Annotated in this window: 60 protein-coding genes, 1 tRNA gene and 2 riboswitches (1 of these 63 running past the window's edge); of the genes, 24 read left to right on the top strand and 37 right to left on the bottom strand. The window is 71.6% G+C overall.

The genetic code is table 11. The annotated features are described in order from the left end of the window. Both hutU and KME79_RS24835 read right to left on the bottom strand, forming a co-directional pair. Positions 1–802 carry the 5' end (the start) of a urocanate hydratase gene (gene hutU, locus KME79_RS24840; protein WP_187281347.1) on the bottom strand. It extends 848 nt beyond the left edge of the window, so 802 of the gene's 1,650 nt are visible here — the first part of the coding sequence; it begins with the start codon at positions 800–802; its stop codon lies beyond the left edge, outside the window. A 53-nt stretch (positions 803–855) separates the two neighbouring features. After that, a complete protein-coding gene (locus KME79_RS24835) occupies positions 856–2,562 on the bottom strand; it encodes an ABC transporter ATP-binding protein (RefSeq protein WP_308249038.1) in 1,707 nt (568 codons plus the stop codon). A gap of 215 nt (positions 2,563–2,777) precedes the next feature. On the opposite strand from KME79_RS24835, the gene KME79_RS24830 reads away from it, so the two are divergent. From KME79_RS24830 to KME79_RS24820, 3 genes are all read left to right on the top strand, one after another. Then, on the top strand, positions 2,778–4,154 hold the full coding sequence (locus tag KME79_RS24830) for a DUF4331 domain-containing protein (protein WP_246640372.1): 1,377 nt from the start codon (positions 2,778–2,780) through the stop codon (positions 4,152–4,154). 114 nt (positions 4,155–4,268) lie between these two features. Beyond that, positions 4,269–5,465: a tetratricopeptide repeat protein gene (locus KME79_RS24825; protein ID WP_219546558.1), complete on the top strand. Its 1,197-nt coding sequence runs from the start codon at positions 4,269–4,271 to the stop codon at positions 5,463–5,465. Further along, positions 5,462–7,054, top strand: a complete 1,593-nt coding sequence (locus KME79_RS24820; protein ID WP_246640371.1) for a High-affinity nickel-transporter — start codon at positions 5,462–5,464, stop codon at positions 7,052–7,054. The genes KME79_RS24825 and KME79_RS24820 overlap by 4 nt, the downstream gene beginning before the upstream one ends. A gap of 36 nt (positions 7,055–7,090) precedes the next feature. On the opposite strand, the gene KME79_RS24815 is transcribed toward KME79_RS24820, so the two are convergent. Genes KME79_RS24815 through KME79_RS24800 form a run of 4 tightly spaced genes read right to left on the bottom strand, consistent with a single transcriptional unit; the run spans position 7,091 to position 9,608 of the window. After that, positions 7,091–7,786, bottom strand: a complete 696-nt coding sequence (locus tag KME79_RS24815; protein ID WP_219546557.1) for a nucleotidyl transferase AbiEii/AbiGii toxin family protein — start codon at positions 7,784–7,786, stop codon at positions 7,091–7,093. After that, the gene (locus KME79_RS24810; protein WP_219546556.1) at positions 7,783–8,100 is read right to left on the bottom strand and encodes a hypothetical protein; all 318 of its coding nucleotides are present in this window, start codon (positions 8,098–8,100) and stop codon (positions 7,783–7,785) included. Before KME79_RS24810 ends, KME79_RS24815 begins: the two co-directional genes overlap by 4 nt. 3 nt (positions 8,101–8,103) lie before the next feature. After that, on the bottom strand, positions 8,104–8,862 hold the full coding sequence (locus KME79_RS24805) for a hypothetical protein (protein ID WP_148033840.1): 759 nt from the start codon (positions 8,860–8,862) through the stop codon (positions 8,104–8,106). Between the two features lie 41 nt (positions 8,863–8,903). Further along, complete coding sequence (locus tag KME79_RS24800) at positions 8,904–9,608, bottom strand: FadR/GntR family transcriptional regulator (protein WP_219546595.1); 705 nt, start codon at positions 9,606–9,608, stop codon at positions 8,904–8,906. A gap of 122 nt (positions 9,609–9,730) precedes the next feature. Between KME79_RS24800 and KME79_RS24795 the strand changes: the two genes are divergently transcribed. From KME79_RS24795 to KME79_RS24765, 7 genes are all read left to right on the top strand, one after another. Further along, positions 9,731–11,101 carry a glutamine synthetase family protein gene (locus KME79_RS24795; RefSeq protein ID WP_219546555.1) on the top strand — a complete coding sequence of 457 codons (1,371 nt, stop codon included), beginning with the start codon at positions 9,731–9,733 and terminating at the stop codon, positions 11,099–11,101. A gap of 44 nt (positions 11,102–11,145) precedes the next feature. Then, positions 11,146–12,438, top strand: coding sequence for an aldehyde dehydrogenase family protein (locus KME79_RS24790; protein WP_246640390.1), 1,293 nt, complete (start codon positions 11,146–11,148; stop codon positions 12,436–12,438). Positions 12,439–12,442: 4 nt separating this feature from the next. Continuing rightward, the gene (locus KME79_RS24785; RefSeq protein WP_148033844.1) at positions 12,443–13,207 is read left to right on the top strand and encodes a 3-oxoacyl-ACP reductase; all 765 of its coding nucleotides are present in this window, start codon (positions 12,443–12,445) and stop codon (positions 13,205–13,207) included. Further along, positions 13,204–13,959 (top strand): gamma-glutamyl-gamma-aminobutyrate hydrolase family protein, encoded by a 756-nt coding sequence (locus KME79_RS24780; protein ID WP_308249037.1) that lies wholly within the window; start codon positions 13,204–13,206, stop codon positions 13,957–13,959. Before KME79_RS24785 ends, KME79_RS24780 begins: the two co-directional genes overlap by 4 nt. A 17-nt stretch (positions 13,960–13,976) precedes the next feature. After that, positions 13,977–14,074: riboswitch (glycine riboswitch) on the top strand. Next, positions 14,075–14,173: riboswitch (glycine riboswitch) on the top strand. A 32-nt stretch (positions 14,174–14,205) separates the two neighbouring features. Continuing rightward, entirely contained in the window at positions 14,206–15,297 is a 1,092-nt protein-coding gene (gene gcvT, locus KME79_RS24775; protein ID WP_148033846.1) for a glycine cleavage system aminomethyltransferase GcvT, read from the top strand. Beyond that, complete coding sequence (gcvH, locus tag KME79_RS24770; protein ID WP_219546553.1) at positions 15,294–15,683, top strand: glycine cleavage system protein GcvH; 390 nt, start codon at positions 15,294–15,296, stop codon at positions 15,681–15,683. Before gcvT ends, gcvH begins: the two co-directional genes overlap by 4 nt. 57 nt (positions 15,684–15,740) lie before the next feature. Then, entirely contained in the window at positions 15,741–17,117 is a 1,377-nt protein-coding gene (locus KME79_RS24765) for an L-serine ammonia-lyase (protein ID WP_148033848.1), read from the top strand. 37 nt (positions 17,118–17,154) lie between these two features. Here KME79_RS24765 and KME79_RS24760 read toward each other — a convergent pair whose 3' ends face one another. Together KME79_RS24760 and KME79_RS24755 are read right to left on the bottom strand one after the other, a co-directional pair. Then, on the bottom strand, positions 17,155–17,664 hold the full coding sequence (locus KME79_RS24760) for a hypothetical protein (protein WP_219546552.1): 510 nt from the start codon (positions 17,662–17,664) through the stop codon (positions 17,155–17,157). Next, entirely contained in the window at positions 17,664–18,263 is a 600-nt protein-coding gene (locus tag KME79_RS24755) for a DUF6286 domain-containing protein (protein ID WP_148033850.1), read from the bottom strand. Before KME79_RS24755 ends, KME79_RS24760 begins: the two co-directional genes overlap by 1 nt. A gap of 138 nt (positions 18,264–18,401) precedes the next feature. On the opposite strand from KME79_RS24755, the gene KME79_RS24750 reads away from it, so the two are divergent. After that, entirely contained in the window at positions 18,402–19,592 is a 1,191-nt protein-coding gene (locus tag KME79_RS24750; RefSeq protein ID WP_219546551.1) for an amino acid deaminase/aldolase, read from the top strand. Positions 19,593–19,622: 30 nt separating this feature from the next. On the opposite strand, the gene KME79_RS24745 is transcribed toward KME79_RS24750, so the two are convergent. Then, positions 19,623–19,952, bottom strand: coding sequence for a DUF3618 domain-containing protein (locus KME79_RS24745; RefSeq protein ID WP_148033852.1), 330 nt, complete (start codon positions 19,950–19,952; stop codon positions 19,623–19,625). A 112-nt stretch (positions 19,953–20,064) separates the two neighbouring features. Between KME79_RS24745 and bcp the strand changes: the two genes are divergently transcribed. The 3 genes from bcp to KME79_RS24730 all read left to right on the top strand — a co-directional run bounded on the left by bcp (position 20,065) and on the right by KME79_RS24730 (position 21,147). Then, positions 20,065–20,538, top strand: a complete 474-nt coding sequence (gene bcp, locus KME79_RS24740) for a thioredoxin-dependent thiol peroxidase (protein ID WP_219546550.1) — start codon at positions 20,065–20,067, stop codon at positions 20,536–20,538. 63 nt (positions 20,539–20,601) lie between these two features. After that, positions 20,602–21,084: an HNH endonuclease signature motif containing protein gene (locus tag KME79_RS24735; RefSeq protein ID WP_219546549.1), complete on the top strand. Its 483-nt coding sequence runs from the start codon at positions 20,602–20,604 to the stop codon at positions 21,082–21,084. After that, positions 21,075–21,147: transfer RNA gene (locus KME79_RS24730), tRNA-Leu, on the top strand. Before KME79_RS24735 ends, KME79_RS24730 begins: the two co-directional genes overlap by 10 nt. Positions 21,148–21,205: 58 nt before the next feature. Here the strand turns inward: KME79_RS24730 and KME79_RS24725 are convergent. Both KME79_RS24725 and KME79_RS24720 read right to left on the bottom strand, forming a co-directional pair. After that, entirely contained in the window at positions 21,206–22,159 is a 954-nt protein-coding gene (locus KME79_RS24725; RefSeq protein WP_246640370.1) for a 2-hydroxyacid dehydrogenase, read from the bottom strand. A gap of 63 nt (positions 22,160–22,222) precedes the next feature. Next, positions 22,223–22,621 carry a hypothetical protein gene (locus KME79_RS24720; RefSeq protein ID WP_219546548.1) on the bottom strand — a complete coding sequence of 133 codons (399 nt, stop codon included), beginning with the start codon at positions 22,619–22,621 and terminating at the stop codon, positions 22,223–22,225. Positions 22,622–22,767: 146 nt separating this feature from the next. Here KME79_RS24720 and KME79_RS24715 point away from each other — a divergent pair, with 146 nt between their 5' ends. The 4 genes from KME79_RS24715 (at position 22,768) to KME79_RS24700 (ending at position 27,941) form a co-directional block, all read left to right on the top strand. Continuing rightward, complete coding sequence (locus KME79_RS24715) at positions 22,768–23,934, top strand: sensor histidine kinase (RefSeq protein WP_308249036.1); 1,167 nt, start codon at positions 22,768–22,770, stop codon at positions 23,932–23,934. Positions 23,935–23,953: 19 nt separating this feature from the next. Then, positions 23,954–24,604, top strand: coding sequence for a response regulator transcription factor (locus KME79_RS24710; RefSeq protein ID WP_219546591.1), 651 nt, complete (start codon positions 23,954–23,956; stop codon positions 24,602–24,604). Positions 24,605–24,706: 102 nt separating this feature from the next. Beyond that, complete coding sequence (locus KME79_RS24705; RefSeq protein WP_219546547.1) at positions 24,707–25,456, top strand: ABC transporter ATP-binding protein; 750 nt, start codon at positions 24,707–24,709, stop codon at positions 25,454–25,456. A gap of 1 nt (position 25,457) precedes the next feature. Next, positions 25,458–27,941, top strand: coding sequence for an ABC transporter permease (locus KME79_RS24700; RefSeq protein ID WP_219546546.1), 2,484 nt, complete (start codon positions 25,458–25,460; stop codon positions 27,939–27,941). 189 nt (positions 27,942–28,130) lie between these two features. On the opposite strand, the gene KME79_RS24695 is transcribed toward KME79_RS24700, so the two are convergent. The 8 genes from KME79_RS24695 to KME79_RS24660 all read right to left on the bottom strand — a co-directional run bounded on the left by KME79_RS24695 (position 28,131) and on the right by KME79_RS24660 (position 35,919). Next, positions 28,131–28,400, bottom strand: coding sequence for an SUKH-4 family immunity protein (locus KME79_RS24695; protein WP_148033860.1), 270 nt, complete (start codon positions 28,398–28,400; stop codon positions 28,131–28,133). Further along, on the bottom strand, positions 28,397–29,050 hold the full coding sequence (locus KME79_RS24690; protein ID WP_308249035.1) for a toxin glutamine deamidase domain-containing protein: 654 nt from the start codon (positions 29,048–29,050) through the stop codon (positions 28,397–28,399). The genes KME79_RS24695 and KME79_RS24690 overlap by 4 nt, the downstream gene beginning before the upstream one ends. Before the next feature lie 1,480 nt (positions 29,051–30,530). Further along, entirely contained in the window at positions 30,531–32,108 is a 1,578-nt protein-coding gene (locus KME79_RS24685; protein ID WP_219546544.1) for a molybdopterin-dependent oxidoreductase, read from the bottom strand. Between the two features lie 47 nt (positions 32,109–32,155). After that, positions 32,156–32,746, bottom strand: coding sequence for an RdgB/HAM1 family non-canonical purine NTP pyrophosphatase (gene rdgB / locus KME79_RS24680; protein ID WP_148033862.1), 591 nt, complete (start codon positions 32,744–32,746; stop codon positions 32,156–32,158). Then, complete coding sequence (gene rph / locus KME79_RS24675) at positions 32,743–33,462, bottom strand: ribonuclease PH (protein ID WP_148033863.1); 720 nt, start codon at positions 33,460–33,462, stop codon at positions 32,743–32,745. The genes rdgB and rph overlap by 4 nt, the downstream gene beginning before the upstream one ends. Before the next feature lie 31 nt (positions 33,463–33,493). Next, a complete protein-coding gene (locus KME79_RS24670; RefSeq protein WP_219546543.1) occupies positions 33,494–34,246 on the bottom strand; it encodes an MBL fold metallo-hydrolase in 753 nt (250 codons plus the stop codon). Continuing rightward, entirely contained in the window at positions 34,200–35,066 is an 867-nt protein-coding gene (murI, locus tag KME79_RS24665; RefSeq protein ID WP_219546542.1) for a glutamate racemase, read from the bottom strand. Before murI ends, KME79_RS24670 begins: the two co-directional genes overlap by 47 nt. 61 nt (positions 35,067–35,127) lie before the next feature. Continuing rightward, positions 35,128–35,919: a thioesterase family protein gene (locus KME79_RS24660; RefSeq protein WP_219546541.1), complete on the bottom strand. Its 792-nt coding sequence runs from the start codon at positions 35,917–35,919 to the stop codon at positions 35,128–35,130. A 265-nt stretch (positions 35,920–36,184) separates the two neighbouring features. Here KME79_RS24660 and KME79_RS24655 point away from each other — a divergent pair, with 265 nt between their 5' ends. Further along, positions 36,185–38,023: a DUF3352 domain-containing protein gene (locus KME79_RS24655; RefSeq protein WP_246640369.1), complete on the top strand. Its 1,839-nt coding sequence runs from the start codon at positions 36,185–36,187 to the stop codon at positions 38,021–38,023. A 51-nt stretch (positions 38,024–38,074) separates the two neighbouring features. Here the strand turns inward: KME79_RS24655 and KME79_RS24650 are convergent, their stop codons facing one another. From KME79_RS24650 to clpS, 5 genes are all read right to left on the bottom strand, one after another. Continuing rightward, positions 38,075–39,022 carry a PLP-dependent cysteine synthase family protein gene (locus KME79_RS24650; RefSeq protein WP_148033867.1) on the bottom strand — a complete coding sequence of 316 codons (948 nt, stop codon included), beginning with the start codon at positions 39,020–39,022 and terminating at the stop codon, positions 38,075–38,077. 1 nt (position 39,023) lies between these two features. Further along, positions 39,024–39,296, bottom strand: coding sequence for a MoaD/ThiS family protein (locus tag KME79_RS24645; RefSeq protein ID WP_148033868.1), 273 nt, complete (start codon positions 39,294–39,296; stop codon positions 39,024–39,026). Positions 39,297–39,455: 159 nt separating this feature from the next. Continuing rightward, complete coding sequence (locus KME79_RS24640; RefSeq protein ID WP_148033869.1) at positions 39,456–39,857, bottom strand: M67 family metallopeptidase; 402 nt, start codon at positions 39,855–39,857, stop codon at positions 39,456–39,458. Positions 39,858–39,867: 10 nt separating this feature from the next. Further along, entirely contained in the window at positions 39,868–40,392 is a 525-nt protein-coding gene (locus KME79_RS24635; protein ID WP_219546539.1) for a DUF2017 domain-containing protein, read from the bottom strand. A 10-nt stretch (positions 40,393–40,402) separates the two neighbouring features. Continuing rightward, entirely contained in the window at positions 40,403–40,696 is a 294-nt protein-coding gene (gene clpS, locus KME79_RS24630; protein WP_148034889.1) for an ATP-dependent Clp protease adapter ClpS, read from the bottom strand. Between the two features lie 46 nt (positions 40,697–40,742). Between clpS and KME79_RS24625 the strand changes: the two genes are divergently transcribed. Continuing rightward, positions 40,743–42,026: a nicotinate phosphoribosyltransferase gene (locus KME79_RS24625; RefSeq protein ID WP_246640380.1), complete on the top strand. Its 1,284-nt coding sequence runs from the start codon at positions 40,743–40,745 to the stop codon at positions 42,024–42,026. 15 nt (positions 42,027–42,041) lie between these two features. Then, complete coding sequence (locus KME79_RS24620; RefSeq protein WP_219546537.1) at positions 42,042–42,611, top strand: nicotinamidase; 570 nt, start codon at positions 42,042–42,044, stop codon at positions 42,609–42,611. Here KME79_RS24620 and KME79_RS24615 read toward each other — a convergent pair. The 3 genes from KME79_RS24615 to KME79_RS24605 all read right to left on the bottom strand — a co-directional run bounded on the left by KME79_RS24615 (position 42,608) and on the right by KME79_RS24605 (position 43,767). Continuing rightward, positions 42,608–43,030: a PIN domain-containing protein gene (locus tag KME79_RS24615; protein WP_219546536.1), complete on the bottom strand. Its 423-nt coding sequence runs from the start codon at positions 43,028–43,030 to the stop codon at positions 42,608–42,610. The genes KME79_RS24620 and KME79_RS24615 overlap by 4 nt on opposite strands. Continuing rightward, positions 43,030–43,266, bottom strand: coding sequence for a ribbon-helix-helix domain-containing protein (locus tag KME79_RS24610; protein WP_219546535.1), 237 nt, complete (start codon positions 43,264–43,266; stop codon positions 43,030–43,032). The genes KME79_RS24615 and KME79_RS24610 overlap by 1 nt, the downstream gene beginning before the upstream one ends. A gap of 333 nt (positions 43,267–43,599) precedes the next feature. After that, complete coding sequence (locus KME79_RS24605) at positions 43,600–43,767, bottom strand: nucleotidyltransferase domain-containing protein (RefSeq protein ID WP_219546534.1); 168 nt, start codon at positions 43,765–43,767, stop codon at positions 43,600–43,602. A 198-nt stretch (positions 43,768–43,965) separates the two neighbouring features. Between KME79_RS24605 and KME79_RS24600 the strand changes: the two genes are divergently transcribed. Further along, positions 43,966–45,213, top strand: coding sequence for an IS701 family transposase (locus KME79_RS24600; protein WP_443684550.1), 1,248 nt, complete (start codon positions 43,966–43,968; stop codon positions 45,211–45,213). 34 nt (positions 45,214–45,247) lie between these two features. Here the strand turns inward: KME79_RS24600 and KME79_RS24595 are convergent, their stop codons facing one another. The 8 genes from KME79_RS24595 to KME79_RS24560 form a co-directional block, all read right to left on the bottom strand. Then, positions 45,248–46,066: a hypothetical protein gene (locus KME79_RS24595; protein ID WP_219546533.1), complete on the bottom strand. Its 819-nt coding sequence runs from the start codon at positions 46,064–46,066 to the stop codon at positions 45,248–45,250. Continuing rightward, entirely contained in the window at positions 46,059–46,634 is a 576-nt protein-coding gene (locus KME79_RS24590) for an RNA polymerase sigma factor (RefSeq protein ID WP_261808803.1), read from the bottom strand. The genes KME79_RS24595 and KME79_RS24590 overlap by 8 nt, the downstream gene beginning before the upstream one ends. Before the next feature lie 80 nt (positions 46,635–46,714). Further along, on the bottom strand, positions 46,715–47,092 hold the full coding sequence (locus KME79_RS24585; protein WP_148033876.1) for an STAS domain-containing protein: 378 nt from the start codon (positions 47,090–47,092) through the stop codon (positions 46,715–46,717). Between the two features lie 148 nt (positions 47,093–47,240). Beyond that, positions 47,241–48,986: a DEAD/DEAH box helicase gene (locus KME79_RS24580; RefSeq protein ID WP_271280154.1), complete on the bottom strand. Its 1,746-nt coding sequence runs from the start codon at positions 48,984–48,986 to the stop codon at positions 47,241–47,243. A 123-nt stretch (positions 48,987–49,109) separates the two neighbouring features. Continuing rightward, positions 49,110–49,745: a hypothetical protein gene (locus tag KME79_RS24575; RefSeq protein WP_219546532.1), complete on the bottom strand. Its 636-nt coding sequence runs from the start codon at positions 49,743–49,745 to the stop codon at positions 49,110–49,112. A 71-nt stretch (positions 49,746–49,816) separates the two neighbouring features. Then, positions 49,817–51,211, bottom strand: coding sequence for an MFS transporter (locus tag KME79_RS24570; protein ID WP_219546531.1), 1,395 nt, complete (start codon positions 51,209–51,211; stop codon positions 49,817–49,819). A gap of 47 nt (positions 51,212–51,258) precedes the next feature. Beyond that, the gene (locus tag KME79_RS24565) at positions 51,259–51,519 is read right to left on the bottom strand and encodes a DUF3039 domain-containing protein (protein ID WP_148033880.1); all 261 of its coding nucleotides are present in this window, start codon (positions 51,517–51,519) and stop codon (positions 51,259–51,261) included. An 86-nt stretch (positions 51,520–51,605) separates the two neighbouring features. Next, positions 51,606–53,210 (bottom strand): DHA2 family efflux MFS transporter permease subunit, encoded by a 1,605-nt coding sequence (locus KME79_RS24560; RefSeq protein ID WP_219546530.1) that lies wholly within the window; start codon positions 53,208–53,210, stop codon positions 51,606–51,608. 133 nt (positions 53,211–53,343) lie between these two features. On the opposite strand from KME79_RS24560, the gene KME79_RS24555 reads away from it, so the two are divergent. Continuing rightward, complete coding sequence (locus tag KME79_RS24555) at positions 53,344–53,952, top strand: TetR family transcriptional regulator (RefSeq protein ID WP_219546529.1); 609 nt, start codon at positions 53,344–53,346, stop codon at positions 53,950–53,952. Here the strand turns inward: KME79_RS24555 and KME79_RS24550 are convergent, their stop codons facing one another. Further along, positions 53,953–54,531 (bottom strand): YqgE/AlgH family protein, encoded by a 579-nt coding sequence (locus KME79_RS24550; RefSeq protein WP_148033883.1) that lies wholly within the window; start codon positions 54,529–54,531, stop codon positions 53,953–53,955. A gap of 128 nt (positions 54,532–54,659) precedes the next feature. Between KME79_RS24550 and KME79_RS24545 the strand changes: the two genes are divergently transcribed. Further along, positions 54,660–55,163, top strand: a complete 504-nt coding sequence (locus KME79_RS24545; protein ID WP_219546528.1) for a hypothetical protein — start codon at positions 54,660–54,662, stop codon at positions 55,161–55,163. Between the two features lie 3 nt (positions 55,164–55,166). Here the strand turns inward: KME79_RS24545 and KME79_RS24540 are convergent. Beyond that, positions 55,167–55,352: TetR/AcrR family transcriptional regulator C-terminal ligand-binding domain-containing protein (locus KME79_RS24540; RefSeq protein ID WP_219546527.1), on the bottom strand; the 186-nt coding region annotated here is incomplete at its 5' end.

The raw sequence follows: 55,352 nt of genomic DNA, 5'->3' as shown, positions 1-55,352 counted from the left end.
GCAGGTACATGAGCGGGTCGTGGGCGGAGGTCTGGTCGGTGACGATGTCGATCTCGGCGCCGCGGGCGAGCAGCGCGGGCACGGCCTCGGCGGCGTTGGCCACCACGCCGATCGACAGCGGCCGCCGCGCGTCGCGCGCCTCGTACGCCAGCCGCAGCGCCTCGTCCAGCGACTCCGCCCGCACGTCGAGGTAGCGGTGCTCGATGCGGCGGGTGACGGAGCGGGGGTCGCAGTCGAGGCAGATGGCCACGCCGCCGTTCATGGTGACGGCGAGCGGCTGCGCGCCGCCCATGCCGCCGAGCCCGGCGGTGAGCGTGACGGTGCCGGCCAGCGACCCGCCGAACCGCTTGGCCGCCACCGCCGCGAACGTCTCGTACGTGCCCTGCAGGATGCCCTGGGTGCCGATGTAGATCCAGGAACCCGCGGTCATCTGCCCGTACATGGTGAGCCCGGCAGCTTCGAGCCGCCGGAACTCCTCCCAGGTGGCCCAGCCGGGCACCAGGTTGGAGTTCGCGATCAGCACCCTGGGCGCCCACTCGTGGGTGCGGAAGACGCCGACGGGCCGCCCCGACTGCACCAGCAGCGTCTCGTCGCCCTCCAGCGTGGTGAGCGTCCTGACCAGCGCGTCGTAGGAGGCCCAGTCACGGGCCGCGCGGCCCGAGCCGCCGTAGACGACGAGCTGCTCGGGATGCTCGGCCACCTCCGGGTCCAGGTTGTTGCGGAGCATGCGGAGCGCGGCCTCCTGCGGCCACCCCTTGGCGGTGAGCGTGGTGCCTCGCGGCGCGCGCACGGTGCGGCTCATGGCGACCTCCTGAATGAACACATTCATCAACGTCACCCGAAGAGTACAACGCGCTAGCTCACGAGGAACTGGGTGGCCGCCAGCTCGCGGTAGAGCTCGTCGGCCCCCACCAGCTCGTCGTGGGTGCCGATGGCCCGCACGCCGCCGCTCTCCATGAGGACGATCCGGCCGGCGTTGGTCACCGTCGACAGCCGGTGGGCGATGACCAGCACGGTCGTCTCGGCGGCGACCTCGGCGATGACCTCGCGCAGCCGCAGCTCGTTGACCGCGTCGAGCTGCGAGGTGGCCTCGTCGAGCAGCAGCAGCCTGGGCTTGCGCAGCAGCGCCCTGGCGATGGCGACGCGTTGCCGCTCGCCGCCCGACAGCAGCACGCCCCGGTGCCCGACCGCGGTGTCGAGGCCGTCGGGCAGCCTGGCCACCAGGTCGTCCAGGCGGGTGCGGACGATCGCGCGGCGCAGCTCGTCCTCGGTGGCGTCAGGGGCGGCGAACAGCAGGTTCTCCTTGAGCGTGCCGGCCAGCACGGGCGCGTCCTGCTCGACGTAGCCGAGCGCGGCCCGCAGCTCGCCGAGCGACCAGTCGCGGATGTCCCTGCCGTCCAGCGAGATGACCCCGCCCTGGTGCTCGTAGAAGCGTTCGAGCAGGGCGAAGACGGTGGACTTGCCCGCGCCCGACGGGCCGACGAGCGCGGTGAGGCCGCCGGGCGGCACCTCGAAGCTGACCCCGTCGTGCACGATCGGCCGGTCGTCGCCGTACCGGAAGACCACGTCGTCGAAGCGCACGCCGAGCGGGCGGTCGCCGGTGCCGGCCGGCACGCCGACGGGCTCGCCGGGCAGGTCCTCGACCTCCTTGATGCGCTTCATCGCGGCCAGGCCCTGCTGGAGCTGGACCGCGCCCTCGACGAGCTGGCCGATCGGCGCCACCAGGTAGAACAGGTAGAGCAGGAAGGCGATCAGCGAGGAGACCTCCAGCGCGCCGGAGGCGACCCTGGCCCCGCCGACGCCGAGCACGCCGAGGAAGGCGATCTGCACGGCCATCCAGGTCGACACCCCGGCCAGCGAGGTCCACCCGGCCACCTGGAGGCCCCGGTCGCGGGCCCGCTCCGCGGCGCCGCCCACGACGGCGATCTCGCGTTCCTCGGCGCCGCTGGCCTTGACCGTGCGGTAGGCCTGCAGCGCCCGGTCGAGCACCGCGCCCATCTCGCCCACGGCTTCCTGGGCGTCCTTCTGCGCCCGCATGATGCGCGGCATCACCAGGCCGGTCAGCCCGCCGATCACCACCACCACGAGCAGCGTGACCAGCAGCAGCGTGCCGTCCATGGCGGCCATCAGGACGATGGCGCCGACCAGCATGAACACGGCGCTGACGGAGTCGACGACGCCGTTGGTGAGCACCGCGCGCAGCAGCGTCGTGTCGCCGGTGACGCGGGAGAGCAGGTCGCCGGGCTTGAGCCGGTCGACGTCGGCCACCCGCAGCCGCAGGATGCGGTCGACCAGGCGGCGGCGGGCGCCCAGCACGACGCTCTCGCCGGTGCGCTCCATCAGGTAGGAGCCGGCGGCCGACACCACGGCGCCGACCAGGACGGCGACGGTGAGGCCGATGAGCGGCCCGGCCATCGACCCGTTCTCGCCGAACGCGTCCACCACGTACTTGGCGAGCAGCGGCATGGCGAGGCCCGCCGCCGAGCCGATCAGGCCCAGCACCCCGCCCGCCACCAGGATCCACCGGTGCGGGCGCAAGTAGGCCAGTAAGTCCTTGATCACCAAATCTCCTTCCAGGGGCCGTTCGACCTCTCAACGAACGGCGCGCGCGTTCCGCACCCGTCAACCTAAATTGACTCCTTTGGTATGTCAACTTCGGTTGACGACTCCTCCTTGAGGATGAGAGCGACATCCGCCCGCCCCCGTCACGCGAATAGGGCGCGAGGAACCCGGCCGGAACCTCGTCATCGATCAGCACCTTTCCGAAAGGACCGACCATGGAGCACCGGATCGACCGGCGCGCCCTCATCGGACTCGGCGTCGCGGTGGCCCTGACGGCCTCCTCGCTCGCGATGTTCCGTACGGACTCCGGCACGGCCTCCTCGCACCGCGAGGCGCCCGCCGTCATCGGCGACCCGCTCAACGACAACACCGACGTGTACGCGTTCGTCAGCCCGGACAAGCCCGACACCGTGACCCTGCTGTCGAACTGGATCCCGTTCCAGGAGCCGCAGGGCGGGCCGAACTTCTACCCGTTCGACACCAGGTCGCGCTACAACATCAAGATCGACAACGACGGCGACGCCAAGCCCGACATCACCTACCAGTGGACCTTCCGCAACGAGGACCGGCGCGGCAACGCCACCTTCCTCTACAACAACGGACCGGTCACCTCGCTCGACGACCGGAACCTGCTCTTCCGCCAGCGCTACACGCTCAGGCGCATCACCGAGAACGGCAGCAGCACGCTCGTCTCCAACGGCATCGTCGCGCCGAGCAACGTCGGCCCCGCGTCCATGCCGAACTACGGCACCCTGCGCTCCCAGGCGATCACCAGCCTGAAGGGCGGCGGCAAGACCCTCGCCGGCCAGTCGGACGAGGCGTTCTTCCTCGACCTGCGCGTCTTCGACCTGCTGTACGGGGGCGACCTGTCCGAGGTGGGCCGGGACACGCTCAAGGGCTACAACGTCAACACGCTCGGCCTGCAGGTGCCGAAGGAGGACCTCGCGCTCAAGGGCGACCCGAAGCGCAACCCGGTCGTCGGCGTCTGGTCCACCACCGACAAGCACAACGGCGGCAAGTTCGTCCAGGTCTCCCGCCTGGGCAACCCGCTGGTCAACGAGGTGGTGTCCCCCGCCGGGCTGAAGGACGCCTTCAACGCGCTGCCGCCCGCCAAGGACGCCGACGTGGCGGCCCTGGTCAAGCGGGTCACCGACCCCGAGGTGGCCAGGCTGCTCGCGTCCATCTACGGCATCAAGGCGCCCGCCACCCCGCGCAAGGATCTCGTCCAGATCTTCCTGACCGGGATCGCCAAGGGCAACGGGCCGATCGCGGCCGACCTGAACGCGCAGTCGCTGAACAAGGACGCGGGCAAGCCGCGCCCGGCCGAGATGCTCAGGCTCAACATGTCGATCCCGCCCAGCAAGGACCCGAACAGGCTGGGCGTGCTCGGCGGTGACCTGCAGGGCTTCCCCAACGGCCGCCGGCTCGCCGACGACGTGGTGGACATCGAACTGCAGGCCGTCGCGGGCGCCGCGCAGTCCGGCAAGCTCATCCCCGCCCTGACCGACAAGGTGGACACGAACGACAAGCCGTTCGGCGGCACGTTCCCGTACATCCCGCTCCCCAGCAACGCCTCGGTCAACCAGCGCTGACCCCCGCCCGGCCGACCTTCTCCCGGTGGCGGGCCCCTCCCGCCCCGCCGCCCCAGGACCGGTCGGCCGCTCCGGCGGCCGGCCGGTTGCTTCCCACGACTCCGGAGCCCTTCGATGCGTTCACTACTCCTGCTGGCAGGTCTCGTCCTGACCGGCGCGCTGCTGTTCACCGTCTTCGGCGTCGCCGCCGCACCGGCCGGCGCGCCGGCGCCCGCGGCCGGGCGGGAAACCCTGCAGGACCGGCTCAAGCGGCTGCCGGACGATCATCGCGGCTGGGCCCAGCTCGGCGTCCAGTACGTCGACCAGGCCAGAATCAGCGGCGACCCGTCGTACTACACCAAGGCGGAAGGCGCGCTCGACACCGCCGCCCGGCTCGACCCGCGCGACGACGCCGTCCTGACCGGCCGGGCCACGCTCGCCGCCGGCCGCCACGAGTTCGCCGAGGCCGAGCGGCTGGCCGAGCGGGCGCTCGACGCCAACGCCTACAGCGCGGCCGCGTACGGGGTGCTCGCCGACGCCCGCGTCCAGCTCGGCGACCTGCGCGGCGCGCGGGAGGCGGTCCAGCGGATGCTGGACCTGCGGCCCGGCGTCGCGTCCTTCGCGCGCGCCTCGTACGCGGCCGAGCTGCGCGGCGACCTCGACGGCGCGCGCCGCTACCTCCAGTACGCCCACGAGGACGCGCGCGTCCCCGCCGATCTCGCCTACGCCCGCCACCAGCTCGGCGAGCTGGCCCTGCACACCCACGACTTCGAGACGGCCGACCGGTGGTACGCCAGGGCGCTGGAGGCCGACCCCGGCTACCCGCCCGCCCTCGCCGGCCGGGCCAGGGCCGCCGCGCTCGGCGGCCGGCTGGACGAGGCGCTCACCCGGTACGAGGGCGTCGTCCGGCGGCTGCCGCTGCCCCAGTACCTGATCGAGCAGGGCGAGGTGCGGCTCAAGGCGGGCCTGCCCGCCGACTGGACGCTGCTGGACGCCCAGCGCGACCTGCTCGCCGGGACGGGCGTCCGCGACGACCTGACGTGGGCCGAGTTCGAGGCCGACCACGGCGACCCCGACGAGGCGGTGCGGCACGCCCGCGCCGAGTACGCCCGCAACCCCGGTCTGATCGCCGCCGACGCGCTCGGCTGGGCGCTGTTCAAGGCCGACCGGCCGCGCGAGGCTCTGCGGTACGCGAAGCAGGCCACCTCGACCGGCTGGCGGCATCCCGTCCTCCGCTACCACCGCGCCGAGATCGAACGATCCCTCGGCCGCGACGTCCCCCTCGACCCCCGCTTCGACCCGGAGCTGGCCACCCTGGCGAGGTTCTCATGACCGACCCCGAGCCCCTCACCGAAGCCCCCTCCCACCCCACGAAATCGGCCGCCACTCCCGACCAGGTCCGTAACGCCGCCCGCACACCGAACCGGACCCACCCCACAGAACGGGCCGACCTCCCGGAAGACGCCCGTCACGCCGCCTCGCGCAGGATCTGGTGGCGGATGGGGGTCTTGCTGCTCGGGCTGGTGCCGGTGTTCCTGAGCGTGCCGGCGCGGGCCGCCGCCGCGCATCCGCTGGGGAACTTCACGGTCAACCACTACAACGGGCTGACCGTCTCCGGCGGGCAGGTGGAGAACCTGGCCGTGGTGGACCTGGCCGAACTGCCCACGCTGCAGGCCAGGACGGAGGTGGACGCCACGTACGCCTCCCGCCGCTGCGCCGCGCTCGCCGCCGCCCAGCGGCTGACGGTGGGCGGCGCGGCCGTGCCTTGGCGGGTGGTACGGGCCGGGCACGCGTACACGCCGGGCCAGGGCGGGCTCAGGACCAGCCGCCTGACCTGCGCCCTGGTGGCGGAGACCGCGGTGTCCGGCGCGGTGACGTTCACCGACGGCTTCGAGCAGGACCGGATCGGCTGGCGCGAGATCACCGCGACCGGCGCAGGGGTCCGGCTCCTCGACGCCACCGTGCCCGAGTCCAGCGTGAGCGGAGAACTGCGCAGGTACCCGGACGACCTGCTGACGTCACCGCTGGACCAGCGGACGGCCTCGTTCACCGTCTCACGGCTCGGCGCCGGGACCGGGACCCCCGCGTCCGGAACCCCCGGCCTCTCCGTCGGCGGACCCGTCGGTGAGGCGCTCGACGCGCTGGACCGGACGTTCACCGGGCTCGTCGGCGCCGACTCGCTGACCGTGCCGCTCGGGCTGCTGGCGCTGGGCCTGGCGGTGGTGCTGGGGGCCGGGCACGCGCTGATCCCCGGGCACGGGAAGACCGTCATGGCCGCCTACCTGGCGGGGCGCCGCGGACGCCCCAGGGACGCGCTCGTCGTGGGCGCCACGGTGACGGCCACCCACACCGTGGGGGTGCTGGCGGTGGGGCTCGCGCTGAGCGTCTTCACGGCCCTGGCCGGCGAGTCGGTGCTGGCCTGGCTGGGGGTGGCCGGCGGCGTGCTGATCGCCGCCATCGGCCTCCGCCTGATCCACACCGCCCGCCGTTCCCGGAACGCCCATGCCGCCGGGCACGGACACGGCCATGGACACGGGCACGGACACGGGCACGGACACGGGCACGGACACGGGCACGGACACGGGCACGGGCACGGACATCGGAGTGGTGGGCTGGTGGGGCTGGGGGTGGCCGGTGGGCTGGTGCCGAGCCCGTCGGCGCTGGTCGTGCTGCTGGGCGCGGTCGCGCTGGGCCGGACCTGGTTCGGGGTGGCGCTGGTGACCGCCTACGGGGTCGGTATGGCCGCCACCCTGACCGTCACCGGCCTGCTGCTGGTCAAGCTGGTCGACCGGCTGGAGGCCCGGGCGTCGGCGGGCCGCCGGCTCGCCGCCCGCCTGTCGGGCGCGGCCCCGCTGGGCACGGCCGTGATGGTGGTGCTCCTCGGCGCCGGCCTGGCCCTCCGCTCAGCCGTGACGCTGTGACGCTGTGACGCTGTGACGCTGTGACCACCCGATGCCTCAGCCGACCCCGGGCAGATCGGAGACGTCGTACTCGGCATCACCGTCGTCGGCCCGCCGCATCTTGATGTCGTCCGCCCACGCCGAGGTCAGCCTCCGGATGTCTCGCACCCGATCCGCGGTCACCCCGTAGGCCGCGAACTCCTCGTCGGCGATGAACTCCACGAACTCCAGCCGCATGACGAGCTCGGGAAGTGAGAAGTCCTCCGCGTGCAGGCCGCCCAAACGCTCCAGATCTCTGAAGGAGTAGAGGTGGGCCACGGCGGCGATGTCGATGACATCCCGGGCCAGGCTGCGTTCGTACAGTGCCCGCATCTTCAGGCCCACGGCGTCGTCGAGCGCGACGACCCGCAGTTCGCCGCACACGCTGGGCTGCTGCTGGAGCGCCTCCCTGAGGAGGTCCACCTCACAGTGCTCCTCCGTCGAGGGATCCTTGAGGAGCAGTCGCCCGTACCGGGGTGTCACCTCCAGCACGGACACCTCCAGACCGGCGGCGCGGAGCGCCCGGGCGATCCCCTCCGCCACCTCCGGCAGCGGCGTGTCCGCACTGGTGGCGAAGTCCAGGTCGGTGCTCGGCCGGTCCATGAATCCGTGCGCCCGCATCGCGTGCCCGCCCGCGAGCAGCAGATGGAAGCGCTCGCAAACCGGCAGCACCATTCCCAGCACCCGTTCCTGGAACGGCGGGAAGCGGATCACGGGTGCATGCCCAGGGCCAGCTTGTGCTCCCAGGCCCGGCGGTGGCCCGGGCCGAGCCCTTTCCTGAGCAGCGGCCAGTCGGCGGTCAGGTGGCGCGCGTTGAGGTATCTCTCCGCGTCCACGCGCCCGCCGCCCGTGATCACCATGCGGTACATCGACAGCCTCAGGCGCAGATCGGCCAGGTCGTACTCGCGGGGGCCCGACCATGACAGGTGGGGCGGCAGCGCCACCTTGCCGTCCACGGGTCCGCGCAGGTCCGTGAGCGAGTCGGGGATCTGGGCCAGCAGCCCGTCAGACCTGGAGGGAAGCGCCATGGCTCAAGTATGGCGGCGCAGACGGCGGGTGGAAGGCAGGTCGTGGCGGCCCGAGAGGAACTCCTGGAAGGCGATCTTGGCCCGGATCGCCGGCCGGCGCCAGCGTTCCTCCCGGTGGATGGCCTTGGCCATCTTGCGCGGCGAGCGCCCGACGAAGAACCAGTGGGCCCACGGCGACCCCGGGCGGGCCAGCCGCACCGCGCCCACCAGCAGCAGGAAGGGGAGGAACAGCCCCGCCATGCCGGTCCAGATCTTCCCCTTGAGCAGCGTGATCACGGCCAGCACCAGGTTGCCCAGGATCAGCGCCGCCGGGTCGACCAGCGGCGGGCCGAAGTCCCAGCTGAGCGGCCGCAGCCCGATGAGCAGCAGCCCGGTGACCGCCACGGCGATGAACACCGCGTCCACCGAGGTGCGCCCCTCCTCCTCCCAGTAGACGTCGTGCAGGTGGAGGATCAGCGCGAACTCGTCGAGCACCAGGGCCGACCCGATCCCGAACACCGACGCCGCGACCGCGTGCCCCACCTGCGACGCGCCGGAGACGACCATCCCGGCCACCCCGCCGACCAGCATGAGCACGACCCCGAACACCACGTGGTGGATGTGCATCTCGCCCACGTTGACGTTGCGGAACCAGCCCACCTTGGCCCTGATCAGCCGTACGTTGATGCGGGTGGCGATGAACGCCACGATGAGCGCGACGAAGAAACAGAACAGCGGCAGCCGTCCCGTCGCGATGATGCTTCCGTGAAACCATTTCTCCATGACCGTGAACCGACTCTACGAGCCTGTGGGCAGTGGTGCGGTCAGGAGAGGAATCCGCGCAGCAGGGCGGCCGTGCCTTCCAGGTGTTCGCTCATGGCGCGGCCGGCCCCCTCGGGGTCGCCCGCCAGGATGGCCGCCACGATCGCCCGGTGCTGCGCGGCCGCGTGGTCGAGGTTGACCTGGAGCATGGGGATGGCGTTGAGCAGGTCGCTCACCCGCAGGCGGGCGTCGGCGCAGGCGGACGCGAGCAGGGCGGACCCGGTCAGCTCGGCGATCGACAGGTGGAATGCGGTGTCGAGGCGGCGGTAGTCCTCCAGCGAGGCGCCGTCCAGGTCGGCCAGCCTGCGCCTGAGCGTGTCGCGCTGCCCGCCGGTCAGCTCCATCCCGGCCAGCGCCTGCGCGGCGCCGCACTCTACGGCCAGGCGGAAGGTGAGCGCGTCCGCCAGGTCGTCCGTGCCCATGTCGGCGACCGCCTTGCGCAGGTCGGCCGGCCCCGGCCGGGGCGGCACGTAGGTGACGAACGCGCCGCCGTAACGGCCGCGCCGCACGTCGAGGTAGCCCGCGTCCTGCAGGGCGCGGATGGCCTCGCGCAGCGTCACCCTGCTGATGCCGAGCTGGACGGCCAGCTCGCGCTCGGGCGGGAGCTTGTCTCCCGGCGCCACCACGCCCAGCTTGATCGCCTGCAGGAGCCGTTCGACGGTCTCCTCGAAGGCGTTTCCGGCTCTCACGGGGCGCAGCACCGTCATCAAACGCGCCGACTCGTCCAACGTGTCCTCAGGTCTTGACAAGCGATCCCGCCATACACATCAATGGTCTGAGACTAGCCCAATCAACGGGAAACCGCCTCCTGCGAGATCGGAGCCAGCACGTGAGCGAGCGGTCCAGTCATGGCTTCCTCACCGTCGACGAGCTACGGCAGGAGGTCGCGGCGGGCCTGGTCGACACGGTGCTGCTGGCCATCGCCGACATGCAGGGCCGCCTCCAGGGCAAGCGCCTGTCCGCGCGCTACTTCCTCGACGAGGTGCTGCACCACGGCTCCGAAGGGTGCAACTACCTGCTCGCCGTCGACGTCGACATGAACACGGTCGGCGGATACGCGATGTCGTCCTGGGATCGCGGGTACGGGGACTTCGTGATGCGGCCCGACCTGTCGACGCTGCGGCGGGTGCCCTGGCAGGAGGGCACCGCCCTGGTCATGGCCGACCTCACCTGGGAGGACGGCGGCGAGGTGACCGCCTCGCCGCGCCAGATCCTCCGCCGCCAGCTCGCCCGGCTCCAGGAGCGCGGCCTGCGCGCCTGCGTCGGCACCGAGCTGGAGTTCGTCGTCTACGAGGACTCGTACGAGGGAGCCTGGAACCGCGCCTACCGCGACCTGACCCCCGCCAACCTCTACAACGTCGACTACTCGCTGCTCGGCACCGCCCGCGTCGAGCCGCTGCTGCGCCGCATCCGGCGCGACATGGAGGGCGCGGGCCTGTACGTGGAGTCCGCCAAGGGCGAGTGCAACCCGGGCCAGCACGAGATCACCTTCCGCTACGCCGAGGCGCTGGTCACCTGCGACAACCACGCCGTCTACAAGAACGGCGCCAAGGAGATCGCCGCCCAGGAGGGCAAGTCGATCACCTTCATGGCCAAGCCGAACGACCGCGAGGGCAACTCCTGCCACATCCACATCTCGCTGCGCGGGGCGGACGGCGAGCTGGTGATGGCGGGCGACGGGCCGCACGGGCTCTCGCCGCTGGGGCAGCGGTTCATCGCCGGTCAGCTCGCCTGCCTGCGCGAGCTCACCCTCATGTACGCGCCCAACATCAACTCCTACAAGCGGTTCGTGCCCGGCAGCTTCGCGCCCACGGCCGTCAAGTGGGGCGTCGACAACCGCACCTGCGCGCTGCGCCTGGTCGGCCACGGCCCCTCGCTGCGGGTGGAGAACCGGGTGCCGGGCGGCGACGTGAACCCGTACCTCGCGGTGGCCGCGCTGGTCGCGGCCGGCCTGCACGGCATCGACGAGGAGCTGGAGCTGGAGGAGGCGTTCGAGGGCAACGCCTACACCTCCGGCGCCGAGACCGTGCCGCACACCCTGCGCGACGCGCTGGCCCTGTTCGAGGGTTCCAAACTGGCCGGGGAGGAGTTCGGGGAGGACGTGGTGGCCCACTACGCCAACAACGCGCGGGTCGAGCTGGCCGCCTTCGACGCGGCGGTGACCGACTGGGAGATGTTCCGGGGATTCGAGCGCCTGTGAAGATCATCAATCCGGCGACGGAGCAGGTCGTGGCCGAGGTCGAGATGGCCGGGGCCGCCGCGGTCGACGAGGCCGTGGCCAGGGCCGCGAAGGCCTGCCGGGAGTGGCGCGAGGTGGCCCCGGGCGACCGGGCGCGGCTGCTGCGCGGCTTCGCCGACCTGGTCGACGCGCACGCCGAGGAGCTGGCGATGCTGGAGGTGGCCAACGCCGGCCACCCCGTCGGCAACGCCCGCTGGGAGGCGGCCGCCGTCCGCGACGTGCTCCACTACTACTCCGGCGCTCCCGAGCGCAACCACGGCAGGCAGATCCCGGTGCCCGGCGGCGTGGACGTCACGTTCCAGGAGCCGCTGGGCGTGGTGGGCGTGATCGTGCCGTGGAACTTCCCGATGCTGATCATGTCGTGGGGCGTCGCGCCTGCCCTCGCGGCGGGCAACACGGTCATCGTCAAGCCCGCCGAGCAGACCCCGCTGACCGCGCTGCGGCTGGCCGAGCTGGCCCTGGCGGCGGGCCTGCCCGAGGGGGTGCTCCAGGTCCTGCCCGGGGCAGGGGAGGTCGCGGGCGCCCGGCTGGTCGAGCACCCCGGCGTCGCCAAGATCGTGTTCACCGGCTCGACCGAGGTGGGCAAGGAGATCGCGGCCAAGGCCGCCGCCCACGTCAAGCGGCTCACGCTGGAGCTCGGCGGCAAGTCGGCCAACATCGTCTTCGCCGACGCCGACGTCGCCAAGGCCGCCGCCGCGGCCCCGTACGCGGTCTTCGACAACAGCGGTCAAGACTGCTGCGCCCGCTCCCGCGTGCTGGTGCAGGAGAGCGTGTACGACGAGTTCCTGGAGCGGTTGTCGGAGGCGGTGCGCGGGCTGCGCGTCGGCGACCCGCTCGACCCGGCCACCGAGATGGGCCCGCTGATCAGCGCCGAGCACCTGGAGCGGGTCCGCGGCTTCGTCGCCGACCCGTACCTGCAGGGCTCGTGCCCGCAGGGCCGCGGCTACTGGTTCCCGCCGACGGTGCTGACCTCGAACGTCACCGACCGGGCGTTCACCGAGGAGATCTTCGGGCCGGTCGTGTCCGTGGTGCCGTTCGCCGGCGAAGCCGACGCGGTCCGCATCGCCAACGACACCCGTTACGGCCTGTCCGGCTCCATCTGGACCCGCGACATCGGCCGGGCGCTGCGGGTGGCCCGCGCGGTCGAGTCCGGCGCGCTCTCGGTCAACTCCAACTCCTCCGTCCGCTACTGGACCCCGTTCGGCGGCTTCAAGGAGTCGGGGCTCGGCCGCGAGCTGGGCCCCGACGCGCTCGCCGCCTTCACCGAGACCAAGAACGTCTTCATCTCAACGGAGTAGCCCTATGCAGCGTTTGCTGGACCGCGTGGCCGTCATCACCGGAGCGGGCAGCGGCATCGGCCTGGCCACCGCGCACCGGTTCGCCGAGGAGGGCGCCAAGGTCGTCTGCGTCGACATCGACGAGGAGGCGGGCGCCAAGGCCGCCACCGAGGTCGGCGGCCTGTTCGTCAAGGCCGACGTGACCAGCGAGGACGACGTGGCGCGGATGTACGAGACCGCGTTCGAGACCTACGGGAGCGTGGACGTCGCGTTCAACAACGCGGGCATCTCGCCGCCCGACGACGACTCCATCCTGGAGACCGGCATCGACGCCTGGCGCCGGGTCCAGGAGGTCAACCTGACCAGCGTCTACCTGTGCTGCAGGCACGCCATCGGCTACATGCGCCGCCAGGGCAAGGGCTCGATCATCAACACCGCCTCGTTCGTGGCCGTCATGGGGTCGGCGACCTCGCAGATCTCCTACACCGCTTCCAAGGGCGGGGTGCTGGCCATGTCGCGCGAGCTGGGGGTGCAGTTCGCCCGCGAGGGCATCCGGGTCAACGCGCTGTGCCCGGGGCCGGTCAACACGCCGCTGCTCCAGGAGCTGTTCGCCAAGGACCCCGAGCGGGCGCAGCGGCGGCTGGTGCACGTGCCGCTCGGCCGCTTCGCCGAGGCGTCGGAGATCGCGGCCGCGGCCGCCTTCCTGGCCAGCGACGACGCGTCGTTCATCACGGCGTCGCAGTTCCTGGTCGACGGGGGGATCTCCGGCGCGTACGTGACGCCGCTGTGAGCCGGCCCATTAGTCGGCCCGTCATCGGTGTCAGCACCTACGTCGAGCCCGCGCGGTTCACGGTGTGGGACCTGCCCGTGGCGCTGCTGCCGTACATGTACGTGGAGCAGGTGACGCGGGCGGGCGGGCAGCCGGTGCTCATCCCGCCGGCGGGCGATCCGGCTGCGCTGGTGACCCGGCTGGACGGGCTGATCCTGGCGGGCGGCGGGGACATCGACCCGGACCGGTACGGCGCGTCGCCCCACCCCCACACCGACTACATCCGGAAATTTCGTGACACCGCCGAGTTCGCCCTGATGACCGCGGCCCTCGAAGCCCGGACCCCCTTCCTGGGCGTCTGCCGGGGTCTCCAGGTCCTCAACATCGCCCTGGGCGGCACCCTCCACCAGCACCTCCCCGACGTCGTCGGCCACACCGGCCACTCCCCCGCCCCCGGCCGGTTCGGCCCCCTCCCCGTGCGCCCCGCCGCCGGCAGCAAGCTCGCCAAGATCCTCGGCGGCGCCCCGATCACCGTGCCCCACTACCACCACCAGGCCGTCGACCGCCTCGGCACGGGCCTGACGGTGACGGCCACCTCCGAGGACGGCACGATCGAGGCCGTGGAGCTCGACTCCCACCCGTTCGCCGTCGCCGTCCAGTGGCACCCGGAGGCCGCCGACGACGGTGCCCTCTTCGAAGCCCTAGTCGCGAACGCTCTGGCCGCGCACGCCGCGGAGTTCGCGGACGCGACAATTCACCCCGAAGGCCATTAGGCTTGCCACATCACCGTCGAAGCCGTGCGGGAGAGCGCCCTGACAGCCGGTCGGGGCCCCTGAAGGAGCAAGCCCTCCCCGCGAACCTCTCAAGGCAAAGGACCGTACGGCCGAGGTGTCCTCTGGAAAGCAGGTCCGCGCGACCTCGCCGAAGGTGAAAGTCCGGAAAAAAAGCCGGGTGAAGCTCTCAGGCACCGACGACAGAGGGGGAGGATCCCGGCATCCGATCCTGTCCTGAGGTGCGACATGTCACGACCGACGCCGCTGAGAGACGTGCACGAGTCTCTCGGCGCCACCCTGACCGACTTCGCCGGCTGGCTCATGCCGCTGCGCTACGGCAGCGAGTCCGCGGAGCACAACGCGGTCCGCCAGGCGGCCGGGCTCTTCGACCTGTCGCACATGGGGGAGATCTTCCTCACCGGCCCGCAGGCGGCGGACGCCCTGGACTACGCCCTGGTGGGACACCTGTCGGCGCTGGCGACCGGGCGGGCGCGCTACACGATGATCGTCGACGAGCGCGGCGGGGTGCTGGACGACCTCATCGTCTACCGGCTCGGCGACGAGGAGTTCATGGTCGTGGCCAACGCCTCGAACGCGGGCAAGGTCGCGGACGAGCTGATGACCCGTGCCAAGGCGTACGACGCGCGGGTCGAGGACCGCTCCGACGAGTACGCCCTCATCGCCGTCCAGGGCCCGCGCTCCCAGGAGATCCTCGCCACCCTCACCGACGCCGACCTGGCCGGGCTCAAGTACTACACCGGCCTGCCCGGCAGGGTCGACGGGCGGGAGGCGCTCATCGCCCGCACCGGCTACACCGGCGAGGACGGCTTCGAGCTGTTCGTGGCCGTCCAGGACGCGGTGCCGCTGTGGCACGCGCTGACCGCCGCCGGCGAACCGTACGGGCTGAAGCCGGCCGGGCTGTCCAGCCGTGACACGCTCCGCCTGGAGGCGGGCATGCCGCTGTACGGCAACGAGCTGAGCGCGGAGCTGACCCCGTTCGACGCGGGGATGGGCAGGGTGGTGAAATTCGACAAGCCGGGCGACTTCGTGGGCAGGTCGGCGCTGGAGGCGGTCAAGGACACCCCGCCGCGGCGCCGCCTGACCGGGCTGGTCGCGCGCGGCCGCCGGGTGCCCCGCCACGGATACCCGGTGACCAAGGACGGTGCCGTCGTCGGCGAGGTCACCAGCGGCGCGCCCTCACAGACGCTGGGCAAGCCCATCGCGCTGGCCTACGTCGACGCCGGCATCGACGCCGGCGAAGGTCTGGCCGTCGACATCAGGGGCAGGCAAGAACCCGTGGACGTGGTCGAGCTGCCCTTCTACAGGAGGAACAAGTGAGCAACATCCCTGACGACCTGAGCTACACCAAGGAGCACGAGTGGATCTCCGGCCTGGAGGACGGCCTGGTCGCCACGGTCGGCATCACGGCCTTCGCCGCCGAGGCCCTCGGTGACGTGGTCTACGTGCAGCTCCCGGAGGTCGGCTCGACCGTGGAAGCCGGGGACTCGATCGGCGAGGTCGAGTCCACCAAGTCCGTGAGCGACATCTACACGCCTGTCGGCGGCGAGGTGGTCGAGGTCAACCAGACCCTGGTGGACGACCCGTCGCTGGCCAACAGCGACCCGTACGGCGAGGGCTGGATGTTCAAGGTGCGCGCCGACGGCGACGCCGCCGACCTGCTCTCCGCCGAGGAGTACGCCGCCCTCACCTCGGGCGAGTCCTGACCCACCCGCCGGGGCCCGGCACCGGGCCCCGGCCCCGCGCGTGAAAGGCGCACATCAATGGCGATCAGCGTCTTCGACCTCTTCAAGATCGGGATCGGCCCGTCCAGCTCCCACACCGGCGGCCCGATGGCCGCCGCCCACCGGTTCGCGCGCGGCCTGCACCAGGACGGGCTGCTCGGCCGTACGGCGCGTGTCGAGGCCATCCTGTACGGCTCCCTCGGCCTGACCGGCAAGGGTCACGGCAGCGACAAGGCCGTCCTGCTGGGCCTGTCGGGCGAGAAGCCCGAGCTGGTGGACGTCGACACCGTGGACGAGCGGCTGGCCGCGATGCGCGAGTCCGGCACGGTCCGGCTGTTCGGCGAGCGGGAGATCCCGTTCGTGATCGGTGAGGACCTGGTGTTCGAGCGGAAGATCTCGCTGCCGGAGCACCCGAACGGCATGCGCTTCACCGCCTACGACGAGGCGGGCGGGAGCCTGCGCGAGAAGGTGTACTTCTCGGTCGGCGGCGGCTTCGTGGTCGACGAGACCGCCACCGGCGCCGGCCGCATCAAGCCGGACGACACGGTCCTGCCCTACCCGTTCACCACCGGCGAGGAGCTGCTCAAGCACTGCTCGGCCACCGGCCTGTCGATCTCCGGGCTGATGCTGGAGAACGAGAAGGCGTTCGGCCTCGGCGAGGACGAGATCCGCGCCCGCGTGCTCGACCTCTGGCGGGTCATGACGGAGTGCGTGCGGCGGGGCATCGCCAAGGAAGGCGTGCTGCCCGGCGGGCTCAAGGTCAAGCGCCGCGCCCACCAGCTGCACCGCCGCCTGCAGGCCGAGTCCGCCGAGAAGGACCCGCTGCAGGCGATGGACTGGGTGTCGCTGTTCGCCCTGGCCGTCAACGAGGAGAACGCCGCCGGGGGCCGCATCGTCACCGCCCCCACCAACGGCGCGGCCGGCATCATCCCCGCCGTGCTCACGTACTACTCCCGCTTCACCCCGAACGCCGACGACGACGGCGTGATCCGCTTCCTGCTGACGGCGGCGGCGATCGGCGTGCTGTTCAAGGAGAACGCGTCCATCTCCGGCGCCGAGGTCGGCTGTCAGGGCGAGGTCGGCTCGGCCTGCTCGATGGCCTCGGCGGGGCTCACCGAGGTCCTCGGCGGCACCCCCGAGCAGGTGGAGAACGCCGCCGAGATCGGCATCGAGCACAACCTGGGCCTGACCTGCGACCCGATCGGCGGCCTGGTGCAGATCCCGTGCATCGAGCGGAACGCGGTCGCCTCCATCAAGGCCATCACCGCGGCCCGCATCGCGCTGCGCGGCGACGGCCGCCACCACGTGTCGCTCGACAAGGCCATCAAGACCATGCGCGACACCGGCAGGGACATGCTCGACAAGTACAAGGAGACCTCGCGCGGCGGCCTCGCCGTGAACGTCATCGAGTGCTGAGACGCTTCGGACGGCCGGATCCCAGGCAGTGTGAGGTCTAGCGACGGACGTGAATGCGGACCACCGCGCCCAGCTCGTCGTCGCGGACCTCACGCCGGATGCGGCCGACGATCTCCCGGTCCAGCTTGCCCACCACCGCGCCCACGTCCGCCCCCGGCGGGCAGGAGAGCGAGATCCGCAGCCGGGCCGTGCCTTCCAGCTCGCCGAGCACCCGCACCGCCGCCCGCGACAGCCCTTCCACGTCCTTGAGGCCCACGCAGAGCATCGCCGTGCCCGTGCCGGACCGCGTCCCGAACCGGCCCCAGCCGAGGCTCAGCAGCAGCCACCGGAGCGTCACCAGCGCGAGCACCACCAGCACCAGCGCCACCAGCCACGGCACCCACGGCTGCCCGCTCAGAGCGTCGGCGGTGCGCTCCGGCAGCACCCTGGCCCGCGGCGACAGCCCGCGCAGATGGCCCTGGCCGCGCAGCCAGGCGAAGCCGCCGGCGATCAGCAGCACCGCGCCCACCACGGCCAGCCCCAGGCGGTTGCCTCCGTACTGCCGCATCACAGCCCCTTCCTGCGCAGCCGCACCACGACCTCACCCGTGCCGAGCGTGCCCAGCCCCGCCAGCCGGTCGCCCACCGCGGTGCCCACCTGCCTGAGCATCGCGCCCGACGACTCGGGGCCGGTCACCACGGTGACCTCGATGCGCCGCCTGCGCAGCCGTACCCTGACCCGGTCCACCCCGTCGGCCTGCCGCGCGACCTCGCGCAGCGTGCGGCGCAGGCCGGAGCGGGTGATGCCGATGACGATCAGCGGGTCCGTGGTCTCCACGGGTACGAGCCTGCACCGGCCCGGCAGCACCGCCAGCAGGAGCAGGCCCACGCCCAGGCCCGCGACCCCCAGCGCGGGCGCCGACAGATCCTTCCACGACGACGCGGACGCCAGCGCGGCGGCCTCGTCGATCGGCACCAGGCCCAGGGGCCGGGCCCACAGGCCCGCGACGATCTCCGCGGCGAGGAGCCCGAGCCCGGCGGTCAGCAGCGCCGCCACGGCCACACCGGCGGGCGTTCTGGCCGGCCGGAGCACCCGGCGGGATCTGCGGACCGGGGAGTCGCGCACCGTGGCGGAGGTACCGGGCAGAAGCTGCTGGAGCGTGGTCATCACAACCATCAGAGGTACACGGGCGAGGCTCCCGCTCGACCGTGTCCCCGCCGCCCGTTTGCAGGATCATTACGGGCCACGCGATCAATGCGAATCAGCCTCATGTTCAATTGCCGGTTATGCCGTTACGCTGCCGGTATGGACGACCGCCAGCGCTACGACCGTGCCACCGCCGCGCTCGAGCCGCCGTTCGCCATCCTCGACCTGGCCGCGATGCGCGCCAACGCCGCGAGCATGGTGCGCCGGGCCGCGGGCAAGCCGATCAGGGTGGCCACCAAATCACTCCGATCCCGGCCGGTGCTGGAGCGGGTGCTGGCCCTCGACGGCTTCCGCGGCCTGATGGCGTTCACCCTCCCCGAGGCGCTCTGGCTCGCGTCGCGAGGCCGCACCGACATCCTCGTCGCCTACCCCACCGCCGACCGGCAGGCCCTCGCCGCCCTGGCCGCGGACGCCGACGCCGCCCGGCACATCACGATCACCGTCGACTCGGCCGACCACCTCGCCTACCTGGACCAGGCGCTCTCCGGAGTCCACCCCCGGCACGAGATCCGGCTCTGCCTCGACATCGACGCCGGCTTCGTCGCCCTCGGCGGCCGGTTCAGGGCCGGCGCGCTGCGCTCCCCCGTCCGCGACGCCGACCAGGCCGCCCGCCTGGCCGCCGACATCGCCAAACGCCCCGGCTACCGGCTGGCCGGACTGCTCGCGTACGAGGCCCAGATCGCCGGCGTCGGCGACGCCCCCCAGAGCGCCGCCTACGGCCGCGTCGTGCGGCTCATGCAGACCCTCTCGGCCAGAGAGCTCGTGCTGCGCCGCGGCCGCATCGTCAACGCGGTCCGCCAGGTCGCCGACCTCGAGTTCGTCAACGGCGGCGGCACCGGCTCCATCGAACGCACCGTACGCGAGAAGGCCGTCACCGAGGTCGCCGCCGGATCCGGGCTCTTCCACCCGAGGTTGTTCGACTTCTACCGCGGCTTCACCGGCCACCCCGCCGCGATGTTCGCGCTCCCCGTCGTGCGCCGTCCCTCACCTGACACCGTGACCGTGCTCGGCGGCGGCTACATCGCCTCCGGCCCCCCGGGGACCGGCCGCGCGCCCCAGCCGTACCTGCCCGCCGGCCTGCGCTACAGCCGCGACGAGGGCGCGGGCGAGGTGCAGACCCCCCTCACCGGCCAGGCCGCCGAGGACCTGCGCGTCGGCGACCGCGTCTGGTTCAGGCACGCCAAGGCGGGCGAGCTGTGCGAGCGCTTCGACACCCTCCACCTCGTCGACGGCGACACCGTCGTGGAATCCGTGCCGACCTACCGCGGCGAGGGCAGGACGTTCCTCTGACCGCTTACCGCCGCCGTGTTCCTTTGACCGCTACCGGCGCCTGCGCCGCCGCCACAGCACCACGGCCGCCCCCAGCACCAGCACCGCGCCCACCCCGATCAGCACCGGGGCCAGATCCGGCGGCTCCTCGTCCCACAGCCGCTCAGGGTCCTGCCCCAGCTCCACCGGCCGCGGCGACATGCCCAGCGCGTCACTCACCTGCGCCACCAGGTTGCCCGCCCTGGTCTTCACATCCGCCACCGTGCGCTCGGCGACCCGCTTCGGGCTCACCCGGTCGGCGATGGCATCCACCGTCTGCGCCAACTCCGCGCGCGTCCGCGCGATCCGCCGCTCCAGCTCATCAGGATCGGTGTCAGCCATGACTCTCCTTCCGGCGCGCTCCTGCTCGTGACGATCAGTCTGTCAGGTCATCACCCCGGACGGCACGCCAGCCCGGCCGGTAGGTTCTCCAGGAGAACCACGGGAGGACCTGATGACCGAATCCAAGCTCGCGCCCGGCGACGCCGCGCCCGAGTTCACGCTGCCCACCTCCGACGGCGGCAGCGTCTCTCTCGCCGACCACCGCGGCAAGCGCGTGATCCTCTACTTCTACCCCGCCGCCATGACACCCGGCTGCACCAAACAGGCCTGCGACTTCCGCGACAACCTCGGCCGGCTCACCGACGAGGGCTACGTCGTCCTCGGCGTCTCCAAGGACAAGCCCGCCAAACTCGCCAAGTTCGCCGAACGCGACGCCCTGACCTTCCCGCTCCTGTCGGACCCCGAGCTGGAGATCCACAAGGCGTACGGCGCGTTCGGGCTCAAGAAGCTGTACGGCAAGGAGATCGAGGGCGTCATCCGCTCCACCTTCGTCATCGACCCCGACGGAAAGATCGAACAGGCGCTGTACAACGTGCGAGCCACCGGCCACGTCGCAAGCCTCAAGAAGAAACTCGGCCTTTCCTGACCAAAAGGACTTCGCTCGTCCGCAAACACTGAAACTGTCGGTCAGCTTTTCTAGCTTTACGACATGGCCGCTTATCAGAAGTACACGCGAGAGATGCTCGCCGAGGCGGCGGCGACTTCTCTCAGCGTTGCCGACGTGCTCCGCCGCCTCGGCATCAGATGGACCGGCGGCAGTCATGCACACATCAGCCGCCGCTTGAAGCACTTCGCCATCGACACCTCCCATTTCGTGGGGAGGGCGCACGGCAAGGGCAGGAGATCTCCCACTCTGCGCCCCTATCAGGAGATCCTCGTCCTCCGCCCGCCGGCGTCCATCCGCGAGAAGGCGCCCGCGCTGCGCCGGGCGTTGCGGGAAGCCGGGCTGCCCTACGCCTGCGCAGGCTGTAGGATTGACGGCACGTGGCAGGGAAAGCCGCTCACTCTCCATGTCGACCACATCAACGGTGATTGGCTCGACAATCGACAGGAGAATTTGCGATTCCTCTGTCCGAATTGCCATTCTCAGACCGCCAACTTCGCGGGCAGGGGAAAGGCGAAGGGGCCGTAGCCCAATGGCAGAGGCACAGTCTTTAGGTGGCTGGCAGTGTGGGTTCGAATCCCATCGGCCCTACATTTTCCTTCATTCTCGCCGGCAGATCGTGCTCCCTGCGTGGCGATTCTGCTGTAGATCACGAGACCGTGTTGGCCGGTCGTTCACCGCGGGCGTACTGGGCTATCTGAGCGGCGGCCACCTGCCAGGCGCGGGCGTCCGCCTGGGGGACGTCGCCTGCCACGTGCGGGGTGATGAGGACCCCGGGGGTGTGCCAGAGGGGGTGGTCCGGGGGCAGGGGTTCGGGGTCGGTGACGTCGAGGATGGCGCGCAGGCGGCCGGTGCGGGTCTCGGCGAGCAGGGCCTGGGTGTCGACGACGGGGCCGCGGGCCGCGTTGAGGAGGATGGCGCCGTCCTTCATGGCCGCGAGGAAGTCCTTGTCGGCGAGGTGGTGGGTGTCGGGGGTGAGGGGCAGCATGAGGGCGACCACGTCCTGGGCGGGCAGGAGGGCCGGCAGGTCGGCCATGGTGACGACGCCGGGGCGGGGGTGGCGGGCCATCATCGTGATGTGCGGGCCGAACGGCTCCAGGCGGGCGCGGAGCTGGGCGCCGAGGTCGCCGGCGCCGAGGATGAGCACCCGCTTGTCCCAGAGCGTCTCGGCGACGTGCGGGTTCCAGCGGGCGGCGGCCTGGTCGGCGGCGAAGGCGGGCAGGTCGCGGGCGACGGCCAGCAGGGTGGCGGCGGCCCATTCGGCGACGGCGGGGCCGTGGGCGCCGCGCGCGTTCGACAGGGTGACGTGGGCGGGCAGGCGGCCGGTCCAGTTGTCGGTGCCGGCGCTGAGCGTCTGCACGAGCCGGAGCGCGGGCAGCCGGTCGATGAGGGCGAGCACGCGGTCCACCGGGCGGGAGGGGATGACCATGACCTCGGCCGCCTCGGCGCCTTCCGGCGGTTCGTCGCGCACGTCGTACAGGAGCGCGGTGACGCCGTCGACGGCGGCGAGCGCGTCAAGGCCGCGCGGCTCGGGCACGAGGGCGATGAGGGGCTGGGTGGACGCTTCGGACTGGGCGGGCGTGATGGGCTCTTGTGTCGGCATGGTGTTCCCGGGGTTCGGCTGCCACGGGTTCATTCCCCGTATCGGATCGGAGAACCTGGGGATCTAGCCGACCCGCGTCGGGAGGGGCGCCGGTTCGAGGTCGCAGATGACGCGGCCCTCGATGCGGAGGCAGACCGGCGGGCGCTCGCCGGGCCGCTGCCAGGAGTCCGCCGGGCCGGGGCGGGCCCAGAGGGCGCCGGTCAGGGCGACGGCGCCGCCGCCGATGAGGCCGCCCACGACGAGGCCGGCGAGCCCGGCGCCGACGACCTGGGTCTGCTTACGGCGCAGGAAGTCGCGGAGGGTGGGCTTGGCGGGCGGTGCGGGCAGGGGGCCCCAGCCGGGGCCGGAGTACGGGCCAGGCCCGAGGTCACCGTAGGGCGTGGGGCGGGTGTCCCGGCGGTTCGGGTCGCGCGGTGGTTCCTCTTCACCGCGCGACCCGGCGTCACGATCATGATCCGCCATCACGATCTCCCTTTACTCGCCCCGGAGGGCGCTCCCGGGAACTAGATTGCCGCAGCGCCCGTAAGCGTGGCGTAAGACCTGGGTTGTACGCGTACTTCCCCCTCAAGGCTGAGCCGAGTGGCCGGCGGCATCCGTATCGTGAGGATGTGTTCGGCAAGGTGAGGGCGTGGTCGGCGCGCCGCGGGAGGCTGATGGACGCCCTCCGGGTGGCGCCCGTCGCGGTGCTGTGCCTGCTGCCGGCGGTCCCGCAGGTGTTCTACGAGCCCGGCGGGGTGACCGGCTACGTCTTCTTGACGCTGGTGCTGCTGGCGCCGCTGTTCGTGTGGTGGCGGCGGCCGGTGGCGGCGTTCGCGGGTGTCGCGCTGGTGAGCTTCGGCCAGTGGGCGGCGAGCGTGGACGTGCTGCCGGCCAACTTCGTGGTGCTGGTGGCGCTCTGGGCGGTGGCCGCGCGGAGCTCGTTCCGGTGGGCGCTGGCGGCGCTGCTGGTGGCCGAGCTGGGGGTGTTCCTGGCGCTGGTGCGGTGGGACACGCCCACGCTGGGCATGTTCACGACCGGTTCGATCCTCGTGGTGACGGTCTGGCTGGCCGGGCTGTACGCGAGCACGCGCAGGCGTTACCTGGAGAGCCTGGAGGAGCGGGCCAGGCGGGCGGAGCTGGAGCGCGACCAGCGGGCCAAGATGGCAGCGGCGGCCGAGCGGGCGCGGATCGCCAGGGAGCTGCACGACGTGGTGGCCCACCATGTGAGCGTCATGGTGGTGCAGGCCGACGGCGCGGGTTACGCGATCGCCTCCGACCCGGATCAGGCCCGGCTGGCGGTGCGGACGATCTCCCGTACCGGACGGGAGGCCCTTGCGGAGATGCGCAGGCTGGTGGGCGTGCTCAGGGAGGACGAGGGCGCGGGCGGCGGCACCGACTACACGCCGCAGCCGGGTCTGGCGCAGTTGGAGGACCTGGTGCGCGGGGCGGGCGTGCCGGCCACGCTGCGGGTCACGGGCACGCCGGGCGAGCTGCCGGAGGGGGTGCAGCTCGCTGTCTACCGCATCGTCCAGGAGGCGCTGACGAACGCGCTCAAGCACGGCGGCCCGGACGCGCGCGCCGTGGTGGAGCTGGATTGCCGCGGCTGCGAGCTGGTGGTGCGGGTGACCGATGACGGCAGGGGGGCGGCGGCGCCGCTCGCCTCCGGCGGCCACGGGCTGGTGGGGATGCGGGAGCGGGTCGGCATGTACGGCGGGGAGGTCACTGCGGGGCCGCGGCCGGGTGGCGGTTTCGAGGTGCTGGCCAGGCTGCCGGTGCCGCGGGTCAGGGCGGCTTAGGGAGGTCGGGGTGGACCAGGTGATCCGGGTGATGCTGGTGGACGACCAGGAGCTGCTGCGGGCCGGGTTCCGCATGGTGCTGGGCGCGCAGCCCGACATCGAGGTGGTCGCCGAGGCCGGCGACGGGCTGCGGGCGGTGGAGCTGCTGCGGTCCGTCGAGGTGGACGTGGTGCTCATGGACGTGCGCATGCCGCGGATGGACGGGGTGGAGGCGATCGGCCACATCAGAGGGCCGAAGGTGCTCATCCTGACGACGTTCGACCTGGACGAGTACGCGTTCGCGGCCATCAGGGCGGGGGCCTCGGGCTTCCTGCTGAAGGACGTGCCGCCGGCGGAGCTGGTGAGCGCGATCCGTTCGGTGCACGCGGGTGACGCGGTGGTGTCGCCGCGCACGCTGCGGCGGATGCTCGACCGGTTCGCCGTCCACCTGCCGTCGGAGGCGCCGGCCGCGGCGGCGGAGCTGACGCCGCGCGAGCGTGAGGTGCTGCTGATGGTGGCGCGGGGGCGCGCCAACCTGGAGATCGCCGCCGAGCTGGAGGTGGCGGAGGCCACGGTGAAGACGCATCTGGGGCGGGTGCTGGCCAAGCTGGGGTTGCGGGATCGGGCGCAGGTCGTGGTGTACGCGTACGAGGCGGGCCTGATCGTGCCGTCGCATCGGCCGAACGGCTGAGTGGGGTCGTCTGGCGTCGCAGGAGAAGTCCCTCCTCAGGGCCCATGGATCACGAAATTTCCGGCCATAGCGTGAGTCGCGTTCTTCAGATCCCGACGAGGAGTGGACGCGACTTTCACGAAGACCCGGCACCCCGCCGTGGTGGCCGAGGCGCTGACCAAGGTGTACGGCGAGGGCGACGCCCGGGTGCACGCGCTGCGCGAGGTGGACGTGTCCTTCGGCACCGGCGCCTTCACGGCCATCATGGGCCCGTCGGGCTCGGGCAAGTCCACGCTGATGCACTGCCTGGCGGGCCTCGACACGGCCACCTCCGGGACCGTGCGCGTCGGCGAGGTGGAGCTGACCGGGCTCAGTGACAAGCGGCTCACGCTGCTGCGCAGGGAGCGGATCGGCTTCGTCTTCCAGGCGTTCAACCTGCTGCCCACGCTGAGCGCCGAGGAGAACATCCTGCTGCCGCTGCGGATCGCCGACCGCCGGCCCGACCAGGTGCTGTACGACCGGGTGATCGACACCGTGGGGCTGCGCGACCGGCTGGGGCACCGGCCGGCAGAGCTGTCCGGCGGCCAGCAGCAGCGGGTCGCGGTGGCCAGGGCGCTGATCAGCAAGCCGCAGGTGATCTTCGCGGACGAGCCGACGGGCAACCTGGACTCGCGCAGCGGCGCGGAGGTGCTGTCGTTCCTGCGCACGTCGGTGCGCGAGCTGGGGCAGACGATCGTCATGGTGACGCACGACCCGATGGCGGCCTCGTACGCCGACCGGGTGGTGTTCCTGCGTGACGGCCGGCTGGTGGACGAGCTGCCCGCGCCCACGCCGCAGACGGTGCTGGACACGCTGATGAAGCTGGAGGCGTGAGGTGCTGAGGACGGCTCTCGCCGGGCTGCGCGCGCACCGGCTCCGGCTGCTGCTCACCTCCCTGGCGATCATGCTGGGGGTGGCGTTCATCGCCGGTACTTTCGTGCTGAACGACACCATCCAGGCCGGGTTCGCCGAGCGGGTCACGGCCGACGCCGAGAAGGTCGCGGTCGCCGTACTGCCGGAAGGCCCCGGCGAGCGGATCGGGCCGGAGGTGCTGGAGCGGGTGCGCGCCGTGCCGGGCGTGCGCGAGGCCGTGGGGCTGGTACGGGGCAGCGCGCCGCTGCTGGGCCAGGACGGCAAGGCGGTCGGCGGCATGCCGACCACGGCCGTGTCGATCGTCCCTGGGGCGCTGGACCGCACGACGATCGTCAGCGGCACCGGCCCCGGCTCCGACGACCACGCGGCGGTGCTCGACGAGAACACGGCCGAGGCGGCGGGCTTCCAGGTCGGCGACACGATCAGGGTGCTCGACAGCCGGGGGCGCGAGCACGTGTTCCGGCTCGTCGGCCTCCTGGACCCGGGCCTCGACCAGGAGCTCGCCTACACGGGCGCGGTCGGCTTCACCACGGCCACGGCGCAGCGGATGACCGGCGCCGAGGACTTCGCCGAGATCGACGTCGCCGGAGACGACCCGGCCGCGCTCAAGCCGGCCGTGGCGGCGGCCGCGGGCGCCGGGCACGAGGTGCTGACCGGCGAGGAACTGGCCGCCGACCTGGCCAGGCAGGCCGGGCTGGAGATGCGCACGCTGACGGTCGGGCTGCTCATGTTCGGCCTGGTGGCGATGTTGGTGGCCGCGCTCGTCATCTACAACACGTTCGGCATCCTGGTGGCGCAGCGCACCCGCGAGATGGCGCTGCTGCGTTGCATCGGGGCCACCCGGGGGCAGGTGTTCGGCTCGGTCCTGATCGAGTCGGCGGTGGTCGCCGTGGTGGCGTCGGTGACCGGGCTCGCGGCCGGGTACGGGCTGGGCGCGCTCACGCTCGCGGTCCTGGGCGCCCTCGACGCGCCGCTGCCGACCGAGGCGGCGCTCGCGCTGTCGCCGGAGACGATCGCCGTCGGCCTGGGCGTGGGCCTGGCCGTCACCGTCGGCGCCGCGGTGCTGCCCGCGCGGACCGCCACCCGGGTCGCGCCGGTGGCCGCGCTGCGCACGCAGGTGGAGGAGCGGACGTTCCGCGCGGGCGTGCCGCGGGTGGTCTTCGCCGCCCTGTTCCTGCTGGCGGGGCTCGGCGCGGGAGGCGCGGGGGCGCTGGTGCTGCCGCCGGGCGAGCAGAGCTCGCTGTTCGTGGTGATGGCGGGCGGCGTGCTGACCTTCCTCGGCGTGCTGATCCTGGGGCCGGTGCTGGTCAGGCCGCTGAGCGCGGTGCTCGGCTGGGTCCCGGCCAAGCTGTTCGGGGTGCCGGGGCGGCTGGCCGTGGACAACTCGGGCCGCAACCCCAAGCGGGCCGCGACCACGACCGTGGCGCTGACGATCGGGGTGACGCTGATGACGCTGATCTCGGTGGTCACCGCGTCCACCCGGGCGACGGTCACGGACAAGCTGGACGAGCAGTTCCCCGTGGACTACGCGCTCATGACCCAGGGCCGCGAGGGCGGCATCCCCCGGTCGGTCGGCGAGGAGCTGAAGGACCGGCCGGAGTTCGCCGCCGTGCTGCGGGTCCGCGACACCGCCGCGACGGTGCGCGGCGTCAGGGTGCGGGTCGGCACGTACGAGGGTCCGATCAGCCCCAAGCTGGTCTCCGGCGCGCTGCCCGAACTGGCCGCCGGACAGGTGGCGGTGGCCGCACACGCCGCGCGGGACCTGCGCGTGGGGGTCGGCGACACGGTACGGGTCGGCCCGGGCTCCGGGGCGGTGCCGCTGGAGGTGGTGGCGGTCGTGGACGACGAGGCGCCGCTGCCGACGCTCGCCCTGGCACCGGGGCAGTTCGCGGAGCTGTTCGGCGACGTCCAGGACAGCCGGGTGCTGATCGATATCGCGGACGACGTGGCCCCCGAGCGGGCGCGGGCCGTGGTGGAGGCGGCCACGGCCGCCCACCCGACGGTCCAGGTGCAGAGCTCGACCGAGGTGCGCGAGGAGTTCGACCAGACGCTGGACATGCTGCTGATGATCGTCACCGGGCTGCTCGGGCTGTCGATCCTCATCTCGCTGCTCGGCATCGCCAACACGCTCTCCCTGTCGGTGCACGAACGGGCCAGGGAGTCGGCGCTGCTGCGGGCGCTCGGGCTGACCAGGGCGCAGCTGCGGCGGATGCTGTCGGTGGAGGCGCTGGTGTTCGGGCTCATCGGCGCGGTGGTCGGGGTGGCGCTCGGCCTGGTGTTCGGGTGGGCGGCCATGCGGGCGATGCTGGAAGGGGCGGTCTTCACCGCGTCGCCGTGGCAGATCGGGCTGTTCGTGCTGCTGTCGGGGGTGGCGGGCATGGTGGCCGCGGTGCTGCCGGGCCGGCGTGCGGCCAGGGCGTCGATCGTGGGATCGCTGGCAGGCTGACCCTTCTAGCCACAAACCCGGATAAACCAGTTATAGGCGGTCAAATCCGGATATGTGTAGCTCGGTTGCGCTTCGCTGCCGCGTGCCCGAGGGAGGCCGGGCGTCCATGGGGGCGACGCCCGGCCTTGCCCTAGTTTCCAGCGTTTCTATGGCGGAGGGGCGCTTTCTCCGTACTTCGTATGGCAGCGCTCAGCGAGGGTGGCGGCCGGGCCAGAGGTCGGCGACCGACTCCGGGTCCAGCAGAGGGCGGGCCACCACCTCGCCCGAGGACCTGTCGATGACGACGCACCCGCCGCCGATCGTGTCCGGCAACCGGGCCGGGTCGTCGGGCTCCGGCTCGCGCGCCCACGCGACGTACCCGTCACCGAACCCGTAGATCCCCACGGGCAGCGCCTCCTCCTGCGGGCGCACCCCGTTGAAGTACTCCTCCGCCAGCGCCCTGGCCTGGTCGAGGTTCATCGCGGCTGCCCCTGCCTGTCGAGGATGACGCAGAACACCCCGGTCACGGTGGTGTAGAGGGGTTCGACGGCCATATGACCACGCTGGGCGTCGATCCAGATGACCTCGTCCAGGTAGTTGACCGCGTTCCAGGCGTGCGAACCGCCGGCGGGCCAGCGGACCACGATGATCGCCGACGCGCCGTGACCCGCCTCCCGCAGGCGGCGGGCCAGCATCGGGTACGCGTGCCGCCCCTGCCCGGCGTACTGGAAGCGCTGCCCCGCCCAGCGTTCCATCCGCGCCGTGCTGCCCGCCTCTCCGGTGACCAGCGGACGCCCGATGGCATCGTACTCGGGCGTCCTCGGCGCCGCGGCGGCCGGTTCGCCGTGCCAGGTGGACAGCACGGCCAGTGCGCAGTCGGCGGCGTTCGAGGCCCGGAACGGGTCGTCGGCCGATCCGCCGCCGTTGATGAGCCGCACCCAGGTGCCGCGCGGGTCCGGGAACCTGGCGCCCGGCTCCACCGCCATCGCCAGGTCCTGCTCCACCTGCGGGTCCGGCCGCGCCAGCCCGCCCGGCGCCCCGTACGACCTGCTCCCGGCCAGCTTGGGCGGCCGATGCGGCCAGTCGAACCAGTCATACTCGGCGACCCCCCGCCTGACCCCCGCATCCACCCCATCAGCCCCGGGACCGCCGGGCGCCAACCCTTGATCGAAGACCCCACCGACCGGCAACCCCTGATCGAAGAGACCGCCAGCCGCCGACATCTGATCGAAGGGGCCCTCAGTCTCCCACCTCTGATCGAACGGCTTGGCAGTCTCCGACCCCTGACCGAACGGTTTCCTAGTCACCGACCCGCGACCGGACGGCCCGGCAGTCGCCGCCCCCTGACCAACCGGCCCGGTGCCCGCCAACCCGTGATCAGGAGGACCGGCGGTCGCCGCCCCCTGATCAAGAGGACCAGCGGTGGCGGGCTGATGATCGTACGGGCGGGCGGTGGCGGGCCAGGACGTCGGCCCACCTGCCCGTACGGGACCGCCGCTCTCTCCTGCGGACGGTGCCGGCGCACCGCCGTCGGCCCTCATCCGCGCCTGGAGGAAGCTCACTGGAGGGACAGCAGGCGCGACGCCCTGACCATTCGCATCGCGTTCAGGCCGCTCGAACGGCCGCGAGTCGCCACCCTCTTCGTCACCTTCACGCCGCTCGAACGACGGCGAGCCGCCACCCTCCGACGCCCCGTCACCTTGGGTACCGGCCCTCCCGTCAGCAGGCGAATCGGCGAGGTTCTCCTGCGGCACAGGCCACCCGGAACCCTCGGCCACCGTCGCCGATCCCCGCTGACCGAAACCTCTGACGGGCGAACCGTCCCGTCCCGCATCGCCCCACCGAAACGACCTTCCAGCAGGGAGACCGTCATTCCCACGCCCCGCCGTGCCCTCAATATGCGGCGCGGCACTCGCGCCACCTCGCTGACCAGCACCTCCGATGGGCGAACCATCAGAATCCGCACCACCACCACCCCACGTCGGATCCCCCGCAGAGGGACCGCCAGCACTATCGCTGTCCCGCTGACCAGGACTGCTGGTGGGCGAACTATCAGCATCCTCGCCACGCCACGTCACGGGCGGAGCATCGCCGTCGGTGTCCCGCCGCCACACCGGGGCGTCAGAGTTCCGGTCGTCACGGTCCCGCCGGCGTACCGAAGCATCAGGATTCCGGTTATTGCGCCAGGAGTTCGGTCGGGACGGGCTCTCGGCGTGCTCTCCCGGGCGCGGGCTCGCGGCAGGCCGGGGCGTCGCGTCCGCGGGCGGCGGGCTGGAGTTCCAGGGGCCTTCGCGGCTGCCCTGGACGGGTTCGCCGCCACCCGTGGGATCGGTCGGGGATGGGTCGGTCGGTTCGGAGTCGGGCGGTCCGGGGGCAGTGGCGTTCTCGTAGTCGAGCCACCGCACCCCGTCTGCGACCACGGGGTTGTACTGCCCCTCGGGTAGGACCCACCGGACGCCGGACTTGCGGTCGCGGGCCACGTCCTGCCTCCTGTCACTGCTCGACGACCGATCGTAGGGGCGGACAGCGTGACGCAGGGGCGAAAGTCAGGAAGATTCTCGGCCAGGACTGGGCGCCCTACCAGCACAAACGCCCCTATCAACGGACGAGTCAGGTGACGTGGACGTCGATCGTGTGCCAGCCGGTGGCGCCGTCGGGCATCACCGGGGCGCGCTGCTCGGTCTGGGTGTATCCGGCCGCGTCCGTCGCCCGTACTTCGAGCGTGTGATCCCCCGGCGTGGCGTCCCAGTCGAGCGCCCACTGCCGCCAGGTGTCCGGGCCGGGCACCTGGGCGAGCCGGGCCTCCCGCCACGCGCCCCGGTCGACCCGTACCTCCACCGCGTCGACGCCCTTGTGCTGCGCCCAGGCGACGCCCGCGATCGTGGTGCGGCCCGCCGGCACCGTGGCCCCCGCCGCCGGGACGTCGATCCGGGACTCCGTCTTGATGGGCGCCCTGGCCGACCAGCCGCGCGGCGTCCAGTACGCCTCGTCGGTGTCGAACCTGGTCGCCTTGACGTCCACCACCCACTTGGTCGCCGAGACGTACCCGTACAGACCCGGCACCACCTGCCGCACCGGGAAACCGTGGGCCACCGGGAGCGGCTCGCCGTTCATGGCGACGGCGAACAGAGCGTCCCTGCCGTCCATGACGACGTCCACCGGTGTGCCGCAGGTGAAGCCGTCGGAGGAGGTCGACAGCAGCATGTCGGCCTCCGGGCGGAGCCCCGCCTCGCGCAGCACGTCGGCTATCCGCACCCCGAGCCAGCGCGCGTTGCCCACGAGGGGGCCGCCGACCTCGTTGGAGACGCAGGCGAGGGTGATGTCGGCCTCCATGAGCGGGCGCCTGAGCAGCTCCTCGTACGTGATCTCGATCGGACGGTCGACGAGGCCGTGCACGCGCAGGGTCCACGCCCGCGGGTCCACCTGGGGGAGGATGAGCGCGGTGTCCACGCGGTAGAAGTCGGCGTTCGGGGTGACGAACGGCGACAGGCCCCTGATCCTGAGATCGGCTCCGGCCGGAAGGGGCGGGGCCGGCACGGCGGGCGCGGGGATCGCGACGTTGACCCGTGCCGCGTCGACGGCGCGAGCACCACTGAGCGAACGGCCCACGACGGCGGCGGCCCCGGCGGCCACCACTCCCCCGGCGGCCCCGGTCAGCAGCCTGCGCCGGTCGAACGCGTACGGCATGCCCGGAGCCCACATGACCCCGGGCCGCTCGACGTCCCCGGCGGAAACCTCGCGGACGGAAGGGGTGGCGCGGCGGAGGATCCAGGACAGGGCCAGGGCGCCCGCCGCCACCCCCGCCAGCGTCGGCAGCGCGTCGGCGGCCGTCGCGCCGGGCCTGGTCAGCACCGCCACCAGCCCCACCACCCCGAACAGCGCCAGCCCCGCCGTCCCGTACGCGCGGCGGCGCCGGGCCACGACGCCGATGCCGGCCGCGACCAGGGTGAGCACCACGAGCACGCCGCCGATGAGGACGTTCTTGTCGTTCTCGCCGAAGGTCCGGATCGCGAACTCCTTCAGCGGCGCCGGCGACAGGTCGACCACCCAGTCGCCCACGGCCAGGACCGGGAACGACGAGGCCCGTACCAGCCCCGCGCCGAGCTGCGCGACGCCGAGCGCCACGGCGCCCGCCACGATGCCTGCCAGCGCGCCCGCCCAGACGGGCGTGACCTGATTACTCCGCACGACTCCGACGCTACGCCGCGCGGCGCCCGGCAGGTCTTAAGGAATGGTTACGGCGCCAGCAGTTCGTGCACGATCGGCGCGAGCGCGCGGAAGGCGCGGCCCCGGTGGGAGATCGCGTCCTTCTCGTCGGCCGTCATCTCGGCCGTGGTGCGGCTGTCGCCGTCGGGCACGAAGATCGGGTCGTACCCGAAGCCGCCCGAGCCGCGCGGGGCGCGCACGAGATGACCGGGCAGGACGCCCTCGGCCACCCTGGACTCACCCGAGGGCAGCGACAGCGCGGCCACGCAGGTGAAGTGGGCGGTGAGCTTGTCGTCGGGCACGTCGGACACCTGGGCGAGCAGCAGGTCGAGGTTGGCCTGGTCGTCGCCGTGACGGCCCGACCAGCGGGCGGAGAACACGCCGGGCATGCCGTTGAGCACGTCGACGCAGAGCCCGGAGTCGTCGGCGACCGAGGGCAGGCCCGACTGCCTGGCCACCTCGCGGGCCTTGAGCAGGGCGTTGTCCTCGAAGGTGACGCCGGTCTCGGCCACGTCGCCGATCTCCGGGAACTCCTCCAGCCCCACGATGTCGAACCCGGCGAGGATGCGCCGCAGCTCGGCGATCTTGCCGGGGTTGCGGGTGGCGAGCAGGATCCTCATGCGGACAGCGCCTCCTGCTGGATGAGCGTGAGCTCCTCGCAGCCGGTCACGGCGAGGTCGAGCAGCCGGTCGAGGGCCCCGCGGTCGAACGGGGCGCCCTCGGCGGTGCCCTGGACCTCGACGAAGCTGCCCTCGCCGGTCATGACGACGTTCATGTCGGTCTCGGCGGCGACGTCCTCGACGTAGCAGAGGTCGAGCATCGGCACCGAGCCGACGACGCCCACGGAGACCGCCGACACCGAGCCGATGAGCGGGTCGCCGGGACACATCTTGCGCTCGCGCATCCAGGCGACGGCGTCGGCGAGCGCGACGTAGGCGCCGGTGATGGCGGCGGTCCTGGTGCCGCCGTCGGCCTGCAGGACGTCGCAGTCGAGCAGGATCGAGTTCTCGCCCAGGGCCTTGTAGTCGACGCAGGCGCGCAGCGAGCGGCCGATCAGGCGGGAGATCTCGTGGGTCCGTCCGCCGATCTTGCCGCGGACGGACTCGCGGTCGTTGCGGGTGTTGGTGGCGCGCGGGAGCATCGCGTACTCGCCCGTCACCCAGCCCTGGCCGGTGCCGCGCCGCCAGCGCGGCACGCTGTCCTGGACGGACGCGGCGCACAGCACCCTCGTCTGGCCGAACTCCACCAGCACGGACCCCTCCGCGTGGGTGATCCAGTTGCGGGTGATGGTGATGGGGCGGAGCTGGTCGGGGTTTCGGCCATCCTGTCGCGACATGCAGATCAGCCTATCCCCGCCCCGCACGACCTCACGCCAGGTCGTAGACGGCGCCGCTGCGGGCCAGCTCGATCGGCCCGGCGAAGCCGCCCCGGGTGGCGTCGTCCAGCACGTCGGCCGGGTCGTTCCAGGGGACGAGGTGGGTGAGCACGAGCCGCCCGGCCCCGGCCTCGGCGGCGTGCTCGGCCGCCTGGCGGCCGGACAGGTGGAGCCCCGTGGGCAGGTCGGGGCCGTCGAGCATCGACGCCTCGCACAGCAGCAGGTCGGCGTCGGTGGCCAGCTTGACCAGCTCGGCGCACTCGCCGGTGTCGCCGGAATAGACGACGCTGCGCCCGGCGTGCTCGACGCGGAACCCGTACGCCTCCACCGGGTGGTTGACCAGGGCCGCGGTCACCGTGAACGGGCCGGCCTCGATCGTGCCCGGCGCGAGCCCCGCGAAGTCGAAGGCGGTCTCCAGCCCGGGCTCGTCCGGCATGCCGTAGGCGGCGGCGAGCCGGCGCGGCGCGTCGGCCGGCGCGTGGACGGGCACCCGCGGGTACGGGGCGTCGGGGCCGTAGGTGCGGGCCACGTGGTAGCCGCACAGGTCGAGGCAGTGATCGGCGTGCAGGTGGGTCAGGCAGATCGCGTCGACGTCGTACAGGCCGATGTGGCGCTGGAGCACTCCCAGGGACCCGCTGCCGAAGTCGAGCAGCAGCCGGAAGCCCTCCGCCTCGACGAGGTAGCAGGACGCGGGGCTGTCAGGGCCGGGAAAACTTCCCGAGCAGCCGATGATGGTCACTTTCATGCGGGCCTCCCTTGACGGTGGTACCCCCCACTGGAGCGACTTCGACCGCGTCGATCTCCGGACCCAGGAAGCGGCGTCCGAGCCGGGCGAAGAGCGTGGAGTCGCCGGTGGCGCGGAAGCGGTGCCGGGGGCTGGCCTCGCCGCCGGCCGCCAGGCCGCGGTCGTGCAGGATGCGGTAGACGTCCTTGGCCGTCTCGTCCGCGCTGGACACCAGCGTGACCCCGTCGCCCGCGACATAGGAGATCGCGCCGGTGAGCAGCGGGTAGTGGGTGCAGCCGAGGATGAGCGTGTCGCATCCGGCGTCCTGGATGGGCTCCAGGTAGCCGCGGACGACCTCGATGAGCTGCTCGCTCATCGTCTCGCCGCGCTCGACGTACGACACCAGGCGTGGGGCGGCCACGCCGGTGAGCTGGACGTCGGGAGCGGCGGTGAAGGCGTCGTGGTAGGCCATCGACTCGATCGTGGCCCGGGTGGCGATCACACCGACCCTGCCGTTGCGGGTGGCGCGCACCGCCCGCCGGGTGGCGGGCTGGATCACCTCGACGACGGGCACGTCGTAGCGCTCGCGGGCGTCGCGCAGCACGGCGGCGCTGGCGCTGTTACAGGCGATCACGAGCATCTTGACGTCGTGCTCGACGAGGTGGTCCATCACCTCCAGGGCGTAGGCGCGCACCTCGGCGATGCGTTTGGGCCCGTACGGCTGCCGGGCCGTGTCGGCCACGTAGGTGATGGACTCATGGGGCAGCTGGTCGATGATCGCCCGGGCGACCGTGAGGCCGCCCACCCCGCTGTCGAAGATCCCAATACTCGCGTCCGGCACGCTTCAGAGGGTAGGCGACCTGCGCTCTTTTCACTGCGTAAGAATGCTCACAGCTCGCGTGTCAACCTCGCCCCACCCGTGCCAGCTGGCGCGACTGCGCCACCAGGCGGCCCGTCGAGTCCCACACCTCCGCGTCCTCGTCGAACCAGCCGTCGGCGACGAGCCGCCCGCCGGCCAGCACGGTGAGCCAGCCGGGGGCGGGCAGCGCGCGCAGGTGCCAGGTGAGCTCGACGGTCGGCGCCCAGCCGCGCAGGCCGGCGGAGAACACCACGGGCGGCAGCGCGTCCACGGCCACCGCCAGCACGAACGGGTCGGGGTCCTGCGGCTCGGCCATCCGGAAGTAGGCGCGCGACTCGGGCCGGCCGGCGGGCGCGCCGGAGAGCCAGCCGATGCTCGGCGGGTCGAACACGACCTCCACCTGGGCGTTCATGTTCATGTTCGACTCGGGCTTGGGGTCCGGCAGCTTGACGCACTCCTCCAGGGGCGGCATGGCGTGCGCGGGCCCGTCGGCGTAGACGGGATCGGCGTTGGTCAGGGTGGCGGTGGTGACGAGGGTCTCGATCTGCGCGGCGCCGTCCTGGACGAGGGTGGCGCGGGTGAACGCGGCGGTCTTGCCGGTCTTGATCCGCTCGACGCGTACGGTGGCAGGCCCTGGCACGGGAGCCTTGAGGAACTGCGCGGAGGTGCTCACCGGGTGCGCGAACGGCGAGTCGTCGACCACCGCCCGCAGGACCACCGCCATCAGGTAGCCGCCGTTGAGCGGGCCGCCGATCTGGTAGCCGGGGTCGAGGCAGACGTCGTAGGTGGTCTCGTCGACCCGGATCGCCTGCGTGGCCTCGTCGAACTTGGTCATCCGCCCCTGCCTCAAGTACGGAACTATATTCTAGTGAGTTCATACTGTACATCCAGAAACCCACCCCAAACCGGGCCGCCTGCACACTTCAGCGCATTGCAAGCGGGGGTCTAGCAACATCAGCTACCTTCTGTGTGATTTAAATGTCCACACTGTGAGTTGAGTGATGTCTGCGAATAATCCCCCGCCAGGGCAGGATCCTGACCGGACGACAGCGTTCCGGTGGAATCAGGAGCAGCAGCCCGAGAACCCGCCGACGACGCCTATGTCTCACGGCCAGCCGTATCCCCCGCAGCAGCCGTACCAGCAGCAGGCCCCGTACGGCCAGCAGCCCCAGTACGGTCAGCCGCAGTACGGTCAGCAGGCCGACCCAGGTCAGCAGTCCCCTTACGGGCAGCAGGCGTCCTACGGGCAGCAGCCTCCGCACGGCGGCCAGCCCGGCTATGACCCGCAGCAGTACGGGCAGCCCCAGTACGGGCAACCCCAGTACGGCCAGCCCCAATACGGCCAGCAGCCTGAGTACGGCCAGCAGTCCCAGTACGGCCAGCAGCAGTACGGTCAGCAGCAGCAGGGCTACGGGCAGCAGAGCTTTGGACAGCAGGGTTACGGGCAGCAGGAGCAGCTCGGCTGGCAGGCCCCGGGCCAGGATTTCCCCGGCCACGGCGGCGAGCCGCCCAAGAAGGGCCGCAAGGGCTGGGTGATCGCCGTCGCGGCGGCGCTCGCCGTGGTGCTCTTCGGCGGCGGCGCCTGGGCCGTGGGCTCGTTCCTCGGCGGCGGCGGCACGCAGCCGCACGACGTGCTGCCCGCCGACGCCATCGCCTACGTCCGCCTGGACCTCGACCCGGCCGCCAACCAGAAGCTGGCCCTGTTCCAGATCGCGCAGAAGTTCTCCACCACCAAGGACACCTTCCAGGGCGACGACCCGCGCAAGGCTTTCTTCGACTCCCTGAAGGAGAGCGACAACAGCCTCAAGGACGTCGACTTCGCCAAGGACATCGACCCGTGGCTCGGGAGCCGGGTCGGGGTCGGCGTGCTGCCCAGCGGCGGCGAGGAGCCCGGCGTCGCGATGGCGATCCAGGTGAAGGACGAGGAGGCCGCCAAGGCCGGCATCGCCAAGATGATGGGGAAGAGCAAGCACGGCCTGGCCTTCCGCGAGGACTACGCGATCGTCGCCGAGACGCAGGAGAACGCCGACAAGTACGCGGCCGCGGAGACCACGCTGGCCGACAACGCCGACTTCGGCGACGACCTGAGCGCCATCGGGGAGCAGGGCGTGCTGTCGTTCTGGGCGCACATGGGCAAGGTCGCCGAGCTCTCGGGCGAGACGCTGACCGCCGAGCAGCAGCAGGTGGTCGAGCAGGTCAAGACCGCCAGGTTCGCGGGCGCGCTGCGGTTCGACGGCGGGTACGTCGAGCTCGCCGGCGTGCTGCGCGGCGCCAAGGACCTGACCGGCGGCGAGGACGTGCCGACCGCGAACCTGGCCGCGCTGCCGGGCTCGACCGCGGGCGCGCTCACGATCTCCGGCCTGGACAAGATCGTCACCAAGCAGTGGGCCGAGATCCAGAAGTCGGCCGGGGCGTCCCAGGAGTTCCAGACGTTCCTGCAGCAGGCGCAGACCCAGTTCGGGCTCAAGCTGCCGGACGACCTGGCCACCGTGCTCGGCCAGAATTTCACCGTGGCCGTCGACAGCGAGGGCCTCGACACCCAGCAGTTCAAGGCGGGCGTGCGGATCACCACCGACGCCGCCAAGGCCCAGGCCATCCTGGACCGGGTGCAGCAGAGCCTGAACGCCCAGGGGCAGCAGGTGCAGATCGCCAAGGTCGCCGGTGACGGCGTGTTCACCGTGGCGACCACCGACGAGTACGCCAAGACGCTCGCCGGGGAGGGCACGCTCGGCGAGAGCGAGACCTTCCAGACCGCCATCCCTGACGCGGGCGAGGCCACGTACGGCCTGTTCGTCGACCTGGACAAGGTGGAGAAGCTCTACCTGGCGAACATGCGGGGCGAGGAGAAGGCCAACCTGGAGGTGCTGCGCGCCGTCGGCCTCAGCGGCAAGCAGACCGACACGGAAGTGACGTTCTCCATGCGGGTGCTGTTCAACTGATGACGGGACGCGAAGGGGCGGCCGGCGCGCGCCGGCCGCCCCTTCGCGGTCTCAGGCCCAGAGCTGGCCTTCGAGCCGCTGCTCGGCCTCGTCGAGGGTGCCTTCGTACGCGCCCGTCGAGAGATACTTCCAGCCGCCGTCGGCCACCACGAACACGACGTCGGCCCGCCGGCCCGCCTTGACGGCCTTGCGCGCGACGCCCAGGGCGGCGTGGAGGGCCGCGCCCGTGGACACGCCCGCGAAGATGCCCTCGGAAGACAGCAGCTCGCGGGTGCGGCGCAGGGCGTCGGCCGACCCCACGGAGAACCGGGTGGTCAGCACCGACTCGTCGTACAGCTCGGGGATGAAGCCCTCGTCGACGTTGCGCAGCCCGTACACGAGCTCGCCGTAGCGCGGCTCGGCGGCCACGATCTGCACCTCGGGCACGCGCTCGCGCAGGAAGCGGCCGACGCCCATGAGGGTGCCGGTGGTGCCCAGGCCCGCGACGAAGTGGGTCACGGTGGGCAGGTCCTCGAGGATCTCCGGCCCGGTCGTCTCGTAGTGGGAGCGCCAGTTGGCCGGGTTGCCGTACTGGTAGAGCATGACCCAGTCGGGATGGGACTCGGCCAGGCCCTTGGCCACCCGCACCGCCTCGTTGGAGCCGCCCGCGGCCGGCGAGGAGATGATCTCCGCACCCCACATGCGCAGCAGCTGGCGGCGCTCATCCGAGGTGTTCTCCGGCATGACGCACACCAGGCGGTAGCCCTTGAGCTTGGCCGCCATGGCCAGCGAGATGCCGGTGTTGCCGCTGGTCGGCTCCAGGATCGTGCAGCCGGGGGTGAGCAGGCCGTCCTTCTCCGCCTGCTCGACCATCCACAGCGCCGGGCGGTCCTTGATGGAGCCGGTGGGGTTGCGGTCCTCAAGTTTGGCCCAGACGCGCACGTCGGCGGACGGGGACAGCCTCGGCAGCCCCACCATGGGCGTCCGGCCGACCGAGTCGGTCAGCGATTCGAACCGCATGTCACCCGCCGGCGACGGCCGGGAGGACGGTCACCGTGTCGCCGTCGGAGACGGGGGTGCCGAGCCCGCCGAGGAAGCGCACGTCCTCGTCGTTCAGGTAGACGTTGACGAAGCGGCGCAGGCCGTTGTCGTCGACGAGGCGGTCCTTGATGCCGGGGTGGCGGGACTCCAGGCTGGCGATCAGCTCGTCCAGGGTCGCGCCTTCGGCGCTGACGGCCTTGGCGCCGTCGGTGTAGTTACGCAGGATGGTCGGAATGCGGACCTCGATGGCCATCGCTGTCAATCTCCTCGATCTGGTCGTCGTCCCCATCGGCATGCAACACCGACGGGTGTCTGGGGATTCCTGCTCAGTTACCTGATCAGAGCCAGCGACAGTCGTACAGGAGGACAGCCGGAGTGTGTGCGAAGAGGAAACTCTGCACAGGCCAGCCCATCATGGGATGAACCTTACCTCTTCCTCGGTGATCTCACCGTCCAGGATCCGGTACGAGCGGAACTCGACGTCCGTCTCGTGCCTGGTCGAGACCAGGACGTAGTGGGCGTTCGGCTCCGACGCGTATGAGACGTCGGTCCGCGACGGGTATGCCTCGGTGGCCGTGTGGGAGTGGTAGATCACCACCGGCTCCTCGTCGCGGTCGTCCATCTCACGCCAGACGCGGAACTGCTCCATCGAGTCGAACCGGTAGAAGGTGGGCGAGCGCTCGGCGTTCTCCATCGGGATGAACCGCTCCGGGACGCCGTCACGCCCCGCGATCACGCCGCATGCCTCGTCGGGGTGGTCGGCCCGGGCATGGGCGACGATCTTGTCGGCCAGTTCCTTCGAGATGGTCAGCATGCTGCGGAAGTTACCAGAGCGCTCGGACCAGGCTGTCTTGCAGGTAGGTGAGCCAGTCGTAGGTGACGAACGCCGGGTAGCGCGGGTCGTCCTCGGACATCGACTCGAGCTCGTCGTGGATCTCCTCGGTCACCTCCAGGCGGGTGCCGAGCGTGAGCCGGACGTCGTTGAGCGAGCGCAGCCAGGCCTGGGCCTGCTCGGGAGTGAGCTCCACCCGGCCCGGCGCGGCGGTGTCGAGCAGGGTCTGGGCGTCGGCGCGCTTGCCGTCGCGGAGCGTCGCCTCGGTGTAGCGGCGGAACTCCGTCGACTCCTTCTCGTCCTCGTAAGCCGACGGGAACAGCCGCGCCAGCACCGGATCGGACGGCGCCGCGCCGTCGCCGATGCCGAGCGCCCGCTCCAGCGGGTCGTCGCTGGTCTCGCCGGGCGCGACCAGCCCGAGCACCATCCCGACGAGCGAGGACAGGATCGAGACCTCCGCGGCCTCGAACTTCGCGATCACCGCTCCGTCGCGTCCGGAAGAGAACCCCGAGCTCACCGGCACCGCCTCACTTGACCGAATCCGGTTGGACCGTCGCCCACAGGCCGTAGGAGTGGAGAATCTGCACATCGCGTTCCATCTCTTCGCGCGTGCCGCTGGACACGACGGCCTTCCCCTTGTGGTGGACGTCCATCATCAGCTTCTCGGCCTTCTCCCGGGTGTAGCCGAAGACCGTTTGGAAGACATAGGTCACATAGGACATGAGGTTGACCGGGTCGTTCCAGACGATCGTCACCCACGGCAGATCGGGCCGGACGTCCTGTGAAGGACGCTCGACGGTGATTGGAGCGGTGCTACCCACATCCATGAGTCTGCCCTATGTGGGCCGTAGTCTTCGACTCGTGACGATGACCATGAGCACCGCGTTGCTGACAGATCACTATGAGCTGACGATGCTGCAGGCGGCGTTGCGAAGCGGCGCGGCACACCGGCGAGCGGTCTTCGAGGTGTTCGCCCGCCACCTGCCCGGCGGGCGGCGCTACGGAGTGGTCGCCGGGGCGGGACGCGTCCTCGACGAGCTGGAACGCTTCCGTTTCGGTGACGAAGAACTCACTTTTCTCCAGGAGCACAACGTCGTCGACGAGCCGACCCTCGCCTTCCTGGCCGAATACCGGTTCTCGGGGAGCATCCACGGCTACCGCGAGGGCGACCTGTACTTCCCCGCCTCCCCCATCATGGTCGTGGAGGGCACGTTCGCCGAGGCCGTGCTGCTGGAGACGCTGATCCTCTCGGTGCTGAACCACGACTGCGCGATCGCCTCGGCCGCCTCCCGGATGGTGAACGCGGCCGGCAAGCGGCCGATCATCGAGATGGGCGCGCGCCGCACGCACGAGCAGGCCGCGGTGGCCGCCGCCCGCGCCGCCTACCTCGCCGGGTTCTCCTCCACCTCCAACCTGCAGGCCGGGCGGCTGTACGGGATCCCCACGGCCGGCACGGCCGCGCACGCGTTCACGCTCCTGCACGACTCGGAGGAGCAGGCGTTCGAGGCCCAGATCGCCACGCTGGGCCCCGGCACCACGCTGCTCGTCGACACCTACGACGTGCGTGAGGCCGTGCGCACCGCGGTCGAGCTGGCCGGCGAGAAGCTGGGCGCCGTCCGCATCGACTCCGGCGACCTGGCCGCCGCCGCCCAGGAGGTACGCGAGCAGCTCGACTCGCTCGGCGCCTTCCACACCCGCATCCTGGTCACCTCCGACCTGGACGAGTACGCGATCGCCGCGCTGGCCGCGGCCCCGGTCGACGGCTACGGCGTCGGCACCTCCCTGGTGACCGGCTCGGGCGTGCCCACGGCCGCGCTGGTCTACAAGCTGGTGGCCCGCGAGACCAGGACCGGCAAGCTGGAGCCGGTGGCCAAACGGTCGGTCGGCAAGCCGTCGCGGGGCGGGCGCAAGCAGGCCTATCGTCTGCTGAACAAGTCGGACCACTACGAGACGGAGCTGGTCACCACGTCCGGGCTGGTGCCGGAGGGCGGCGTGCCGCTGCTGACCGAGTTCGTACGCGAGGGCGAAATCGTCGGCCGCGAACCCCTCGCCGAGGCACGGGCGCGGCACGCCGAGGCGATCGCCCGCCTGCCGCAGGACGCGCTCCACCTCGCCCGGGGGTACGCGGCGATCCCCACGGAGTTCGCCTGACGTATCGTGGGCCGTATGGGTACGGCGCTGATCATCGTCGATGTGCAGAACGACTTCTGCGAGGGAGGCAGCCTCGCCGTGGCGGGCGGCTCCGAGGTCGCGGCCGCGATCTCGCGACACGTGGCCGACCACCGCTACGACCACGTGGTGGCCACCCGCGACTACCATGTCGACCCCGGCTCCCACTTCGCCGACGAGCCCGACTTCGCCACCTCCTGGCCGGCCCACTGCGTGGCGGGCACCCCCGGCGCCGACTTCCACCCGGCGTTCGACGTGTCGGCCGTGGAGGAGGTCTTCAGCAAGGGCGCCCACGAGGCGGCCTACAGCGGCTTCGAGGGCACCTCCGGCGACGGCGTCCCGCTGGCGGAGTGGCTGCGCGAGCACGGCGTGCGCGACGTCGACGTGGTGGGCATCGCCACCGACCACTGCGTCCGCGCCACCGCCATCGACGCCGTCAAGCACGGCCTCACGGTCCGCGTGCTGCTCGACCTCACGGCCGGCGTGGCCAAGCAGACGACGGACGCCGCCGTGGCCCAGCTCGACGCCGCCGGCGCCACCCTCCACGGCGCCCCGATCGTCCGCTAGTTGAGGTCGGCGGGCAACACGGTGAACGCGTCGCCCCAGAGCGGCTTCATGGCCCGGAAGTGCCGCTGATCCAGCGTCAGCACCCGGGTCGTCTCATAGCGGGCCGCGATGAGGGCCACAGAGGCGTCGGTCAGCCCGACCTGCATGTTCGCGTACTGCTCCACGATGTCCACCGCCTGTCGTACGTCCAGTGCGGATATGACGACCATCTCGTAGAACCCGCTGCTCACGCTCCGCAGAAAGTCGAGCTCGCGGCGCACTCCCACGAGCTTGAGAATCATGTAGTCGGTCTCAGCGAGCACGTACGGAGACAGGAGTATCGGCCCTCGCTCCATGAAGAGCACGTCGCGCGCTTCCTTGTGCTGCGGCTGCCCGGGGTCGATCGCGGCGAGCAGGCCGCTGGTGTCGAGAACTGGCATCAGCCGCGCCCGTTCTCTCCGAAGCCCTCCGCGAGGATCTCGTCGATGCGTTCGGCCGTCAGCGGCTCGCCGCTGATCTCGAAGAGCGGCAGCGTGGGACGGGGCCGCTCGGTCAGGACCTCGGCGCCGAGCATCCGCGCGATCGCCTCGCGCATGTAGGCGTCCTCGGACATGTGATGCGCCCTGGCCGCTTCCGCGACCCGCTGCTTCATGTCCTCCGGCAGGTACAGACTCACCTCTGGCACTCCTCTACGGTAACGCGGCGTCCCTGCGGCACCGCCGATCACGAAAAGTACAGATTTCCTCACGCTCCGGTTATGAGCACCAAGAACCCGAGGACCTTTCTCCCCCCGAGAGGAAAGATCTCTACCACCGGTTCACATCATCAGACGGCCCCGCCACGGATGGGCGCCGTGCTCGGTCTCCGCAGTCTCGCTGGGGCGGGGTGAGCAGGGGCAGCATGCGGTCGAAGTCCATCTCGTCCTTGGGGCGCGGCGCCCGCGCCTTATGGAGGAGCCGGACCTCCGGAGCGAGCCGGCGCAGCGGACCGTCAGTGACGGTGAGGGCGGTCAGGGGGCGTCGGGGACGTGGTCGCGGCGCAGCAGGCCGAGGTCCACGTCGCCGTGCGTGCGGTACGCGTGGCCGACCGCCGGCTCGATCGCGTGTCCGCCGCCGATCCACCATGGCAGCGGCGCGGTCGCCAGCAGGGCGGCCACCTCGGCGAGGCCACGTGTCATGCGAAGGGGCCGCCCCTAGGAGCCCGGGTTCCCGGCGGCCCCTTGGCGGGGCCGCCGGGTTAGTACTCCAGTGACACTTCGCGATCTTGAGGCGTTGGGGTCACATGGCGACGGCCACCGCGTGATCATTCGGAGTTTGTGAAGACAACCAAAGATCGTGCGGTGGCCGCGGACCACAGCGTAGACCCTGACGGCTGGATGGTCATCTTCAACGAGTTGATGGCCCGGATCGCCGGCCGGTTCAGCCGCGTTGAACCCCGTCGCGCCGCCGGTGCGTACGTGCGCGGGCTGCTGGCCGATATCGACCGCAAGAACTGCTGGAACCTGGCCGAGCACGCCGGATTGGCCGGTCCTCAGACGTTGCAGCGGCTGCTGCGCTCCGCCCGCTGGGACGCCGACGCCATTCGCGATGACGTCCGGGGCTTCGTTGTCGACCGGCTCGGCCCAGACGGCGTGCTGGTCGTGGATGAGACGGGGTTCGTCAAGAAGGGCCGCGGCTCGGCCGGGGTACAGCGGCAATACAGCGGCACGGCGGGCCGGATCGAGAACTGCCAGATCGGGGTGTTCCTCGCCTACGCCACCCCAGCGGGGCGGGCGCTGCTGGACCGGCGGCTCTACCTGCCCGAACGCACCTGGCTGGCCGATGCCGACCGCTGTCAGGCGGCCGGCGTCCCCGGCGAGACGGCCTTCGCCACCAAGCCGGCCCTGGCCACCGCCATGGTGCTGGCCGCCCTGCGGGCCGGCGTGCCCGCCCGCTGGGTGACCGGCGATGAGGTCTACGGCCAGGACCCGCACCTGCGCGCCGCCCTGGAGGAGCACCGGATGGGGTACGTGCTGGCGATCGCGGGCAACCGGCGGGTCGACTTCGAGGGCGTGCAGGTGAGCGCGGCCGAGGTCGCCGCACGGGTGGCCGACCGGCACTGGCACCGCTACCGCGCCGGGCAGGGCGCCAAGGGGCCGCGCTGGTACGCCTGGGCCTGGGCCCGCATCGACCAGAGCGAGCCCTACGGGTATCGGTGGCTGCTGATCCGCCGCAACCTGACCACCGGCGAGCTGGCGTTCTACCGCTGCTACGCGCCTGTCCGGCAGCCGCTGATGGTCCTGGCGAAGATCGCCGGGGTTCGGTGGGCGGTCGAGGAGTCATTCCAAGCCGCTAAGGGTCAGGTCGGTCTGGACCATTACCAAGTACGCGACTGGACGGCCTGGCACCGGCACATCACCCTGGCCATGCTCGCTCTGGCCCTGCTGGCGGCCATCGCCGCCGCTCAGCCACCCAGCGATCACGACCAGATTCCGCTGACCCTGCCCGAGATCCGCCGGCTGCTCGCGACCCTCGTGCTGGTCCAGAACCGCTCCATCGTTAACGTTCTGCGCTGGTCACGCTGGCGCCGACGCCACCAGGCCACGGCCCGGCTCTGCCACTACCAGCGCAGATCCGAACCATGATCACAAAATGTCACTGGAGTATTAGGGCACGTCGCTAGTCGCCGCTGCTGTGGAGGATCTTGGAGCCGTCGTCGGAGCTGCCGCCCGTGTCGTGCCGGGGGCCCTGGTCGTCACCCTCGGTGACGGTGTGGGTCCCCTTCTCCGGGCCGCCCTGCTCGTTGACCTCGGAACCCTTCTCACCCTCGCCGGAATCGGCGGGAGCGGGCACCGAGACCGGCGTGCACTCCTTCACCTCGCCCTTGATCACCGCGACATTCATGCCGGAGGGCGCCTTGCCGGACCCGCCGCCGGAGATGGCCAGGACCAGCGTCTCACCGCTGCCGACCGCGCCCTTGGTGATGGTGAAGTCCACGCCGCCGCCGTTCGAGCGGAGGCCGGTCTCCACCCGCCCGCTCGCCTTGGCGGGCTCGCCCCGCGTGCCCTGGCAGGTCTTCCCCTCGGGCAGGTAGTCGACCGCGGCGTTGACGCCCTTGTCCGCCAGCGCTTCCTCAAGGCTGCCGGGGTCGCTGAACTCGTTGATGGTCACCTTGATCGAGCCGTCGGCCTGAGAGGTGACGGCGAACGCCGGGGCCGCGCCGCCGTTGACCAGCAGCGCCGCGAGAGCGGCCGCCGCGACCCCCGACAGCGCGACGCCCAGCTTGACGAAGCGCGGCACCCGTCGCGCCGCGGTCCCCCGGACGGCGCCCTGGGTGGCGAGCGCGCCCGCCGCGACAGCCTCGCGGGGTGGCGTGCCCGCTGTCAGGCCGCTGAGTGTGATCTCCTCGCTGAGCGCGGCACGCATCTCAGCGAGCCGCGCCTCCCCGGGCTCCGGCGCGTCCGCGCGCATCTCTTGGAGCAACCGCAGGTCATCCATGATCGTTCTCCTCGTCGACGTCCGTCGGATTCATCCCGCCCAGAGCGGCGCGGGTCTTCTTCCTGGCCCGGTGCAGCCGGGACCTGACGGTCCCCACCGGGATGCCGAGCGCCTGGGCCACCTCCTCGTAGCCCAGGTCGGCCCACGCGATCATCAGCAGCACGTCACGCTCGTCGGGGGACAGCTCGGCCAGCGCGCGGGCCAGGTCGCGCTGTGCCGCCGACGCCGACACCCGCGCGTCCACCCGGTCGGCGTAGCTCTCCACCACGTCGTCCACGCCGGTCCTGGCCAGCGCCTGGTAGGACCTGACCTCGCTGCGGCGGTGCTTGCCGATCAGGTTGGCGGCCATCCCGTACAGCCAGGGGCGGGCGTCGGTGTGGCGCACGTCGTACCGGTCGCGCCGCCGGAAGGCGGCCAGGAACGTGTCGGCCACGACGTCGTCGGCGAGCGAGTCGCCCAGCCGCCGGGTGACGTAGCGGTGCAGGGCGGGCGCGTGACGGTCGAACAGCGTCGAGAAGGCGGCCGGGTCCCGCCAGGACTGTTCGATCACCTCGGCGTCCGTGGACACGCGTTCTGTGTCCGTAATCAAATCGCCCCCTTTCCATCGGGTGTCGTACTCCCTTTCACCCGATGGCGGGAAACGGGTTCTCAGGCCCGCATGCCGGCGTGGCGCAACGCCTCGTCGAGGGTGCCGAAGACCTCGAAGGCGTTGCGCAGCCCGGTGATGGACAGCACCCGGGCCATCACGCCCTGCACGCCGCCCAGCAGCAGCCCGGTGTCACGCGCCTCGCACCGGTGCATGATGTCCAGGAGCTCGTTCATGCCCATCGAATCGCAGAAACCGACCTCTTGCATGTCGAGGATCAGGAACGGCGTGGGGGGCAGGTCCCACACCCGGGTGAGGTGATCGCGGAGCGCCGGGAGCCCGTACACGTCGATCTCGCCGCTCAGCCGGATGACGATCGCATTGGAGAAGAGCCCGGACGAGACGGCGAGCATCGACCTTCCCATGGCCTCAGGCGACATGAGCACGTCCCTCTGGATCTCCGTTAGGCAGCCCATCGGAAAGTGTTGCCTGTCCGGCCTGCTTTCTAACGGAAGGCTACTGCTCTGTTGCCAAACGCATAGGGTTACGGAGCGTCACGATCTCCGGGGCCGCTGATCCGAAAGCCGCCTACCGGCGCTGGGTCGCCCAGCGCCGGATGAGGTCGATGCGTTCCTGGATCTGCTCGGCGGTCGCCTGCGCGATCGGCGGCCCGCCGGCGGAGCGGCGCAGCTCGGCGTGGATCACGCCGTGGGGCTGGCCGGTGCGGTGGTTCCACGCGCCGACCAGGCCGTTGAGCTCGCGCCGCAGCTCGGCGATGCGCTCGTGCGGGGCCAGGGTGTCCTTGGGCTCGGGCTGCTTGCGCTTGGCCGCCTGCTGATCGGACTGGCGCTTGCGCAGCAGCGTGGCCACCTGGTCGGGCTCCAGCAGGCCGGGCAGGCCGAGGAAGTCTTCTTCCTCGGCGGAGCCGACCTCGGCGCCGGTGCCGAACTCGCCGCCGTCGAAGAGCACCCGGTCGAAGGTGGCCGAGGTCTCCATGGTCTCGAACGGCAGCTCGTCGCCGAGGACGTCGGGGGTGTCCTTCTTGCGGTTGGCGTCGTCGAGCAGGCTGTCGTCGAGGCCGTCCTCGGGCGGGCGGCGGTTGAGCACGTGGTCGCGCTCGGCCTCCATCTCGTTGGCCAGGCCCATGAGGGTCGGCACCGAGGGCAGGAACACCGAGGCGGTCTCGCCGCGCTTGCGGGCGCGCACGAAGCGCCCCACGGCCTGGGCGAAGAACAACGGGGTGGAGGTGGAGGTGGCGTAGACGCCCACGCACAGCCGCGGGATGTCGACGCCTTCGGAGACCATGCGGACCGCGACCAGCCAGCGGTCGCCCGAGGCGGCGAAGTTCTTGATCTTCTTGGACGCGCCGGGGTCGTCGGAGAGCACGACGGTGGCCGCCTCGCCGGCGATGTTGCGCAGGTGGCGGGCGTAGGCGCGGGCCGTCTCGTGGTCGGTGGCGATCACCAGGCCGCCCGCGTCGGGCACGTGGCGGCGCACCTCGGTCAGGCGGCGGTCGGCGGCCTGCATGACCTGCCGGATCCAGTCGCCCTTCGGGTCGAGGGCGGCGCGCCAGGCCTGGGAGAGCTGGTCCTTGGTGAGCGGGGTGCCGAGCGTGGCGGCGAGCTCGTCGCCGGCGCGGGTGCGCCACCTCATCTCGCCGGAGTAGGCCAGGAAGATGACCGGCCGCACGACGTTGTCGGCGAGCGCGGGGCCGTAGCCGTAGGAGTAGTCGGCGCGGCTGCGCTTGAGGCCCTCGGCGTCTTCCTCGTAGGTGACGAACGGGATCGGGCTGTCGTCGGAGCGGAACGGGGTGCCGGTGAGCTGCAGCCGCCGGGCGGCCGGCTCGAACGCCTCCTGCACGCCGTCGCCCCAGGACTTGGCGTCGCCCGCGTGGTGGATCTCGTCGAAGATGACCAACGTCTTGCGGGCTTCGGTGCGGGCGCGGTGGAGCGCGGGGTGCATGGCGACCTGGGCGTAGGTCACCGCGACCCCGGTGTAGTCGCGGCTGGTGGTGCCCTGGCTGTTCTTGAACTCGGGGTCGATGCTGATGCCGACCTTGCCGGCGGCGTCGGCCCACTGGCGCTTGAGGTGCTCGGTCGGGGTGACGATGGTGATCGCGCGGATCACCCCGCGGGTGAGCAGCTCGCTGGCGATGCGCAGGGCGTAGGTGGTCTTGCCGGCGCCCGGCGTGGCCACGGTGAGGAAGTCTCGCGGCTCTCGCCCGAAGTAGAGGTCGAACGCCTCCTGCTGCCAGGCGCGCAACTTGGGCGCGGTGCCCCACGCGGCGCGGTCGGGATAGGAAGGCGACAGGTGGGATGCGGCGAAGGTGCTCACCGCATCACCTCTGGGGTTCGTGTGCTTCGCTTTCTCACAGTGTCCCAAGAGTAGACCGGCCCACCGACAAGACGTGCCGTGCTCCTCGATCCTGGCCAAGCTCTCCCGCGCGTGCTATGGGCGTTATCGGGCACTGGCCATCACCCCGTCCAGCGCCTGCCTGGCGGCCGTCTCCTCGGGCTGGAGCAGCCCGAGGACGAGCGCCGCCTTCCCGCCGTTCGTGACAAGCGTCACACGCAGGTACGCGGGACGGTTCACCACGTCGTCGTACCGGGCCAGCAGCGCCCTGGTGTGGCCGCCGGCGACCGGCCGGTCGTCGACCACCTTGACCCTGTCCCCCTTCAGCAGGAGGCGCGCGTAGTGCTCGGCGGCGTCCTTGACGCCCGCCCGCGGGTCGGCGATCTCTCCCCGCAGCGGCCTGGTCATGACCAGGCCGCCGTCGTCGTTCCTGGCCGACGAGGTGAACCCGGTGACGGGCGCCACCTTCTCTTCCTCCCAGCCGGGCGGCAGCGCCAGCCGCACCCCGGCCAGCGTGTCGGTCAGCGGCGTGGCCTCCCCGCCCGAGGGCATCAGCCGGAGCACGGCGAGGGCGAGCGCCGCCACCAGCCCGGCCGCGGCCACGACCGCCAGCACGGGCCGGGCCAGGCGCCCCAGCGCGCGCCGCGGCACCCGGGGGCCGGGGTCGGCGGGGGTGCCGTACATGCGCGCGGACGGCGGCAGGGAGTCCCAGCGCGTACGGACGCGGTCGTCACGCTCCACGACCGCTGTCCTACCATCCCGGGGCGGCTCCGGTCCGGCGATCCGTTGCCGGTGTGGCTGGAGGGACGGATTCAGGCTGCCGGGTCGGTGACCCGGGCCGAAAGGAAGGTGGCGGCCAGCCCGATCAGCGCCATCAGGCCGCAGATCACCGCGAATCCCACCGCGATCTGGCTGGGCGTGAAGCCGATCACGTTCGACAGGGCGCCGCCGACGCCGAGCGCGAGCGCCGCGCCGAGCATGTCGGTCACGGACAGCGCGGCGCTGTTGGCGCCCTGCTCGTTGACCGGCGACTGCTTGAGCGCGGTCACGTTGATGGTGGCCATCGCCATCCCCATCCCGAACCCGGCGACGATCCAGGCCGGGACCGCGACCCAGCCGGTGACCCCGGCCACGACCGAGGGCACGACCAGCAGGATGCCGGCGGTCACGCAGGCCGCGCCCATCCTGATCCTGCGGTACGGGTCGATCACGCGCCTGCTCTGCAGGTAGGAGCCGGCCGACCAGCCGAGCGCCCCGGTGGTCAGCGCGATGCCCGCCTGGGCGGTGGTGAACCCCTTGACGTCGGTCAGGGCGAGCGGGATGAAGCCGTTGACCCCGAAGAACGCTGCGGCGAACAGCCCGCGCATCATGACGGTCGTCGGCAGCCCGCGGCCGAACCGGAGCGCCCCCGGCGGCAGCAGCCTGGCCAGCCCGTAGCCGAGCGCCGCCAGCCCGAGCACGCACCACACGATGCTGACCAGCGGCGCGTCGTACAGCTCCTCGACCCCGTACAGCAGCACACCGCTGCCCACGGCGGTGGCGGTGGCGGCCACCGTCATGGCCACCGGGCGCGAGCGCGGGCCGGTGGCGGGCTCGTGGTCGTCGGACGGCCGCCTGAGCGAGGGCAGGAGCATGAGCAGGGCGGGCACGACCAGCGGGATGATGCCGTAGAACACCCAGCGCCAGCCGAGGTGCTCGGCGACGAACCCCGCCACGGACGGGCCGATCATCGACGGCAGCACCCACGCGGCCGACAGCGCCGCGAAGACCCGGGGCCGCACGTCCTGCGGATAGACCCGGGCGATCATGACATACAGCGCCACGACCGTCGGCCCGGCGCCGAGCCCCTGCACGGCCCGCGCCAGCAGGAACATCTCCTTGCCCGTCGCGGCCCCGGCCAGCGCCATGCCGAGCACGAACAGCACCAGACCGGCCAGGAACGGCAGCGCGTAGCCGCGCCGGTCGGCCCACAGCCCCGCCACCACGTTGGCGAAGAGGCTGGCGATGAAGAAGGCGGAGAAGCTGACGCCGTAGAGCTCCAGGGCCCGCAGGTCCTTGGAGACCTCCGGCATGATGACACTGACCGACATGCCCTCGAAGGCGACCAGCGTGACGACGAGGAGGATGCCCAGGGTCGCCGTGCGGTATGCGGGGCCGAAGATGCGCGGGGCATCGTATGGGGTGTCGAGTGCTTTCGGTGCTGTCACCCGGACATCGTATTCAGGCGTGACCCAGGGCAGACCCGGTGGCCGGGTTACTTGTCCTTGCCGTCGCCCTCGCCGCCGCCGGACGGCAGACCTTCGTAGATCTCCTTGCACTCCGGGCAGACGGGGTATTTCTTCGGGTCGCGGCTGGGCACCCACACCTTGCCGCACAGGGCCCGGATCGGCGTGCCCGTCACCATGGACTCGGTGATCTTGTGCTTGTCGGCGTAGTGGGCGAAGCGTTCGTGGTCACCGTCGCCGTGTGACGTCTTCGGACGCGTTTCCTGCTCTGGAAGGATCTTCGTGCTCACCCCACCGAGTCTATGCCCGCCGCGCGCCGATCCAGGAAAGTGGTACGGCCCCCGCCCGGTGCGGGCGGGGGCCGTGTCCAAGGGGTTCAGCCGACGTGGACGGGGACGTCCTCCGTCTTACGTCCGGCCTTGACGAACAGGGCCAGCACGGCCGTCAGCAGCGCGATCCCGGTGCTCACCAGGAAGGCGAGGTGCATGCCGTCCATGAAGGCGCTCTTCGCGGCCGGGCCCACGATCTGGGCGATCTGCTCGGGAGTGCCCGGCGGGAGCCCGCCGAACGAGGCCGCCGCCTCCAGCTGCGCGAGCTGGTCGGGCGGGATCGACTGGGCGGCCGGGCCGAGGTAGCCGGGCAGCTTGGCGGAGATCTGCCCCGCCATGACCGCGCCCAGGATGGCGGTGCCGAGCGCGCCGCCGACCTGCATGGCCGACTGCTGAAGGCCGCCCGCCACGCCGGTGAGCCCTTCGGGGGCGTTGCCCACGATGATCTCGGTGGCGCCGACGAAGACCGGCGACATGCCGAACGCCAGCACCACGAACGGGATCGAGGTCTCCAGGAACGTGGCGTCCATCGTCAGCTGGGACATCAGGAACATGGCCCCCGAGGTCACCACCAGACCGGCCGCCATGGTGAGCCGCGGCCCGAGCTTGCCGAGCAGGATGCCCGCCAGCGGCGAGGCGACGATCATGCCCGCGCTCATGGGCAGCATCCGGATGCCGGCCTCCAGGGGGGTCAGCCCGTGGGTGCCCTGGAAGAAGAAGCCCAGGAAGAACATGGCGCCGAACATCGCGAAGGCGACCATCATCATCAGCACGGTGCCGATGGAGATCGACGCGTTGGCGAACAGCGACAGCGGCACCAGCGGCTGCTTGGCCCGGCTCTGCCAGAAGACGAAGGCGGCGGTGAGCACCGCGAACATGCCGAGGAAGGTCAGCGTGGTCGAGTCGCCCCAGCCCCACTCGGGCGCCTTGATGATCGACCAGACGAGCGCGAACATGGCGCCGGACAGCAGCACCACGCCGCCCCAGTCGATCTTGTTCAGCACCTTGATCGGGCTCTTCTCGATGAGCAGCGCGCCCATGATGAGGGCGATGACGCCCACCGGGGCGTTGATGAAGAAGACCGACTCCCAGCTCACGTTCTCCACCAGCACGCCGCCCACGATCGGGCCGGCGGCGCTGGACAGGCCGATGATCGCACCCCACGCGCCCATCGCCTGCTTCAGCCTGTCGCCGGGGAACGCCTCGCGCAGCAGCGCCAGCGCGGCGGGCTGCAGCAGCGCGCCGAACAGGCCCTGCAGCACGCGCAGGCCGATCAGCATGCCGGCCGGCGACACGCCGGGCACGACGTCGGCCAGCTCGGCGCTGAAGCCGATGCCCACCGACACGAGGGCGAAGCCGCCCACGCCGATGAGGAAGACGCGCTTGTGCCCGAAAAGGTCGCCCAGCTTCCCCGCGGTGATCAGGAACACGGCCAGGGCCAGCAGGTAGCCGCTGGTCACCCACTGCAGCTCGGCCAGCGTCGCGCCCAGGTCTGCCTGGATCACCGGGTTCGCGATGCCGACCACGGTGCCGTCGAGCATCACCATGATGACGCCCAGGCTCACCGCCAGGAGCACCAGCCAAGGATTGCCGCGAGCCCCGGTCTTGCCCGGCGGCGACGACGGCGCGGCCACCGTCTTCGCATCTGCCATTGAATCCCCCTCAATTGTCTCTTAAACCTCAGGAACCATAGTGGCAGACGCTGCCACATGACAAACGGGTTTTATTCGCCAGAAGCTGACATATGGCAGTATGTGACATCACGATGTCGAGGGAGTGACAGACATGGGACTACGAGAGCGCAAGAAGGAAAAGACGCGGGTCGCCCTTCTGGATGCCGCACTCGATCTTTTCCTCGAACAAGGGTACGACTCGACGCCGATCGACCAGATAGCGGAGGCCGTCGAGGTCTCTCCACGCACCTTCTTCCGTTACTTCACCAGCAAGGAACACCTGATCCTGTGGCTCCACGACCAGGTCGAGGAGACGATGCTGGAGGTCCTGGCCGACCGCCCCGCGGACGAGCCGCCGTTCGTCTCCATGACCCACGCCCTGCGCGCGCAGCTGCGCACCATGGAGTACGCAACGCCGGACGACGTCGCGCGATTCCTCAAGGTGAGGCGCCTTCTCGACACCACCCCCCACCTGGCCCACAGCACCTTCGCCCGGGCCGTCGAGTCCGAACGGCGCCTGGTCGAGGCCATCGCCGCCCGCCAGGGCGTCGACCCGTACGAGAGCCCGCTCCCCCATCTCGTCGTGACGTTCGTGATGGCCGCCATGCGGATCGGATTCACCTGCCCGGCGGACCCGCCCGACCTCCAGAAGATCGTCCGGCGCATGGAGGAGACGCTCCAGCTCGTGGAGCGATCGCTGCGCCCCGGCTGGGACACCTAGTCAGTTCATCGTGGGATCGTCCGGGCAGGTCGCCACGAACGCCAGCTCACCTTTCTGCCGCCGCAGCACGTGTCGCCAGAGCGAGCCTGGGTCGGCGTGGAAGGTGTCGCCGGCCTCCGAGTCGACGACGTACCACGCGCCCTCCGCGATCTCGCTCTCCAGCTGGCCCGTGGTCCAGCCCGCGTAGCCGGCGAAGATGCGCATCTGCGCGATCTCGCCCTGGAGGATCTCGGGCGGCGCGTCCAGGTCGACCGTGCCGAGCCGCGACACCGCCGCGGTGCCGGCGTGGAGCCTGCGCCAGCCCAGCGGCTCCTCCCCGCTCGGCACGGCGGCCAGCGCGAGCGCGCTGTCGGTCTGCACCGGCCCGCCCTCGAAGAGCACCGGCGGCCCGGTCACCAGGGGGTCCCACACGGGCAGCACCTGGGTCACCGAGATCTCACTCGGCCGGTTGAGAACCACGCCGAGCGTGCCGCCGTCGTGGTCGTGTTCGAGGATGAGCACGACGCTACGCCGGAAGTTGGGATCGTCGAGAAGCGGCGTCGCCACCAACAACCCGCCGACGTAGATCGCTTCCGCCATACATCCATCATGAAGGAGGAAGGGGGCTCTTCGCGCCTACAGCCGCCGCATGTTACTCAACGTAGCGATATGGGCACGATGCGGGACGAAAATGTGTCACGTTCGCCCGTGCCTGGAGGAGCCATCGCATGCGCGCCCGCCTCGCCCTCGCCGCCCTGCCCGCCTTCGTGGTCTTCCTCCTGCCGGCGACGGCCTGCGCCTGGCCGGGCCCCGACCCCGGTGACCCGTTCACGATGTCGGTGGACCGGATCGGCTGCCGCGCGAACACGGTACGGGTCACGCTGCGCAACCAGACCCGCCAGCTCGCCCGCTTCGACCTGCGCGCCGACTCGGCGACCGTGGCGTCGGGCTCCATCCCGGCCAGAAAGGCGATCACCCGTACGGTGAAGGTACGCCAGGGCAGCAGCGCGGAGATCGAGGCGTACTCGGTGAGCGGGTCGGCGGCCGACACGCTGATCGACTCCACCCGGGTGCGCAACGACTGTCCGTGGGGTCACCGGCTGCCGATGACCGGCCCGCCGCTCGACCTGGTGGCCAAGCTGGCGACGGCGGGCGGGTTGATCCTCACCGGTGGCGTCGTGTGGTGGTACGGGTCCCTCTGGCCGCGCTCCGGCTCACCCTTCGAGCGCTGAGCCTCAGGTGGGCACGAACGCGCCCGCCCTGGCGGCGATGAGGGCGCGGGCGACCGACCGGGCGGCCGTCGTCTCGTCCAGGGGGTGCCTGACGACCATCAGCCGGTAGTAGAGGGGCGCCGAGACGGCGCGGATCAGCTCCGCCCCGTCGGTGCCCGGCGGCAGTTCGCCGCGGTCGACCGCGGCGTC

Origin of the sequence: Nonomuraea harbinensis (assembly GCF_019396385.1) — a bacterium.
Classification (GTDB): domain Bacteria; phylum Actinomycetota; class Actinomycetes; order Streptosporangiales; family Streptosporangiaceae; genus Nonomuraea; species Nonomuraea ferruginea.
This window is presented reverse-complemented; position numbering and strand designations above follow the sequence as displayed.

Bases quoted from the DNA above. Each gene is read 5' to 3' on its own strand.
- KME79_RS24830 (WP_246640372.1), top strand. From the start codon at position 2,778: ATGGAGCACCGGATCGACCGGCGCGCCCTCATCGGACTCGGCGTCGCG.
- KME79_RS24825 (WP_219546558.1), top strand. From the start codon at position 4,269: ATGCGTTCACTACTCCTGCTGGCAGGTCTCGTCCTGACCGGCGCGCTG.
- KME79_RS24820 (WP_246640371.1), top strand. From the start codon at position 5,462: ATGACCGACCCCGAGCCCCTCACCGAAGCCCCCTCCCACCCCACGAAA.
- KME79_RS24810 (WP_219546556.1), bottom strand. From the start codon at position 8,100: ATGGCGCTTCCCTCCAGGTCTGACGGGCTGCTGGCCCAGATCCCCGAC.
- KME79_RS24805 (WP_148033840.1), bottom strand. From the start codon at position 8,862: ATGGAGAAATGGTTTCACGGAAGCATCATCGCGACGGGACGGCTGCCG.
- KME79_RS24800 (WP_219546595.1), bottom strand. From the start codon at position 9,608: ATGACGGTGCTGCGCCCCGTGAGAGCCGGAAACGCCTTCGAGGAGACC.
- KME79_RS24790 (WP_246640390.1), top strand. From the start codon at position 11,146: ATGGCCGGGGCCGCCGCGGTCGACGAGGCCGTGGCCAGGGCCGCGAAG.
- KME79_RS24785 (WP_148033844.1), top strand. From the start codon at position 12,443: ATGCAGCGTTTGCTGGACCGCGTGGCCGTCATCACCGGAGCGGGCAGC.
- gcvT (WP_148033846.1), top strand. From the start codon at position 14,206: ATGTCACGACCGACGCCGCTGAGAGACGTGCACGAGTCTCTCGGCGCC.
- KME79_RS24765 (WP_148033848.1), top strand. From the start codon at position 15,741: ATGGCGATCAGCGTCTTCGACCTCTTCAAGATCGGGATCGGCCCGTCC.
- KME79_RS24760 (WP_219546552.1), bottom strand. From the start codon at position 17,664: ATGCGGCAGTACGGAGGCAACCGCCTGGGGCTGGCCGTGGTGGGCGCG.
- KME79_RS24755 (WP_148033850.1), bottom strand. From the start codon at position 18,263: ATGACCACGCTCCAGCAGCTTCTGCCCGGTACCTCCGCCACGGTGCGC.
- KME79_RS24750 (WP_219546551.1), top strand. From the start codon at position 18,402: ATGGACGACCGCCAGCGCTACGACCGTGCCACCGCCGCGCTCGAGCCG.
- KME79_RS24745 (WP_148033852.1), bottom strand. From the start codon at position 19,952: ATGGCTGACACCGATCCTGATGAGCTGGAGCGGCGGATCGCGCGGACG.
- bcp (WP_219546550.1), top strand. From the start codon at position 20,065: ATGACCGAATCCAAGCTCGCGCCCGGCGACGCCGCGCCCGAGTTCACG.
- KME79_RS24735 (WP_219546549.1), top strand. From the start codon at position 20,602: ATGGCCGCTTATCAGAAGTACACGCGAGAGATGCTCGCCGAGGCGGCG.
- KME79_RS24725 (WP_246640370.1), bottom strand. From the start codon at position 22,159: ATGCCGACACAAGAGCCCATCACGCCCGCCCAGTCCGAAGCGTCCACC.
- KME79_RS24720 (WP_219546548.1), bottom strand. From the start codon at position 22,621: ATGGCGGATCATGATCGTGACGCCGGGTCGCGCGGTGAAGAGGAACCA.
- KME79_RS24695 (WP_148033860.1), bottom strand. From the start codon at position 28,400: ATGAACCTCGACCAGGCCAGGGCGCTGGCGGAGGAGTACTTCAACGGG.
- rdgB (WP_148033862.1), bottom strand. From the start codon at position 32,746: ATGAGGATCCTGCTCGCCACCCGCAACCCCGGCAAGATCGCCGAGCTG.
- rph (WP_148033863.1), bottom strand. From the start codon at position 33,462: ATGTCGCGACAGGATGGCCGAAACCCCGACCAGCTCCGCCCCATCACC.
- KME79_RS24670 (WP_219546543.1), bottom strand. From the start codon at position 34,246: ATGAAAGTGACCATCATCGGCTGCTCGGGAAGTTTTCCCGGCCCTGAC.
- KME79_RS24660 (WP_219546541.1), bottom strand. From the start codon at position 35,919: ATGACCAAGTTCGACGAGGCCACGCAGGCGATCCGGGTCGACGAGACC.
- KME79_RS24655 (WP_246640369.1), top strand. From the start codon at position 36,185: ATGTCTCACGGCCAGCCGTATCCCCCGCAGCAGCCGTACCAGCAGCAG.
- KME79_RS24650 (WP_148033867.1), bottom strand. From the start codon at position 39,022: ATGCGGTTCGAATCGCTGACCGACTCGGTCGGCCGGACGCCCATGGTG.
- KME79_RS24645 (WP_148033868.1), bottom strand. From the start codon at position 39,296: ATGGCCATCGAGGTCCGCATTCCGACCATCCTGCGTAACTACACCGAC.
- KME79_RS24640 (WP_148033869.1), bottom strand. From the start codon at position 39,857: ATGCTGACCATCTCGAAGGAACTGGCCGACAAGATCGTCGCCCATGCC.
- KME79_RS24625 (WP_246640380.1), top strand. From the start codon at position 40,743: ATGACCATGAGCACCGCGTTGCTGACAGATCACTATGAGCTGACGATG.
- KME79_RS24620 (WP_219546537.1), top strand. From the start codon at position 42,042: ATGGGTACGGCGCTGATCATCGTCGATGTGCAGAACGACTTCTGCGAG.
- KME79_RS24615 (WP_219546536.1), bottom strand. From the start codon at position 43,030: ATGCCAGTTCTCGACACCAGCGGCCTGCTCGCCGCGATCGACCCCGGG.
- KME79_RS24605 (WP_219546534.1), bottom strand. From the start codon at position 43,767: ATGACACGTGGCCTCGCCGAGGTGGCCGCCCTGCTGGCGACCGCGCCG.
- KME79_RS24600 (WP_443684550.1), top strand. From the start codon at position 43,966: ATGGTCATCTTCAACGAGTTGATGGCCCGGATCGCCGGCCGGTTCAGC.
- KME79_RS24595 (WP_219546533.1), bottom strand. From the start codon at position 46,066: ATGGATGACCTGCGGTTGCTCCAAGAGATGCGCGCGGACGCGCCGGAG.
- KME79_RS24585 (WP_148033876.1), bottom strand. From the start codon at position 47,092: ATGTCGCCTGAGGCCATGGGAAGGTCGATGCTCGCCGTCTCGTCCGGG.
- KME79_RS24560 (WP_219546530.1), bottom strand. From the start codon at position 53,210: ATGGCAGATGCGAAGACGGTGGCCGCGCCGTCGTCGCCGCCGGGCAAG.
- KME79_RS24555 (WP_219546529.1), top strand. From the start codon at position 53,344: ATGGGACTACGAGAGCGCAAGAAGGAAAAGACGCGGGTCGCCCTTCTG.
- KME79_RS24550 (WP_148033883.1), bottom strand. From the start codon at position 54,531: ATGGCGGAAGCGATCTACGTCGGCGGGTTGTTGGTGGCGACGCCGCTT.
- KME79_RS24545 (WP_219546528.1), top strand. From the start codon at position 54,660: ATGCGCGCCCGCCTCGCCCTCGCCGCCCTGCCCGCCTTCGTGGTCTTC.